At 65.9% G+C, this 54,903-nt stretch carries 58 protein-coding genes and 3 pseudogenes (2 of these 61 cut by a window edge); 35 read left to right on the top strand and 26 right to left on the bottom strand.

What is annotated here, in order from left to right:
- From J7I92_RS13265 to J7I92_RS13245, 5 genes and pseudogenes are all read left to right on the top strand, one after another.
- A protein-coding gene (locus J7I92_RS13265) for a PEP/pyruvate-binding domain-containing protein (protein WP_214841167.1) crosses the window boundary here: on the top strand, positions 1 to 2,415 show its 3' portion. It extends 240 nt beyond the left edge of the window; the window shows 2,415 of its 2,655 coding nt (coding positions 241-2,655); its start codon lies beyond the left edge, outside the window; the stop codon is at positions 2,413 to 2,415.
- 120 nt (positions 2,416 to 2,535) lie between these two features.
- A pseudogene (locus J7I92_RS13260) lies at positions 2,536 to 2,716 on the top strand (ABC transporter ATP-binding protein); the annotation flags it as partial.
- A gap of 56 nt (positions 2,717 to 2,772) precedes the next feature.
- Positions 2,773 to 3,594, top strand: coding sequence for an alpha/beta fold hydrolase (locus J7I92_RS13255; protein ID WP_214841165.1), 822 nt, complete (start codon positions 2,773 to 2,775; stop codon positions 3,592 to 3,594).
- Between the two features lie 119 nt (positions 3,595 to 3,713).
- Positions 3,714 to 4,106 carry an isoprenylcysteine carboxylmethyltransferase family protein gene (locus J7I92_RS13250; protein WP_311380317.1) on the top strand — a complete coding sequence of 131 codons (393 nt, stop codon included), beginning with the start codon at positions 3,714 to 3,716 and terminating at the stop codon, positions 4,104 to 4,106.
- Positions 4,107 to 4,215: 109 nt separating this feature from the next.
- Complete coding sequence (locus J7I92_RS13245; RefSeq protein WP_214841161.1) at positions 4,216 to 4,650, top strand: ester cyclase; 435 nt, start codon at positions 4,216 to 4,218, stop codon at positions 4,648 to 4,650.
- Positions 4,651 to 4,728: 78 nt separating this feature from the next.
- Here the strand turns inward: J7I92_RS13245 and J7I92_RS13240 are convergent, their stop codons facing one another.
- On the bottom strand, positions 4,729 to 5,430 hold the full coding sequence (locus J7I92_RS13240; RefSeq protein ID WP_214841159.1) for an excalibur calcium-binding domain-containing protein: 702 nt from the start codon (positions 5,428 to 5,430) through the stop codon (positions 4,729 to 4,731).
- 44 nt (positions 5,431 to 5,474) lie between these two features.
- Entirely contained in the window at positions 5,475 to 6,704 is a 1,230-nt protein-coding gene (locus tag J7I92_RS13235; protein ID WP_311380315.1) for a DUF1524 domain-containing protein, read from the bottom strand.
- A 431-nt stretch (positions 6,705 to 7,135) separates the two neighbouring features.
- On the opposite strand from J7I92_RS13235, the gene J7I92_RS13230 reads away from it, so the two are divergent.
- The gene (locus tag J7I92_RS13230) at positions 7,136 to 7,489 is read left to right on the top strand and encodes a hypothetical protein (protein ID WP_214841155.1); all 354 of its coding nucleotides are present in this window, start codon (positions 7,136 to 7,138) and stop codon (positions 7,487 to 7,489) included.
- 67 nt (positions 7,490 to 7,556) lie between these two features.
- Here the strand turns inward: J7I92_RS13230 and J7I92_RS13225 are convergent, their stop codons facing one another.
- Together J7I92_RS13225 and J7I92_RS13220 are read right to left on the bottom strand one after the other, a co-directional pair.
- Positions 7,557 to 8,285 carry a hypothetical protein gene (locus J7I92_RS13225; protein ID WP_214841153.1) on the bottom strand — a complete coding sequence of 243 codons (729 nt, stop codon included), beginning with the start codon at positions 8,283 to 8,285 and terminating at the stop codon, positions 7,557 to 7,559.
- 28 nt (positions 8,286 to 8,313) lie between these two features.
- The gene (locus J7I92_RS13220) at positions 8,314 to 9,351 is read right to left on the bottom strand and encodes a helix-turn-helix transcriptional regulator (protein WP_214841151.1); all 1,038 of its coding nucleotides are present in this window, start codon (positions 9,349 to 9,351) and stop codon (positions 8,314 to 8,316) included.
- Between the two features lie 120 nt (positions 9,352 to 9,471).
- Here J7I92_RS13220 and J7I92_RS13215 point away from each other — a divergent pair, with 120 nt between their 5' ends.
- On the top strand, positions 9,472 to 9,870 hold the full coding sequence (locus tag J7I92_RS13215) for a DUF1304 domain-containing protein (RefSeq protein ID WP_214841149.1): 399 nt from the start codon (positions 9,472 to 9,474) through the stop codon (positions 9,868 to 9,870).
- A 26-nt stretch (positions 9,871 to 9,896) separates the two neighbouring features.
- Here J7I92_RS13215 and J7I92_RS13210 read toward each other — a convergent pair whose 3' ends face one another.
- Positions 9,897 to 10,205, bottom strand: coding sequence for a hypothetical protein (locus J7I92_RS13210; RefSeq protein ID WP_214841147.1), 309 nt, complete (start codon positions 10,203 to 10,205; stop codon positions 9,897 to 9,899).
- Positions 10,206 to 10,695: 490 nt separating this feature from the next.
- On the opposite strand from J7I92_RS13210, the gene J7I92_RS13205 reads away from it, so the two are divergent.
- The gene (locus J7I92_RS13205; RefSeq protein ID WP_214841145.1) at positions 10,696 to 11,163 is read left to right on the top strand and encodes an SRPBCC domain-containing protein; all 468 of its coding nucleotides are present in this window, start codon (positions 10,696 to 10,698) and stop codon (positions 11,161 to 11,163) included.
- Between the two features lie 7 nt (positions 11,164 to 11,170).
- Here J7I92_RS13205 and J7I92_RS13200 read toward each other — a convergent pair.
- Positions 11,171 to 12,686 (bottom strand): annotated as a pseudogene (locus J7I92_RS13200) (MFS transporter).
- Positions 12,687 to 12,949: 263 nt separating this feature from the next.
- On the opposite strand from J7I92_RS13200, the gene J7I92_RS13195 reads away from it, so the two are divergent.
- A complete protein-coding gene (locus J7I92_RS13195) occupies positions 12,950 to 13,702 on the top strand; it encodes a metalloregulator ArsR/SmtB family transcription factor (RefSeq protein ID WP_214841143.1) in 753 nt (250 codons plus the stop codon).
- 71 nt (positions 13,703 to 13,773) lie between these two features.
- Here the strand turns inward: J7I92_RS13195 and J7I92_RS13190 are convergent, their stop codons facing one another.
- Positions 13,774 to 14,529: a ZIP family metal transporter gene (locus J7I92_RS13190; RefSeq protein WP_214841141.1), complete on the bottom strand. Its 756-nt coding sequence runs from the start codon at positions 14,527 to 14,529 to the stop codon at positions 13,774 to 13,776.
- A gap of 112 nt (positions 14,530 to 14,641) precedes the next feature.
- On the opposite strand from J7I92_RS13190, the pseudogene J7I92_RS13185 reads away from it, so the two are divergent.
- From J7I92_RS13185 to J7I92_RS13175, 3 genes and pseudogenes are all read left to right on the top strand, one after another.
- Positions 14,642 to 15,139 (top strand): annotated as a pseudogene (locus J7I92_RS13185) (DinB family protein).
- Positions 15,140 to 15,143: 4 nt separating this feature from the next.
- Positions 15,144 to 15,536, top strand: a complete 393-nt coding sequence (locus J7I92_RS13180) for a DUF1801 domain-containing protein (RefSeq protein WP_214841139.1) — start codon at positions 15,144 to 15,146, stop codon at positions 15,534 to 15,536.
- A gap of 9 nt (positions 15,537 to 15,545) precedes the next feature.
- Positions 15,546 to 15,950: a hypothetical protein gene (locus tag J7I92_RS13175; protein WP_214841137.1), complete on the top strand. Its 405-nt coding sequence runs from the start codon at positions 15,546 to 15,548 to the stop codon at positions 15,948 to 15,950.
- Positions 15,951 to 15,967: 17 nt separating this feature from the next.
- Here the strand turns inward: J7I92_RS13175 and J7I92_RS13170 are convergent, their stop codons facing one another.
- Positions 15,968 to 16,237 carry a DUF4190 domain-containing protein gene (locus J7I92_RS13170; protein WP_214841135.1) on the bottom strand — a complete coding sequence of 90 codons (270 nt, stop codon included), beginning with the start codon at positions 16,235 to 16,237 and terminating at the stop codon, positions 15,968 to 15,970.
- A gap of 78 nt (positions 16,238 to 16,315) precedes the next feature.
- Positions 16,316 to 17,731, bottom strand: coding sequence for a S9 family peptidase (locus tag J7I92_RS13165; protein WP_214841134.1), 1,416 nt, complete (start codon positions 17,729 to 17,731; stop codon positions 16,316 to 16,318).
- Positions 17,732 to 17,863: 132 nt separating this feature from the next.
- Here J7I92_RS13165 and J7I92_RS13160 point away from each other — a divergent pair, with 132 nt between their 5' ends.
- On the top strand, positions 17,864 to 18,256 hold the full coding sequence (locus J7I92_RS13160) for a VOC family protein (protein ID WP_214841133.1): 393 nt from the start codon (positions 17,864 to 17,866) through the stop codon (positions 18,254 to 18,256).
- A gap of 121 nt (positions 18,257 to 18,377) precedes the next feature.
- Here the strand turns inward: J7I92_RS13160 and J7I92_RS13155 are convergent, their stop codons facing one another.
- On the bottom strand, positions 18,378 to 18,869 hold the full coding sequence (locus J7I92_RS13155) for a DUF3592 domain-containing protein (protein WP_311380314.1): 492 nt from the start codon (positions 18,867 to 18,869) through the stop codon (positions 18,378 to 18,380).
- A 204-nt stretch (positions 18,870 to 19,073) separates the two neighbouring features.
- On the opposite strand from J7I92_RS13155, the gene J7I92_RS13150 reads away from it, so the two are divergent.
- The 9 genes from J7I92_RS13150 (at position 19,074) to J7I92_RS13110 (ending at position 29,090) form a co-directional block, all read left to right on the top strand.
- Positions 19,074 to 19,535, top strand: a complete 462-nt coding sequence (locus J7I92_RS13150) for a MarR family winged helix-turn-helix transcriptional regulator (RefSeq protein ID WP_214841132.1) — start codon at positions 19,074 to 19,076, stop codon at positions 19,533 to 19,535.
- Positions 19,532 to 20,806 carry an MFS transporter gene (locus J7I92_RS13145; protein WP_214841131.1) on the top strand — a complete coding sequence of 425 codons (1,275 nt, stop codon included), beginning with the start codon at positions 19,532 to 19,534 and terminating at the stop codon, positions 20,804 to 20,806. The genes J7I92_RS13150 and J7I92_RS13145 overlap by 4 nt, the downstream gene beginning before the upstream one ends.
- 137 nt (positions 20,807 to 20,943) lie before the next feature.
- A complete protein-coding gene (locus J7I92_RS13140) occupies positions 20,944 to 21,948 on the top strand; it encodes a LacI family DNA-binding transcriptional regulator (protein WP_214841130.1) in 1,005 nt (334 codons plus the stop codon).
- A gap of 96 nt (positions 21,949 to 22,044) precedes the next feature.
- Positions 22,045 to 23,040 (top strand): LacI family DNA-binding transcriptional regulator, encoded by a 996-nt coding sequence (locus tag J7I92_RS13135; protein ID WP_214841129.1) that lies wholly within the window; start codon positions 22,045 to 22,047, stop codon positions 23,038 to 23,040.
- A 115-nt stretch (positions 23,041 to 23,155) separates the two neighbouring features.
- Positions 23,156 to 24,460, top strand: a complete 1,305-nt coding sequence (locus J7I92_RS13130) for a sugar ABC transporter substrate-binding protein (protein WP_214841128.1) — start codon at positions 23,156 to 23,158, stop codon at positions 24,458 to 24,460.
- Between the two features lie 2 nt (positions 24,461 to 24,462).
- The gene (locus J7I92_RS13125) at positions 24,463 to 25,413 is read left to right on the top strand and encodes a carbohydrate ABC transporter permease (RefSeq protein WP_251039901.1); all 951 of its coding nucleotides are present in this window, start codon (positions 24,463 to 24,465) and stop codon (positions 25,411 to 25,413) included.
- Positions 25,406 to 26,287, top strand: coding sequence for a carbohydrate ABC transporter permease (locus tag J7I92_RS13120; RefSeq protein ID WP_214841124.1), 882 nt, complete (start codon positions 25,406 to 25,408; stop codon positions 26,285 to 26,287). Before J7I92_RS13125 ends, J7I92_RS13120 begins: the two co-directional genes overlap by 8 nt.
- Positions 26,288 to 26,315: 28 nt before the next feature.
- On the top strand, positions 26,316 to 27,680 hold the full coding sequence (locus tag J7I92_RS13115) for a glycoside hydrolase family 172 protein (protein WP_214841122.1): 1,365 nt from the start codon (positions 26,316 to 26,318) through the stop codon (positions 27,678 to 27,680).
- A gap of 24 nt (positions 27,681 to 27,704) precedes the next feature.
- Entirely contained in the window at positions 27,705 to 29,090 is a 1,386-nt protein-coding gene (locus J7I92_RS13110) for a glycoside hydrolase family 32 protein (RefSeq protein WP_214841120.1), read from the top strand.
- A gap of 139 nt (positions 29,091 to 29,229) precedes the next feature.
- On the opposite strand, the gene J7I92_RS13105 is transcribed toward J7I92_RS13110, so the two are convergent.
- The 6 genes from J7I92_RS13105 to J7I92_RS13080 form a co-directional block, all read right to left on the bottom strand.
- On the bottom strand, positions 29,230 to 29,610 hold the full coding sequence (locus J7I92_RS13105) for a VOC family protein (RefSeq protein WP_214841119.1): 381 nt from the start codon (positions 29,608 to 29,610) through the stop codon (positions 29,230 to 29,232).
- Positions 29,611 to 29,921: 311 nt separating this feature from the next.
- The gene (locus J7I92_RS13100; protein WP_214841117.1) at positions 29,922 to 31,046 is read right to left on the bottom strand and encodes a zinc-binding dehydrogenase; all 1,125 of its coding nucleotides are present in this window, start codon (positions 31,044 to 31,046) and stop codon (positions 29,922 to 29,924) included.
- 76 nt (positions 31,047 to 31,122) lie between these two features.
- Positions 31,123 to 31,707 (bottom strand): TetR/AcrR family transcriptional regulator, encoded by a 585-nt coding sequence (locus tag J7I92_RS13095; protein WP_214841115.1) that lies wholly within the window; start codon positions 31,705 to 31,707, stop codon positions 31,123 to 31,125.
- A 119-nt stretch (positions 31,708 to 31,826) separates the two neighbouring features.
- On the bottom strand, positions 31,827 to 33,446 hold the full coding sequence (locus tag J7I92_RS13090; protein ID WP_214841113.1) for an ABC transporter permease: 1,620 nt from the start codon (positions 33,444 to 33,446) through the stop codon (positions 31,827 to 31,829).
- Positions 33,446 to 34,354, bottom strand: a complete 909-nt coding sequence (locus J7I92_RS13085; protein WP_214841111.1) for an ABC transporter ATP-binding protein — start codon at positions 34,352 to 34,354, stop codon at positions 33,446 to 33,448. The genes J7I92_RS13090 and J7I92_RS13085 overlap by 1 nt, the downstream gene beginning before the upstream one ends.
- A 167-nt stretch (positions 34,355 to 34,521) precedes the next feature.
- Positions 34,522 to 35,715, bottom strand: coding sequence for a glycosyltransferase (locus J7I92_RS13080; RefSeq protein WP_311380312.1), 1,194 nt, complete (start codon positions 35,713 to 35,715; stop codon positions 34,522 to 34,524).
- 138 nt (positions 35,716 to 35,853) lie between these two features.
- Here J7I92_RS13080 and J7I92_RS24620 point away from each other — a divergent pair, with 138 nt between their 5' ends.
- The 4 genes from J7I92_RS24620 (at position 35,854) to J7I92_RS13060 (ending at position 40,069) form a co-directional block, all read left to right on the top strand.
- Complete coding sequence (locus J7I92_RS24620) at positions 35,854 to 36,591, top strand: alpha/beta hydrolase (RefSeq protein WP_396020384.1); 738 nt, start codon at positions 35,854 to 35,856, stop codon at positions 36,589 to 36,591.
- A 103-nt stretch (positions 36,592 to 36,694) separates the two neighbouring features.
- Positions 36,695 to 37,783 carry a glycerophosphodiester phosphodiesterase family protein gene (locus J7I92_RS13070; protein ID WP_214841107.1) on the top strand — a complete coding sequence of 363 codons (1,089 nt, stop codon included), beginning with the start codon at positions 36,695 to 36,697 and terminating at the stop codon, positions 37,781 to 37,783.
- Between the two features lie 188 nt (positions 37,784 to 37,971).
- Positions 37,972 to 38,265, top strand: a complete 294-nt coding sequence (locus J7I92_RS13065) for a hypothetical protein (protein WP_214841105.1) — start codon at positions 37,972 to 37,974, stop codon at positions 38,263 to 38,265.
- Positions 38,266 to 38,386: 121 nt separating this feature from the next.
- Positions 38,387 to 40,069 (top strand): ATP-dependent DNA helicase RecQ, encoded by a 1,683-nt coding sequence (locus tag J7I92_RS13060; RefSeq protein ID WP_214841103.1) that lies wholly within the window; start codon positions 38,387 to 38,389, stop codon positions 40,067 to 40,069.
- A 38-nt stretch (positions 40,070 to 40,107) separates the two neighbouring features.
- On the opposite strand, the gene J7I92_RS13055 is transcribed toward J7I92_RS13060, so the two are convergent.
- Positions 40,108 to 41,406 (bottom strand): serine hydrolase, encoded by a 1,299-nt coding sequence (locus J7I92_RS13055; RefSeq protein ID WP_214841101.1) that lies wholly within the window; start codon positions 41,404 to 41,406, stop codon positions 40,108 to 40,110.
- A 261-nt stretch (positions 41,407 to 41,667) separates the two neighbouring features.
- Between J7I92_RS13055 and J7I92_RS13050 the strand changes: the two genes are divergently transcribed.
- Both J7I92_RS13050 and J7I92_RS13045 read left to right on the top strand, forming a co-directional pair.
- Entirely contained in the window at positions 41,668 to 42,579 is a 912-nt protein-coding gene (locus J7I92_RS13050; RefSeq protein WP_214841099.1) for an alpha/beta fold hydrolase, read from the top strand.
- 190 nt (positions 42,580 to 42,769) lie between these two features.
- Positions 42,770 to 44,122: an MFS transporter gene (locus J7I92_RS13045; protein ID WP_214841097.1), complete on the top strand. Its 1,353-nt coding sequence runs from the start codon at positions 42,770 to 42,772 to the stop codon at positions 44,120 to 44,122.
- 21 nt (positions 44,123 to 44,143) lie between these two features.
- Here J7I92_RS13045 and J7I92_RS13040 read toward each other — a convergent pair whose 3' ends face one another.
- From J7I92_RS13040 to J7I92_RS13015, 6 genes are all read right to left on the bottom strand, one after another.
- On the bottom strand, positions 44,144 to 44,464 hold the full coding sequence (locus J7I92_RS13040; protein ID WP_214841095.1) for a GYD domain-containing protein: 321 nt from the start codon (positions 44,462 to 44,464) through the stop codon (positions 44,144 to 44,146).
- Between the two features lie 139 nt (positions 44,465 to 44,603).
- Positions 44,604 to 45,020 (bottom strand): ester cyclase, encoded by a 417-nt coding sequence (locus tag J7I92_RS13035; RefSeq protein ID WP_214841094.1) that lies wholly within the window; start codon positions 45,018 to 45,020, stop codon positions 44,604 to 44,606.
- A gap of 76 nt (positions 45,021 to 45,096) precedes the next feature.
- The gene (locus J7I92_RS13030; protein WP_311380310.1) at positions 45,097 to 45,819 is read right to left on the bottom strand and encodes a DUF2182 domain-containing protein; all 723 of its coding nucleotides are present in this window, start codon (positions 45,817 to 45,819) and stop codon (positions 45,097 to 45,099) included.
- 130 nt (positions 45,820 to 45,949) lie between these two features.
- Entirely contained in the window at positions 45,950 to 46,567 is a 618-nt protein-coding gene (locus J7I92_RS13025; protein WP_214841092.1) for a DUF1326 domain-containing protein, read from the bottom strand.
- A 201-nt stretch (positions 46,568 to 46,768) separates the two neighbouring features.
- Positions 46,769 to 48,127 (bottom strand): MFS transporter, encoded by a 1,359-nt coding sequence (locus J7I92_RS13020; protein WP_214841091.1) that lies wholly within the window; start codon positions 48,125 to 48,127, stop codon positions 46,769 to 46,771.
- Positions 48,128 to 48,232: 105 nt separating this feature from the next.
- Complete coding sequence (locus J7I92_RS13015; protein WP_214841090.1) at positions 48,233 to 48,568, bottom strand: cupin domain-containing protein; 336 nt, start codon at positions 48,566 to 48,568, stop codon at positions 48,233 to 48,235.
- 264 nt (positions 48,569 to 48,832) lie between these two features.
- Here J7I92_RS13015 and ctaD point away from each other — a divergent pair, with 264 nt between their 5' ends.
- Genes ctaD through J7I92_RS12995 form a run of 4 tightly spaced genes read left to right on the top strand, consistent with a single transcriptional unit; the run spans position 48,833 to position 51,563 of the window.
- Entirely contained in the window at positions 48,833 to 50,587 is a 1,755-nt protein-coding gene (gene ctaD, locus J7I92_RS13010; protein WP_214841087.1) for a cytochrome c oxidase subunit I, read from the top strand.
- Between the two features lie 32 nt (positions 50,588 to 50,619).
- Entirely contained in the window at positions 50,620 to 50,985 is a 366-nt protein-coding gene (locus tag J7I92_RS13005) for a hypothetical protein (RefSeq protein WP_396020383.1), read from the top strand.
- Positions 50,986 to 50,989: 4 nt separating this feature from the next.
- Positions 50,990 to 51,238 carry a helix-turn-helix transcriptional regulator gene (locus tag J7I92_RS13000; RefSeq protein ID WP_214841085.1) on the top strand — a complete coding sequence of 83 codons (249 nt, stop codon included), beginning with the start codon at positions 50,990 to 50,992 and terminating at the stop codon, positions 51,236 to 51,238.
- A gap of 7 nt (positions 51,239 to 51,245) precedes the next feature.
- Entirely contained in the window at positions 51,246 to 51,563 is a 318-nt protein-coding gene (locus J7I92_RS12995) for a hypothetical protein (protein ID WP_214841083.1), read from the top strand.
- Between the two features lie 5 nt (positions 51,564 to 51,568).
- On the opposite strand, the gene J7I92_RS12990 is transcribed toward J7I92_RS12995, so the two are convergent.
- Complete coding sequence (locus J7I92_RS12990; protein WP_214841081.1) at positions 51,569 to 51,937, bottom strand: GNAT family N-acetyltransferase; 369 nt, start codon at positions 51,935 to 51,937, stop codon at positions 51,569 to 51,571.
- A 77-nt stretch (positions 51,938 to 52,014) separates the two neighbouring features.
- Here J7I92_RS12990 and J7I92_RS12985 point away from each other — a divergent pair, with 77 nt between their 5' ends.
- Genes J7I92_RS12985 through J7I92_RS12975 form a run of 3 tightly spaced genes read left to right on the top strand, consistent with a single transcriptional unit; the run spans position 52,015 to position 54,468 of the window.
- The gene (locus J7I92_RS12985) at positions 52,015 to 52,356 is read left to right on the top strand and encodes a DUF6457 domain-containing protein (RefSeq protein WP_214841079.1); all 342 of its coding nucleotides are present in this window, start codon (positions 52,015 to 52,017) and stop codon (positions 52,354 to 52,356) included.
- 49 nt (positions 52,357 to 52,405) lie between these two features.
- Positions 52,406 to 53,602 carry a TerC family protein gene (locus tag J7I92_RS12980; RefSeq protein WP_214841078.1) on the top strand — a complete coding sequence of 399 codons (1,197 nt, stop codon included), beginning with the start codon at positions 52,406 to 52,408 and terminating at the stop codon, positions 53,600 to 53,602.
- 53 nt (positions 53,603 to 53,655) lie between these two features.
- Positions 53,656 to 54,468, top strand: a complete 813-nt coding sequence (locus tag J7I92_RS12975; RefSeq protein ID WP_214841077.1) for an alpha/beta fold hydrolase — start codon at positions 53,656 to 53,658, stop codon at positions 54,466 to 54,468.
- Positions 54,469 to 54,479: 11 nt separating this feature from the next.
- On the opposite strand, the gene J7I92_RS12970 is transcribed toward J7I92_RS12975, so the two are convergent.
- Together J7I92_RS12970 and J7I92_RS12965 are read right to left on the bottom strand one after the other, a co-directional pair.
- On the bottom strand, positions 54,480 to 54,785 hold the full coding sequence (locus J7I92_RS12970; RefSeq protein WP_214841076.1) for an acylphosphatase: 306 nt from the start codon (positions 54,783 to 54,785) through the stop codon (positions 54,480 to 54,482).
- A 61-nt stretch (positions 54,786 to 54,846) separates the two neighbouring features.
- A protein-coding gene (locus J7I92_RS12965) for a hypothetical protein (protein ID WP_214841075.1) crosses the window boundary here: on the bottom strand, positions 54,847 to 54,903 show its final stretch. The gene runs 783 nt beyond the window's last position; only the last 57 of its 840 coding nucleotides appear in the window; its start codon lies off the right edge, out of view — the gene reads right to left on this strand; it ends in the stop codon at positions 54,847 to 54,849.

Below are 54,903 nucleotides of genomic sequence, written 5' to 3'. Positions count from 1 at the left end.
ATCACAGCCCTGTTCAGCCGAGGCACCATGCCGCCCGGCATCGAAGCCGAACTCGCCGCCGCCTACGAACTCCTTGGCAGCAAGGACGTACCCATAGCCGTCCGCTCCTCCGCCACTGCCGAGGACCTCAAATCGGCCAGCTTCGCCGGGCAGCAGGAGACCTACCTCAACGTCCGCGGCACGGAGGCTTTGGTCGCCGCCGTCATCGACTGCTGGGCCTCTCTCTGGACGGCGCGCGCCATGGCCTACCGCGCCCGCGAAGGCGTGCGGCCCGATCAGGTGCGCCTCGCCGTCGTCGTCCAGCAGATGGTGGAGGCCGAGGCCGCCGGGGTCGTGTTCACCGCCAACCCCGCCAACGGGCGGCGCGACCAGACGGTCATCAGTGCCGCGTGGGGCCTGGGCGAGTCGGTGGTCAGCGGGACGGTCACCACGGATGACGTGGTGGTTGAGGCCGGGACGGGCTCAGTGGTGCAGCGCCAGACAGCCGACAAGGACGTCATGACTGTCCCCGCGGAGAATGGAACCCGGGAGCAGCCGGTGGCGGAAGCCCGCCGTCGTACGCCTGTCCTTGACGACCAGGAAGCGGCAGAACTGGCGGGCTACGGACGGCGGATCGCAGAACATTTCGGCGCGCCGCAGGACATCGAGTGGGCGCGGGCCGGCGGCACGTTCTTCATCCTGCAGTCCCGGCCCATCACCGCGCTGCCCGAGCCGGCGGCCGACACCCCGGACACCTGGCCGCTCCCCTACCCGAAAGGGCTCTACTTCCGGGCGAGCATCGTGGAGCAGCTGCCCGACCCGCTCACGCCGCTGTTCGCCGACCTCATCGACGGCTCCGTGGCGCGGTCGCTGCAGTCCCTGCTCAGTGAGGCGGTGGGCAAGAACGTCATCCGCGACGACGACGTGCGGCTGCCCACCATCAACGGCTACGCCTATTACTACTACCGCAATTCCGGGATGTGGCGCCTGATGGGCAGGTCGCCGGCCGCCTTCCTTGCCCTCGCCCGCGGCAAGGCGCACATGGGCGTTGCCGGTTGGCGGGACTATTCGCACCCCCTGTACGAACGGGTGGTCAAGGACTGGTCTGCGAAACCCGTCGGGCAGCTGTCCGGGCAGGATCTGCTGGCGGGGGTCCTGGCCCTGCTGGATGCCGGCACCGTGTACTACACCGCCGTGCAGTCCATCATTCCGCTCGCGGCCACCAGCGAAATCACCTTCCGGGCGTTCTACGACAAGCAGGTCCGGCGCGACGGCGATCCCGCGCCCCAGACGTTCCTCCTGGGCTACGACAGCGAACCCATCCGGGCGGAGAAGTCGCTGTACGACCTGGCCGGCTGGGCCCGCAGCGATCCCGGGCTGACAGCGGTTTTGCTGGAACGGCCGACGGCGGAACTCGCCGAGTGCCAGCGCACCGGCACCACGCCCGCTGGGGTGGACGACATGCTCTGGCAGGAGTGGCGTTTCACCTTCCAGGAGCACCTGGACCTCTATGGCCACGCCGTCTACAACCTGGACTTCTCCAGCCCGGTGCCGGCCGACGATCCGTCCACCCTGCTCGAGACAGTGAAGTTCTACCTGCGCGGGCAGGGCACGGACCCGCATGAGCGGCAGCGGCTCTCCACTGAACGCCGGGAGGAGCTGACCCGTGAAATGGCGGGCCGGCTGCGGCCGCGCCGCCGGGCCGTGTTCCTCCGTCTGCTTCGGTGGGCGCAGGAGACCGCGCCCCTCCGCGAAGACGCGCTGGCCGACGTCGGACTCGCCTGGCCGCTGCTGCGGCGGATGCTGCTCGAACTCGGCCGGCGGCTGGTGGCTTCCTGTGTCATCGCTTCGGCTGACGACGTGTTCTGGCTGCGGGCGCAGGAGCTGCGGAGCGCCCTCGAGTTCGGCCTCGCCGAGCCTGGGACCACTGGTGGCGTGGCCATCACCGGAGCCGGGCAGCCCGTCCGGGCCGCCGCCGTCGATGAGCGCAAGATGCTGTGGCGGGGCCAAGTGAAGGCGGCCGCCCCGCAGATGCTCCCGGCGAGCCGGTGGATGGAGCGGTCCTTCGGGTCGTGGATGCCTGCCGGCTCGCAGCACCAGAGCGGCGACGTCATCAAGGGCGTCGGCGCCAGTTCGGGCAAGGTCGGTGCGCGCGCCCGCGTCCTGGCCGGACCGCAGGACTTCGGCACGATGAAGCCCGGCGACGTCCTGGTGGCCCGCATCACCACGCCCGCGTGGACGTCGCTGTTCACCATGGCCTCCGCCGTGGTGACGGATGTGGGCGGGCCTTTGAGCCACAGCTCCATCGTCGCCCGTGAGTACGGCATCCCGGCAGTCCTCGGCACCGGGGTGGCCACCCAGCGGATTGCCACCGGCGATCAAATCCGCGTGGACGGCGACGCCGGCACGGTCACCATCGAGCGTCCGGCCACCTAGCCTCGCGCGGGCAATCGCTCCCTGGCCGGCCTCGCGCTCCGCGACGAGTGTAGACCAGATGGACAACGCCGGATGGAGAAGGGGTCGCTTCGATGTCAAAGCGTTGTTCGAGGTTCTTCCACGGCAGCCCTGGACCATGAGCGTTGCGAATCAATCGTCAGGCTCCTGCGCAGGGTCACGGACGAATTCCGGGGTGGCGACGGTGATGGTCACCCACGACACCGAGTTCGTGCCGCTCACCGACGCCGTCGCCACGATGCGGGACGGCAGGCTCAGTGCGGCTGTGGTGCCGACGGGGTGAGGGCGGTGGTGGCGGGATGTCCGGGAGCTGGCCCCGACGCGGCGTACGCTGAGCCTATGGAATCCGAAGTCCGGGATCTCAGGCTCAGCACCGGCATCACAGTGCCGTGCCTCGTCCACGGCGACGCCGGTACAACGCCGATATTGCTGTTACATGCGTGGGGCGAATCCCGCGGAAGCTTTGACCGCCTCATACCCCTGCTGACCGGCTTCAGGGTCTACGCCCCCGATCTTCGCGGGCAGGGCGGGGCGGACAAACCGGAGGACGGCTATTCCCTGGCAGAACAGGCCGAGGACGCCGCGGCGATCCTGGACGCCCTCGACGTGAACCGGGCATTCGTCGTCGGTTCCTCCAGCGGCGGCTACGTCGCGCAGCAGCTGGCCGCTGGGCACCCCGGGCGGGTTGCGGCCATGGTTCTGGTCGGTTCTCCCCTGAGCCTGCAGGGCCGGTCCGCGTTCGCCGACGAAGTGGACGCCCTGACCGACCCCCTCGACGAGGACTGGGTCCGGGAATCCCTGTCCTGGTTTCCCCTGCTGCACAACGTTCCCCGGTGGTTCCTGGAGGACCGGGTGCGCGATGGTCTCAGCATGCCCGCCCACGCATGGAAAGCCATCCTGAACGGCCTGTGCGACGCCACCACGCCCACGGAATCGGGAACCATCAAGGCGCCCACCCTGGTCCTGTGGGGCGCCAAGGACAACCTGCTGACACGCAGCGACCAGGAAACCCTGGCCGCCCGGATCCCCGGCGCAGTGCTGACCGTCTACCCCGACGTGGCTCACATGGTCCTGTGGGAGTTCCCGGAACGGGTGGCCGAGGATGCGACGGAGTTCTTCCGTTCCATTGTTGATGCCAGCAAGCCTCCGGACGCACTGTGACGGCTCGCCCTGCCACCCCGTTGGCCAGCCGGTTGAAGGCGGTTTACGACAACGTCCCGCTACCGCCCGGCCAAGCGGCCGGGCTGGCCTTGGATTTCCTCCTCCACAGGCTCCGACCAGTGCCGCTTCCCGGCTCCCGTTCCCTCCAGCGGACGACGGGGCTGGGACTGATACTCGCCGGCGTCGGCTTTAATCTTTGGGCTCTTGCCGAACGGCGGCGCCGGTCGGCCGGCCCCTTCGCGCTCGAGCGGCCGGAGGAACTGGTCACCAGCGGCCCCTACGCAATCACCCGCCACCCCATGTATGTCGGCTGGTGGCTCATCCACCTGGGCGCGGGAACCATGACAGGTTCCGCGTGGGTCATCGCGACGCTGCCGCCCGCGGTGCTCGCAGAACACCGCTACGTCCTCCGTGAGGAGTCCCTGCTGGCCGGGCTATTCGGACGGTCCTACGCTGATTATGCAGACAAGGTCCCACGCTACCTCGGGTGGCGGGTACCCGGGCTCCGTTGACACTGATCCGGGGCGGATGTGCAATTGAACTGGCTCCTGCACCGGCAGAAGCCAATCCAACGAAGCGGCCCCCGCTTCCGTGAGGCCGCCCAAAAATTGGAGGTCGCTAATGGGACAGGCACGCGAGGTCATGGACCGCTTAACCACGGCCATGGAAGAAAAAGACAAGGAGACGCTGGCCGGGTGCTACGCGGCCAACGCCGTCGCGTACACCCCTGACCAGGGGGAACTGCAGGGGCGTGACGCCATCACCGGCTATCTTTTCGAGTTCTGGGAAGCAATGCCGGACGTCCGGTACGAACACACGGCGAGGCATGAGTCCGGGGACGTGGCCATCGACGAGGGCACCATCATCGCCACCAACACCGGACCGCTGCGCCTGTCCCCCGGCGAAACCCTGCAGCCCACCGGCAAACAGCTCAGGATCAGGAGCTGCGACGTCGCCAGGGTGGAAAACGGCGAGATCACCTCGCACCACTTCTACTTCGACCAGGTGGAGTTCCTGTCACAGCTCGGGTTGATGCCCGAATTGTCCACGCACTGACAGACGCCGGACAGATGGAAAGCCGTGGATACCTCCGAAAGATGAAGGTAGCCACGGCTTTCACAACTGCCTCAGCGGCTAATTCTCACAAGCAACGCCGTCGCGATCGCGGTCCAGGCTGGTGCTGTAGCCGGCCTGCCCCGCATACAGCGGTGCGGCACCTGCAGCCTTGGCGGCGGCGCAGTTGGCGTAGTAGGCGGCCGCGGGCACCGGAGCCGGTGCGACAGGAGCGGCCGGCGCCTGCTGTACGGCCGCCTGCTGCGCGGCCTGTTGCGCAGCTGCCTGCTCGGAGGCCAACTTCGCGGCAGCCGCATCCGCAGCTACCTTGTCTGCTGCTGCCTGATCCGCCGCAGCCTTGTCCGCCGCAGCCTTTGCTGCCGCAGCCGCAGCCGCCTCCGCTGCCGCCTTATCAGCGGCGGCCTTGTCCGCCGCGGCCTTCTCCGCCGCCACCTTTTCCAGGGACTTGACGCCGAGGTGCACGGTGGAACCCTTGGCCACCTGTGCACCTTCCGCGGCGTCTTGGGACGTCACCTGCCAGTTCTTCTTCATAATGATCGTCTTGCCGTCGACAGTGTCCACGGCCTCGACCTTGAACCCGAGGTCTTCCAGTTGATCCGTGGCTTTTTCCAGCGTCAGGCTCATCACGCCTGGAACCGTGACAGAATCAGCAACCGCTGCAACTGCGGTTGCAGTTCCTGTCGGCTGCGCTTCCGGCTGCTTGCCGCCGCATCCGGTCAGCATGAGGCCGGTTAGCACAACTAATGCCAGTGTCTTTTTCATTTTCCCCCTTGGAAAGTTTGAAACGGTGAAGTGATGGAATTGGTCTAGCTCTCGCAGGCGATCCCGTCGGAATCGCGGTCAAGCGCTGCACGGTAACCCGCTGACCCGGCGTACAGCGGCGCGGCACCTGCGGCCTTCGCCGCCGAGCAGTTGGCGTAGTAGGCGGCAGCCGGTGCCGGCGCAACCGGGGCCGGCACGACAGGTGCGGGAGCACCAGGAGCCGGGGCAGGCGCAACCACAGCCGGAGCGGGCGCTGCCGGCGCAGGCGCGGCCACCACCGGTGCAGGCTGAACGGCGGCAGGTTCCGGCGCTGGTGCGGCAGCGGCAGGTGCCTGCTCATTCGTCGGCGCGAGCTGCCCGCTGCAGTCCCCCAGGATCCGGGCCATCGCGTCGTGCTCCGCCTGGGTAACCCACAGGCTGTACGTTGCCTTCACCGAAATCTGCCGGGCAACGTATTCACACCGGAAGCCCTTGTTCGGCGGCAGCCAGGTGGCGGCGTCGCCGTCGCCCTTTTTCATGTTGGTGGGACCGTCAGTCGACTGGAGGTTCAGCGGGTCATTGGCGAACGCAGTCCGCTGTTCGGTGGTCAGCTGCTGTGCGCCCTTCTGCCACGCGTCGCTGAGCGCAACAACGTGGTCGATCTGGACGGCGCTGCTGGTCGCGGTCCCCCGCAGGAAGTTGATGGTGGTCCCCGTGTACGGGTCCGCCAGCGTGCCGGACTGCACCTTGCAGGGGACGCTGTTGGTATAGACGATCCCCGTCAGGTCGCGTTTGAGGATGTCGTTCCGGGTGTCGCAGCCGTTGCGGTCAACGTCCGCCCACGCCTGCCCGAACAGCGCCCGGTCATATCCCGTCTTCGGTGCCCGGCCCTTGATGGGAAGGGTGGCCAGCAGGTCGACCGCTTTGGTGGCGAAGGCAGGCTGCGTCTTCGGAGCCGTCACACTGCCGCCCTGCCCCAAGAGGTAAGGGCTGTCCGGGTCCAGCGGGGCGCCCGACTCCTCGACGGTTGGAACGGACGACGGCGGCAGCGTCGCTTTGGCCGTTGCGCTGGCTTCTGCGGAAGCCGGCGAGGCATTGCCCTCCGACGATGCCGCCTGGAGAATCCCGGTGGCGGTCCGCGGCAAAGTCACGGCACCGGCGACAAAGAGGGCCAAGGAGACGGCAAGGGCGATGGCCCCTGCCTTCCGCTTGGCCGGGAGCCACGCCCACGAACGGCGTCCGGTCGCCAGGACATAGAGGCCGGTGAGTGCTGCCGAGACGGCTAGGAAAATCATCGCGCCTCCAAATCCGCCGATGAGCGCCCCGATGAGCATGAACAGGGCCGTGATGGCGCCGACAATTAATGTGGAAGCCCGCGGCTTGCGCGGTGGCCTTGGGCCCGGTCCCGGGTCCGTTGGTCCTGACCCAAATAGGGTCTCGTAATTCGACATTGTTATCCCCAGTAATAAAGGCCCGGCGAATAGCCGGGCCCTTTGCTTAGCCGAACAGAAGCCTATTTCTCAGCCGGCAGGGAAAACGGAAAATGCGTCGATCCTTGGACAACGTTGATTCAGCCTTGAGCCAATCCTGAGGGTCCCCGTCACACTGTGAACTAAATTCAGAACGGCCACGCATCTAGTGCATGAGCCGCGCGCATCCGCGGCTCTCGTGGGGCCCGTATATAGACTGCTCTGGTACGTGTCCCTCGACTATTTAGGAGAAGTTCATGAGCTACAGCGGAAGCCAGTCCGAGAAGCCGGTAGCAGCCGGCGACCTAGACCGCAGCCATATCGGTCAGACTGTGAGCTTCGAATCGAACGACTTCACGGTTGTCTTCGGAACGCTCTCCGGCATTGCCCGGACCGAGGCCATGGTGTACCTGTCCCTTCAGGGAGTGGGTGGCGGCACCCATCTGAAGGACGAATACGACCTGCCTGTCGGCCACAACGTCTACGTCCAGCTGGATCCCCTGAGCACCGCCGGGAAAACCCTCTCGGAGGCGGAACGGGTCATCAAGGAGAAGTTCGACGAGATCAAGAAGAACCTCCTGGATCGGGAACAGAAACCCCATTCCGAGTAACCGGCATCAGCCAGCGAGGAACCCCGCAGTGCCCGGCACTGCGGGGTTCCTCTGTTTGTCGCGGCGCCTACCCGTGGGTGACCGCAGCACCCAGCAGGCCGAATAACGTCCCGGCCGCCAAGGCAACGAGGGCACGTTTCCGGGTGGGATACAGCCAGCGCACTGCGAACACGGCTATTGCCAGAATGACGCCGTTGACGACGCTCAGGATGACCGCGAGCCATTCGGTCCCCGTGGCCACCCCGAAACCTCCGCCGCTGCAACCGCTGATCCCGCACCAGGCAAAGCCCGCCACCATCCACTGCGGAAGACTCAGCAGAACTGCCAGCGGCACGGTCCACAGGAGCTTCCTGGCGTCGGGCGTGACCCCGCGCAATTGCACCCGCGGATACTCGGGCCTGGCGTCGGGTATGCCGGCGGCTGGAACAGGCGCATGCCTCCGGGCGCTCAGGACAATCCAGCGGAAGACACCCGCGTTGACCGCCGCCAAGAGAAGGAAGCCCAGATGATAGAGGACCGCGATCAGGCTCAATCTGCCCAAGCCGATCTCACCGGGCGAGGGCGGACGGCCGGAACTAAAGGTGCCGATGACGAAATACGCAGCCGAAACGGGCAGCGTCAGAACCACCATGGCGAGCAGCAGACCCTCCTTGAACCGGGCATCCAGATCCAGCTCTAAGCCACGGGTAAGAAGCACAGTCACAACAACGGCGACCGTCACCGACAGATAAACGACGACGGCGGCTCTGGCCCAGCGCGGCAGGGCCCTTTCGATCGGCCGAAATCCTCTGCTCAACGCTCCCCCTTGACGTCGTTCCGGACCCCTAAACTAGCAGCTTCGCCACTAGCTCACCGCGGCTGCCGACGCCCAATTTTCCGTAGAGCGCCTTCAGGTGGTCGTGCACGGTGTGCGGGGATATGAACAGGTTCCGGGCGATGTCCGCCGTCGGATTCCCGGACAGGACCTCGAGGCAGACATCCCGTTCACGGGCGGATACCCCGTAGGCCGCAAGCAGGAGGCTGACGACGTCGTGCGACGAAGCCGGCTCTACGGTGACCACCATCTGCTCGGGGTCGTCGCCGGCAATAAGGCGGCTGGCCTGCAGCACCACCCAGTTGCCGCCGGCGTCGCGCATTCTAGCCCGGGCAGTGCCTGAAACGGAGGCGTGGGCCTGCGCCACGACGGAGTGCAACGTCATGGTGAAACCGCCCGGTGCCGCATCCTCCACCTCGGCCAGCCACAGGACCGCGGCTGGAGTGGCCGCCCGCAGTTCGCCGTGCATCCCGGCGATGACGATCACCGGGCCATCCACCACCGGGCGTGGCCCGCGCTGCACCCGCACTGCCACCCGCGTGGCAGCTGCCAACGTGGCGGTGACGGCGCCCAGGAATTCCACCTCACGGTCCGAGAAGTCCTGCCCGGCCTCCCGGAAGATACTGCCCACACCCCAGCACGCCTCGTCCACCCGGAACGCCGCGCGCAACTCATGCTCCAGACCCAAAGGAACCAGCAGGTCGTTGATCCGGACACTGTGGACCACGTCCCGGTGCGGGGCGTCGGAAATCCTGGCGACCGGCAGCGGCCGCCGCAGCAGCTCCTTGAACGTGTTCGGTTCATCACCGGTGTACTCGGACTCGGCGAACCGGGAGGCATACTCGTCCGTCACGGGCCACGGCCGCCAGTTGGTCACGGACGTCATGCCCAGAGTGTCCGGGTCGACCCCGGCCCAGCAGCCCTGGTCGAACGGAACCGCCTGCCGCACCACAGCCAGGGCCGCAATGTAGAGCTCGGCCAGGTCCATCCCGCCCGCGGCAAGGCCGGCGATCTCGCGCCGCGCACGCTCAGCGCGTTCCTCCCACATACCTCCAGTATCCGGCCGGACGGCCGCGCCGCAATCCCCCAAACCGGGGATTGAGCAGGTCTCCCGGAACCCCCGGTGAGGGGATCGCAGCGGCGCGTGCCGCCGTCGTACTCTTCCTCCATGAACGCCGTAACCCAGCTCTTCGCGGTGCTGGCCGCACTGATCTACATCGTGGTGTTCCCGCTGGAAAGCTTCTTCCTGCGGCACCCGGCAGCGCAGAAATTCCTCAGCACCCCCGCACAAAACGTGCCCGCCGTGATGATGTGGGCCATCCCCACCGGGTTCCGCAATCTCCTGATCGGGCTGGGGAACATCGCCGGCGTGGTCGCGGTGAACATGGACCACGTGGTGGTGGGCTACACCCTGGTGGTCTACTGCTGCGCCAACATGGTGCTCAGCGGCGCCACCATGGGGCTGGCGGACTGGCTGGGCCACTACCCGAGGAAGGGCGACAGCATTCCCGGCACCCTCGGGTCGACCGTTCCTCCCCTTATTGCGCTGATCGCACTGCCCTTCTGAGCAGGAGCGGCTGGGTGCAAAGCGCTTCAGTCGACGGCAGCGAGGATCACGTTCAGAGCGTCCTCCGGCGTGGACCCTGGCACGTTGGAAAGCCCTGCACTGAAGGCGTGATCCTCAGTGCAAAGCATTGCCTGCCGGGTTGTACCGTTCGAAATTGTCCATCCGGACCATCCACGGGACTGAACCCAATCCGCGTCGATTTTGGTGACGGAGGGCGTGAGCTCATCATCACCAGCGCACGTTCGCTTGATCATGGGGATCTCATCGCTGCCGCCTGAGAAGTCCATGACGCCGAGGGTGGCAGCGGGCGCAGAGATGTCACCAATGACTGCCATGTAGGCACACATTGTGGCCGCCGGCGCCGTGGCTGCTCCGTTCGGGGGCTGAACTCGCGGTAGGCCGGGGAACTTCCCGAGATAGGTCTCCCCGGCTTCGCAGAATTGTGCGGACGGCAATCCGGTTGTTGGGACCCTCCGCGGGACTTCGGGCGAGATGCTTGCTGTAGCCGAGGCCGATGAGGATGTGCTCGTGGAGGGTAGGGGATCTGTTGACCGGGCGCTGGACACATCCGGCGCCAATTGCTGGGAGCTGGACACCTCCGGCGCGGGTTGCTGAGACCCGCACCCTGACATGGCTAGTGCTGCGAGAGCGGCGGTAAGAACCGTGGCAAAGGATTGCTGCATGACGTCCCCCATTGGTCTGCGATGGTTCACAGTAACAGCCTCCGGACGAGGGTTCCCTTCTGGCCGTCCTCCGCGCTGGCCTTCGGAAGGGACCGGGCACGATCCACTTCCGTCAACGTCCACGGGATGCCAGAGTTGGACGATGACCGAGGCGACGGGGAACGAGGCAACCGGCACGCTGGTCCTGAACCTGGAATGCACGCTCCCTGCGCCGCCGGACCTGGTCTTCAGGATGCTGACGGAACCGTCCGAGCTGGTGAAATGGTGGGGCCCGCACGGCTTCACCATTCCCGCCGTCGAACTTAATCTCGTGGTGGGCGGGCGCTACTGGTTCCGGATGACTCCGCCGGACGGTGAACGGTTCCACCTCTCCGGCGAGTTCCTGGAGATAGATCCGCCCTGGCGGCTGCTGTATACCTTCCGCTGGGAGGAACCCACGCCGGACGACCGGGAAACCGTCGCAGACCTGTCGCTCCAAAGTGCCGGCACGGGCACGCGCCTGGCGCTCTCGCAGGGACCGTTCCTGACCGAGCAGCGGCTGTCCCTGCACCGCGGCGGCTGGACGGAGTCGTTCGAGAAACTGCAGGCCGTGCTGGAAAGCCGCACCTGAGGCGCCCTCAACTACCGGGCGTCGTCCCTGAATGTCCCACGTGAGACGCACGCGCAGCTTCGTAGCTACTGTCGAAAGGCAGCGTGTCCATATCCAGCAGTGGGTTCTCATCCTGGGTCGCCACCAGCTCGCGGGCCGCTTCTTCCGAGTCCACGCTGGGCATTGATCCGGGCAGGTGCCGCCGGGCGGATTCCGGCAGGAAGTAGATGGTGACGGCGGCGATCGCCGAGGTGGCCATCAGGTAATAGGCGGGCATCATGTCATTGCCCGTCGCCTGGATGAGCGAGGCGATGATGAACGGGGTGGTGCCGCCGAAAATGGCTACGGCAAAGTTGTAGGCGATGCCCATGGCTCCGTAGCGGTGGGCCGTGGGAAACAGCGCCGGCAACGCCGACGCGAGGTTGGCCACGAAGAATGTTACCGGGAAGGCGACCAGTGCCAGGCCCGCGATGGTGGCCGGAACTGTTCCTATCGAGATCAGAATGAACGCCGGCGCCGACAGCACCACTGTGCTGACGGCACCGATCCAGAGTACGGGGCGGCGCCCGATCTTGTCCGAAAGGTGCCCGGTGAAGGGGATGCACAAGGACATAACCACTAGGACGGGGATGGTGAGCAGCGTTCCGTGGATCTCGTCATATCCCTTGTTGCTGGTCAGGTACGTGGGCATGTAGGACGTAAGGGCGTAGCCCACCGTGTTGGCGGCCGCGACCAAAATCATGGCCAGCACGATCCTGCGCCAGTGGGCCTTGAAAATGCCCACCGGGCCCACGGGCCCGAGCACCTCGCCGGTCTCGGGATGCCGTGCCGATTCCTCTTCCGCTTCGAGGGTTGCCTGGAACGTGGGTGATTCCTCAATCTTCATTCGGAAGTAGATGGCGACGATGCCCAGCGGACCGGCGATCAGGAACGGGATGCGCCAGCCCCACGCCTCCATCTGAGCCTGGCCCAGTGTCAGCTGAAGGGCGGAAACCAGCCCGGCGCCAAGGGCGAAGCCCAGGTAGCTGCCCATGTCCAGGAAACTGACGAAGAAGCCCCGGCGTCTGTCCGGCGAATGCTCGCAGACGAACGTGGTGGCCCCGGCGTACTCACCGCCGGTGGAAAACCCCTGCACCAGCTTGGTGACCACGAGAAGTACGGCGGCCCAGATTCCCAGCACCGCGTAACCCGGGAGGAGGCCGACGGCGAACGTCGCCGCCGCCATGAGCATCAGGGTCATGGCCAGGACCTTCTGGCGGCCGATCTTGTCTCCCAGCCAGCCGAAGAAGATCCCACCCAGGGGGCCGGGCGATAAATGTGGCCCCAAAAGTTCCCAGCAGGAACAGGTTCTGCACGGCTTTGTCCGCTTCGGGCAGGAACACCGGGCCCATGGTGGTGATCAGGTAACCGAATACACCGACGTCGTACCATTCCATCGTGTTGCCGACGATGGTGCCGCCGAGCGCTTTCCTGAGTGTCCGGTGGTCAACGACGTTGATGTCCGGCACGCGGAGGCGGCGGATCTTCGGGGGCTGCGCGGTCATGGGTGCGACGCTCCCGCGTCGACCTTATTCCGTCCCTGGCATTGGTTCTGCAGCATTTTTATTCCTCCGATGGAGGTCACGCGTCATCCCCAAATGGCGCCGTCTTGGACGTTGGACTCACGGTGCTCGGACCATTTTCGCACCGCTGCCCGGGCACATCAAGGAAAAAAGACGCTTCTCCGGTTGAGCGTGGCTGTCACCCGCCAGCTTTTGCCTAAGAAGTCCGTTGACATGTGACCAATTAGTCACCTATCGTTAACCCAATGGACGCCGTCTTCAAGGCCCTCTCCGACCCCACCCGCAGGGAACTGCTCGACGAGCTCTTCCGCGAGGACGGCCAGACCCTGAGCGCCCTCGAAGCACGGTTCAGCATGACCCGCTTCGGGATCATGAAGCACCTCAAAATCCTCGAGGAAGCCGGCCTGGTGGTATCCCGCCGTCGTGGTCGGGAAAAGCTGCATTTCCTCAATCCGGTGCCCATCCGCCTCATCCACGACCGCTGGGTGAGCAAATACGCAGAACCATGGGCCGCTGCCCTCAGCGACCTCAAATCCAGATTGGAAAGTCCCATGGAGAAAATCTTCGAAATCTACATCAAGACCACGCCGGAACGGCTCTGGGAAGCCATCACCGACGGCGGCATCCGCAGCAAGTACCAGTTCGGCATGAAGATCACGTCGGACTTCACACCGGGCTCGCGGTTCGAGATGGCACCCGAGGGCGGCGACCTGCTGGGCGAAGGCGAAAACGTGGAGGTCGATCCCCCGCGGCGCCTCGTCCAGACCATGCGCGCCCTCTGGGGTGAGGACGTCAAAGCCGAAGGCTTCTCCCGGATCACCTGGGAAATCGAGCCCGTCGGCGAGGATTCCTGCCACCTCACCGTCACGCACGACCAGCTCCGCGAAGGCGCCAACGAACAGCTCTACGGCGGCTGGCCAATGATCCTCTCCGGCCTCAAGACCTGGCTGGAAACGGGCGAAACGCTCACCACGCCCGGCTCGCTCATGTACGCCTGAGGCGTCCCGCACACCGGAAGAACGACGACGACGGCGGGCGCGTGCCGCCGTCGTCGTCCACTGTCGCTTCCCTAGCCGCCCACGTGATGCACGGTGAAGGCCGTGAGGAAGCCCACCGCGGCCGTCAGACCCGTCAGGTTGTGGTGCTGTTCAAATGCCTCCGGAATCATCGTGTCCGCCAGCATGGCAAGGATGCCGCCGGCAGCGATGGCCGTAATGAAAGCCACCACTGTGGCAGGAGCGTTCTCCAGGACCGTGTACCCAAGAAGTGCGGCCAGCCCGGAGAACACCGCGATGCCCGACCAGATCCCGAAGACATATCCAGGACCGCGTCCGGCCCGCTTCATGCCGGCTGTGCTGGAGAGGCCCTCGGGAACGTTCGAGATGAACACGGCGGCAAGCATCGCCGGGCTCACCGCTCCGGTGGCGATGAGGCCCACGCCCAGGACCACTGATTCAGGGATCCCGTCAATAAGTGCTCCGACGGCGATGGCTGTTCCGCTGCCCGGAGATTCCTCTTCCGAAGGATGCAATGGTCCTGACCGCTTCCGGTGCTTGGCACCTGCCCGGTTCAGCAGAACGTTCGTGCCGACAAAGATCAGCGCTCCCAGCAGAAACCCCAGCACGGTGGGCAGGAGCCCGCCGCTCTCCTCGGCTTCGCCCACCAGCTCGAACGCCAGGGCCGAGATCAGCACGCCGGCTCCAAACGCCATCACGGTGGAAACGATCTTGGGCGGGACCTTCCAAACCCAGGCGATGCCGGACCCCAGCACCAGGGCACCCCCGGCGAGGGTTCCCCACAGAAGTGCCTGCAACCACATCGGCATGTTCTCTCTCTTCCCACGGCTTCCGCCGGCCAGTGCGCCGGGCATCGGCCAGAATACGCTCTGGTTGGCCGCATTCATTGATCCCGCGCGGCGCCCTTGGCATACTGCCTGCATGCCTACCCTCCCCGCCACCTTCGCCGAAGCCGTCATCACCCAGTCGGCCCGGACGCAGTTTGAAGCATTCCTCGACGAGCACCGGAGCAGCCTCAATGCCTGCCTCGACGGGCTGACGGAGGAGCAGGCACGCCGGTCCCTGGCGCCCTCCCGCACCACGCTGCTGGGCTTGGTCAAGCACGCGACCTTCGTTGAAAAGGTCTGGTTCGACGAAGCCATCACGTGCCGTTCCCGCGCCGAGATCGGCATCCCCGCCACGCCGGACGAATCGTTCATCCTCGAGGACCACGACACCGTGGCCGGCATCCGGAAAGCCCACCATGAGGCCTGCGAGGCGTCGCGCCGGGCGGCGTCGGCTTTGGGGCTCGAGGACGTGGTCAGCGGCAACCGCCGCGGCCCGCTCCCCCTGCGCTGAGTGTACCTGCACATGCTGCGGGAACTCGCCCAGCACTGCGGCCACGCCGACATCCTGCGCGAACAAATCCTGGAGGACTGAAGCCATGGACTACGTCAAGGACCCGCGCGTGGACCACTACATCGATGCCCTCGCCGCCTGGCAGCAGGCCATCTGCCGGCAGGTCCGGGACCTGGTCCACGCCGCCGATCCCGACGTCGAGGAGACCATCAAACGCACCGTCCAGCCGTACTTCGTCCTGAACGGCAACATCTGCGCCTTCCTCGCGGCGAAGGACCACGTCAACGTTTTTATGTACGACGGCGGCATCGTCCCGGATCCGCACGGCATCATCACCGCGGGCCATGACAACAAAACAGCCCGCACCGTCTCGTTCCGCGAAGGCGAGACCGTGAACGAGCAGGCGCTGACCGACATGTTCCGGGCGATCATCGCCAACAACCGAGCCGGCGGCTGGCGGAAGCTGAAAGATGGCTAGTAGCGGGCGATGAACCAGGAACACGCTCCGATCCGCCGTCGGGGATGGCCAGGCGTTACGCTCTGGTCGATCCTGGTCGTCTCATCCATCGTCCTGATGGTCATCGGCTTGCTGAGGTCATTTTTCATCGGCTATACGGCAATTCCGGAATTTGTAGAGGACGCACGAGTCGGCAGCCTGTACCTGCTAGCTGGTTCCGCAGCCTCGCTCGCAGCTGCACTTTGGTCGTTCTTGCGAGGCTACCCGCACTGGGTAACGGCCTGCGCGGCAGCGCCCGCGGTCCTCATCGGTGGGGTTGCCCTCTCATGGCCTTACAGCTTGCTGCGGCATATCGTAGCCGTCGTGGCCCTGCCGGGAGCGATCGCAGGAATCATCGGCGGAATGGTGGACCGCGGCTACCGCCGGACCCGATAAGGGGGAACCACGCAGTGTCAGGCGCTGCGGCCCTGGGACGAAAAGAGGGCGAGGGTGATGCACGTGAAGATAGCCATGTAGGCGCAGCCGACAACGACGGCGGCAATGGCCAAGCCGCGTCCGCGTTCACCTGTGGTCCTGATCTGATTCAGGGCGACGAACCCAAGGATGATGCCGGTCACCCCGATAAGGAACGATGACGCAAATGCGGCGACAGCAAGTGTGTTGGTCCTAGCAGCGGCGGATGCGGCGTCGCTGTGGTGCTGCGGTGGTGGCGCATTGAGCATGCACACATCCTGACACGGCAACCGGCCGACGACGGCGGGTGCCTCCCGCCGTCGTCGTCATCCGTGGCGGTTCCTGGTCTAGGAAGTTGGGGTCCAGTCGCGGTCATTGATGAATTCGTCCGGACGGAACTCAACGAAGTTGGCACCGTCCAGGCCCAGTGACGCTGCGGTGTGCTGCAGGTCTGAAGTCGTGGCCACGGACCCCCAATGCCCGGTCCCGAGCCGCTGGTCCATGGCTTCGATGGAAGCGATGTTCTCGGCCACCGTGAAATTGCAGTGTCCGGTCCGGTCAACGAAGGCCTGGCGGAACAGTGAATTCTTGCCGGCCTGGCGGACGGTCTCAGCGTATTCTTCCTGGTATTCCACCGGCGCCAGAAGGTCGACTGTGGTGTGCGTCGCCAGCAGCGGTACCTGCAGTTCCCCCGTGGGAGTGGAGGTGCGGAGCATCCACTCGAGAGCGCCCTTGTCCGGTGCGATATCAGCGTTGGCCGTCAAAGTGGACAGGTCCGCGGCCAGCTCCAGGCCGGCCACGCCGTACATGTGCTCCACTTGCTGGCGCTGGGCGGACGAGCACAGGATCTTCGCGTAGTCGACGCCGGCTGTCCAGCCGCTGTCGCCTCCTGCCGCGTTGACAATGGTGTAGCGGCGCTCGATGACGGTCGGGAGGGTGTCCAGGACGAGCTTCGCCTGGGCCGCTGCGAGAACCTCCGGGTTGTTCGCGTCGACGCCGTACAGCTTGGTCGGGGTGTTCAGCAGGGCGGCCACCAGCGCGATCCTGGCCCGGCCTTCAGCCGATTCGTTTGCCTGCTGCAAGGCCAATTTCAGGCTCGCAATAGTTTCGGTGGACTGCTCCGGCGTGGTGAACCCTGTGAGGCGGATGTCCCGCCCGGGGAGGAGCAGCTCGGCCGCAGCGTATGCCGCGTCAAGCTGGTAGTTGTTCAGCGAGACACCGCCGCCCACCAGGCCGCAGGTGCTGACCGCGCCGTCGATGCCGGATCCCGGGATTTCGGCCATCATGCTGGTCACGAGACCTCCCATGGACCGGCCGACGGCGATGACGCGCCCTGCATCGCCGAAGCGTTCCTCGAAAGCCGCGAGCGTGTCGAGCTGGTCCTGTTCGGCCGTCCCAAGGGCCCATCCGGCGGTGGCGTACGAGGATGATGCGACGGCATATCCGCGGCGGATCAGCTCGCTGGCGGTGGGGGCGAATCCGTTGTCCCAGGCCGGATTCGCGGGTCCGGGGCGAAAGCCGTGCGCAAAGAGCACCAGCTTGCCGTTCCAGTTCGTCGGCACCTCGGCGCGCCAGGCTGCCCCGTCCGGGAGGGTTCCCTCTGCGGTCGCCGGTGCCGCGGTTGTCGCTGTGTCATTTACTGAGGAGCCGGCAGCGGGCTGGGCGGCCACGGCGGCAGGGGAAACGGCGGCCGCAGCAAGCACGACGGTAAGGGCTGATGTCGAAACAATGGTGCGGCAGCGTCGGCGCATTGTGCGGGTCATTCGGAAACCTCACTCCAATAATGATTGAGCTGGACAACTAATGGTTATCTGAACCATTGACTATGTCAACGATTATCGCCAACAACCCCGCCGGCGGCTGGCGGAAGCTCCAGGAACGGTAAAGTGACCTGCATGCAGATGCGCCTTGAGGTTGTGCAGGTTCCGGTGGCCGACGTCGACCGAGCCAAATCGTTCTACAGCGAGAAACTGGGCTTCGTCCTTGACCACGATGTTGAGCACATTCCGGGCATGCGGGTGGTACAGCTGACGCCTCCGGGCTCCGCCGTGTCGATTGTGATCGGAACGGGAATGACCGGAATGGCGCCCGGCAGTCTGGAGGGACTGCAGCTGGTGGTTCCGGACATCAACGCCGTCCGCAGCGAGCTGCTGGGCCGGGGTGCGGAGATCAGTGACATCCAGGACATGGGCGGAGTGCTGTTCGCCCACTTCAGCGATCCTGACGGCAACCGGTGGGTCATCCAGGGTGAAACGCCGTCGGACGTCCGTGAGGCGCACAAACCCTAAGCCCCCCGCTTGGAGTTTTTGTCCAGATGACGAGACTTCGCGGCCGCTGAAGTCCCCGTACGTGGACAAAAACTCCCAAGGGGCCGGCCGCTTGGACCGGAGGCTCACAAGCGGACGTTACTTAGGTCCCCTTCGGGCCCTTCCGGAAATACCCTCGCAGGAAGGCGATGACAAATATCAGGCCGAGTCCTCCGAAGATCACTGTCAGGACGACGCCCACTCCGCGGAGCCAGACGCCGTCGCTTTCGAATCCCAAGACAATTGCCTGGCCGGCGTCCTGCTCCCGGTATGCCACCGTGACTTCGTCGCCGACCGCAGGGTGCTGGTCGTGGTCCACCGCAGCCCAGGTGGCGTGGTCCGATCCGTCCCAGGCCTGGAACTCGACTTTCATCCGGCGGGCCGACGCCTTGGTGACATCGTCGTCGAACTTAACCACCGTGCCGGCAACTTGTGCACCCGTCTGCGCCAACTCCTCATCCACATCGACCAGGTGCGTGCCGACGCCGATCAGGATCGGGCCCAGGCAGATGACCAGCGCAGTCACCACCAGGTTCAGGACGCGCTTCAGCGGCACTTTCGGTTTGCGTTTCACACCAGCTCTACGGGCAGTCACTCCCCCATTCTGCCGGACCGCCGCTGGAGTTTTTGTCCAGATGACGGGACTTGGGAGCCGCTGAAGTCCCCGTACGTGGACAAAAAAGTCCTAGGGGGCGCGGGCGGATGGGGGCGGTTGCAGCGCGCCTGGAGCAGGAGCATAATGATTAGCAGGACTAATTAGCATTGCTAAGCATTATCGCCAGGAGACGCACCCGCACACATGACCACCACCAAAACGGCACAGCCGGAGACAGCAGACCCCACCACTCCCGACACCCTCGCCATCGACCTCCGCACCGCCGTGATGCGCACCTCCCGCCGGCTCCGCGTCGAGGCAACCGGCGACGTCATCACCCCCGGCCAGTACACCGTCCTGGCCCAGCTGAACGACCTCGGCCCCCGCACCCTCCGTGAACTGGCCGACCGCGAGCACGTGCAGGCGCCGTCCATGACCCGGATTGTCAACGCCCTCGTCGACCAGGGCTTCGTGTCCAGGTCAGCCCATCCCGACGACGGCCGCCAGATCCAGGTGGACATCACCGAAGCCGGCCGCACCGTCCTGGAAGAAGCAAGGAACCAGCGGACCGCCTGGCTGGCCCAGCGCGTCGCCGGACTCAGTGAGGAAGACCGCAGCATCCTCAGCCGCGCCGCCCACATCATGCAGGAAATGAGCGGCAAATGAGTGCCATGTTCCGCGCCCTGGAGAACCGCAACTACCGGATCTGGGCCGGCGGCGCGCTCGTCTCCAACATCGGCACGTGGATGCAGCGGATCGCCCAGGACTGGCTGGTCCTGACCGTCCTCACGGACCACTCGGGCGCCGCCGTCGGCATCACAACCGGCCTGCAGTTCCTGCCCATGCTGCTGTTCGGCCCCTACGGCGGGGTGCTGGCCGACCGCTACCGCAAGCGCGTCATCCTGCTCTGGACGCAGCTGGCCATGGGCCTGACCGGTCTGGCGATCGGACTCCTGGTGGTCACAGGCAACGCCCAGCTCTGGCACGCCTACCTCGCCGCCTTCTGCCTGGGAATCGCCAGCGCCGTCGACGCCCCGGCACGTCAGGCGTTCGTCTCCGAACTGGTGGGGCAGAACAACATTGCCAATGCCGTGGCGCTGAACTCCGCCTCCTTCAACACCGCCAGGCTGACCGGCCCCGCCATCGCCGGGGTGCTTATCGCCTGGGTGGGCACCGGCCCGGTCTTCCTGCTCAACGCGGCCAGCTTCGCCGCCGTGATCATCTCGCTGTTCCGGATCCGCGCCTCGGAATTGGCGCCGTCCCTCCGGGCAGAACGCGGCAAGCACCAGGTGGCCGAGGGCGTGGGCTACGTCCGCCGCCGGCCGGACCTGGTGCTGATCATGGTGCTGGTGGGCATCCTGGGCGCCTTCGGCCTGAACTTCCAGATCACGAATGCGCTCATGGCCACCACCGAGTTCCGGATGGGCCCGGGCGAATTCGGCCTCCTGGGCTCCATCATGGCAGTCGGCACCCTCGGCGGGGCACTGCTCGCGGCACGCCGGACCGGGCCCCGCCTGCGGTTCATGCTCGGCGGCGCGCTGGGACTGGGGTTCTTTACACTCCTGGGCAGCGTGTCGCCGTCGTTCTGGCTCTACGCCGCCGTCCTGATCCCCGTAGGCCTGGCGGCCATCACCTTCCTGAACAGCTGCAACACCAGCATCCAGCTCTCCGTGGAACCGCAGTTCCGCGGCCGCGTACTCGCCCTGTACCTAGCCGTACTGCAGGGCGGCACGGCGCTCGGCGCGCCCCTGATGGGATGGATCGGCAGCCAATTCGGTGCCCGCTGGTCGGTGGCCGCGGGTGGCATCGTGGTGCTGCTGGTAGGGCTGGCCGCCGTCGTCGTGGTCACCCGGCGAAGCCCGCTGACGTTCCGGGCACAGCTTCGGACCGCGTTTCCCGGAAAGCGGCCCCGTAGCGTCAGAGCCTCGGACGCCTAGTCGCGGCTCAACCACAGGGGCAGGGCGCCCCGAGCAGCTCCTCGCAACTGCCTGCGCATTTGAACCGCTCCCCCGTTAGTAGACTGGCGGTTGCGGCGCGAAACGTTCGCGTAAACGATTCCCCAAGGGCGGCGACGATGACGACGATGGTAAAAGTGGCGAAGCTTGCCGGCGTGTCCATCTCCACGGTGTCGCACGTCCTGAACGGCACCCGGCACGTGGGCGACGAGACGCGGCAGCGGGTCCTGAAAGCCATCGAGGAAACGTCCTACCGGCAGGACGCGCTGGCCCGCGCCATGCGGCGCTCCCGTACGGACAGCATCGGGCTGATAGTTTCCGACGGCGGCGAGCCGGCTTTCGCCGAAATGATCCGGGGCGTTGAGGACACCGCCACCAGCCAGGGCATCACCCTGCTGCTGGCCAATTCCGCCGAAGACCCGCAGCGTGAAGCCCGCGCCGTGCAGGCCCTCCTGGAGCGCCGGGTGGACGGCCTCATCCTTGCCCGTGCCGCCGGTTCCGGCCCGGACACCCTGGCGGAATTCGCCAACCAGGACACGCCGCTGGTGCTGATGGACCGGCTGTCCGGGGACCCTTTTGACCAGGTGGGAGTGGAAAACCATCAGCCCACCAAGGAGCTGGTGGAGCATCTGGTGGCCCAGGGCCATCAGCGGATCCTGCTGATCGCCGGGGACACCCGCGTCTCCACACTCAGGGAACGGCACGACGCATTCACCGAAGCCATGACCGCCGCCAGGATCCCGGCGGAGGACCAGTTGGCCATCACCACTGCCGAGCCGGACAAGACCGACGCCGGCATCCGCGATGCCCTGTCAGCCTCCAGCCCGCCCACGGCGGTGATCGCCTGCAGCACGGTCCTCGCCGCTGCTGCACTCCGGGAGATCCAGCAGCGCGGGCTGCGGATGCCGGAGGACATTGCCTTCGCCGCGTTCGACGGCTTCGCCTACGCCGACCTGTTCGAACCCCAGCTCACCACAGTCCGCCAGCCGGCGTTCCAGGTGGGAGCCACCGCAGCCGAGCTGCTGGCCAGGAGAATCGCCGACAAGTCAGCTGAGCCCTCCGTTGTCCGGCTGGCGCCCACGATCGAATACCGGTCCTCCACGGGCCCGCGCGCCGCCTCCTAAAAACTTCCAGCCATTTCATTGTGAGCCATTGCACATCGAAACGTTTGTCTCTACCATCGAAACGTTCGCGCAATCGTTTCGCTAGAAGGAGGCACAGTGGCAACCATCGTCGATGTCGCATCACTGGCAGGCGTGTCGACGTCCACTGTTTCGCACGTCCTCAACAACACCCGGCACGTTGAACCGGAGACCAAGGCCCGGGTGATGGACGCAGTGCAGGCGACCGGCTACCGGCGGGACGCACTGGCCCGTTCCATGCGCCGCGCCAGGACCGACTCCATCGGACTTGTCGTGTCGGATGCCGGGGAGCCTGCCTTCGCGGACATGGTGCACGGCGTGGAAGAGGCCGCGGCACAGCACGGCCTGTCCCTGCTGCTGGCGAACTCGGCGGAAGATCCCGCCCGGGAACGCGCTGCAGTGGAAGCCCTCCTCGACCGCCGCGTTGACGGCCTGATCCTCGCCCGGGCAGCCGGGTCGAGTGCCGGGCTGCTTGAGCGGATCCGCGGCGAGAAGAAGCCCCTGGTCCTGCTGGACCGGCTCTCGGACCTGGACGTGGACCAGGTGGGGGTGAACAACCGGTCCGCCATGGCAGCCCTGGTTGAACACCTTGCTGACCGCGGCCACGAACGGATCATGCTCGTCTCGGGCGACTTGCGGGTCTCCTCACTCCGCGAGCGCCATGACGGCTTCCGGGCCGCCATGCAGCAGCGGGGCCTGGAAGCGCAGGCCGGCCTGCTGTGCGAAGGCACGGTCACCGCGGCGGCAACATTTGACCGGGTCCGGCCGCTGCTGGTCCGCCCCTCGGAGCGCCCCACCGCGATCCTGGCCTGCAGCACCCTGCTGGCGGCAGGAGCCCTCCGTGCAGTCCAGCACGAAGGGCTCCTGGTGCCCGGGAACATGGCCTTCGCCACGTTCGACGGTTTCACCTACTCGGACCTGTTCCAGCCCCAGATCACCACCGTGCGCCAACCGGCGTTCCAACTCGGCGAGGGCGCCGTGGGCCTGCTCATGCGGCGCCTCGAGAACCCCTCTGCTCCCGCCAAGACCCTCCGGCTCGAATCCGAGATCGAATTCCGCCGCTCCACCGAATAGCAGCTCCACCGGACAGCAGCACCACCAGTACCTGCCCCCCCCAAAAAAAGATGGCCGCACAACCCCACCCGCATCCCATCAGCGCGCCTCCGCGCCGCATGCAAAGGAGCATCACATGAGAAAAACAGTCCGCACGTCCATCGCCACGGTGGCAGCCGCGGCCCTGCTGGCCCTCACCGCCTGCGGGAGTTCAACCAGCTCCGCTGTCCCGGCAGCCGAGGGTCCGTACGCGGCGCCAGCAAAGGACATCACCGCCACCATCTCCGTCTCGAACTGGGGCGACCCGGGAGACAAAGCTGTGTACGACGGCGTCGCCAAGCGTTTCAAGGAGAAATACCCGAACGTGACGGTGAACAACAACTTCACCCCCATCACCACCTGGACCGAGTACGTCAACAAGCTCGTCACCCAGGCCGCGGCCGGGCAGGCCCCGGACGTCATCAACATCGCCACCGAGGGTGTGGAGCTGGGACTGTCCAACGAACTGTTCACTCCCCTGGACGGCTTCCTCAAGAACGACCCCGAGGCCGCGTCACTGCGGAAGGACATCGACCCGAAGCTGCTCGAGGGGTTCAGCAAGGACGGCTCCACCTACCTGATGCCGAACACGTTCAACACCATGGTGATCTACTACAACACCAAGATGTTCGAGGCGGCCGGCATTGAGCGGCCCAGTGATGACTGGACCTGGGACGATTTCCTGGCGATCGCCAAGAAGCTGACCACGGGTTCCGGCGCTGACAAGGTGTATGGCTTCGCCATGCCGTACTACTCCTTTGGCATCACCCCGTGGCTGTACTCGAACGGCACGTCCATGATGAGCGAGGACCTGAAAACGGCGCAGCTCACGGACGCGAAGGTCAAGGACACCCTGGGCTGGGTCCGCGACCTCGTCACCGAGCACGGAGTGGCGCCGCAGCCCAAGAGATCGGACCCGTACCAGCTGTTCCCCGCGGGCAAGGCAGCCATGACCGGCGCCGGGCACTTCGTCACCGGCGGCTTCGAAAAGGCCGGCTTCGCCGACTACGACATCCTCCCGTGGCCGAAGGGAACCACCAAGTCCACGGTGTTCGGCGCCGGCGCGTTCGCCATCTCCAAGACATCCAAGAACCAGGAGCTGTCCTGGGAGTTCATCAAGATGCTCACCGACCAGCAGACGCAGAAGCAATGGGCCGACGCCGGCGCCGCCGTTCCGTCCACCAAGACCGCCGCTTCAGCACCGGAGTTCCTGGCTTCCCCCGAGCACGCCGAAGAGTTCTACAACTCCCTGTCCTACGCCAAGCCCGTAGCCGCCCCCGGCGCCTACAACGTGCTGGACCCGGCCTTCATGCGGGCCATGGACGAGATCATGTCAGGCCAGGACATTGGTTCCTCGCTGGAGAAGGCCCAAAAGGATGTTGAGGAGGCGTTGCAGCAGTGACTATGACTGCCTCCAAAACCGCTCTGCCGCCCGCGCCCGCTTCCGGGCGCGGGGGGCGCCCCGGGCAGCAAAGCGCCGCCCGGCGTCGGGAAGCCCTCACCGGCTACCTCTTCACAGCCCCCACGGTCATCGGCTTCCTGGTTTTCATCCTCGGCCCGCTGGTTGCCGCCCTGTACCTGAGCCTCACGAAGTACAACATCCTGACGGCACCCAAGTTCGTGGGCTTCGACAACTACGCGCGCATGTTCCGGGACGAACGGCTGGCCACCACCTACGGCAACACCGTCCTCTACGTCGGGGCCGCCGTCGTCCTCATCAACGGTTTCGCGCTCCTGTTCACCGTCCTGATCAACCAGCGGCTCCCCCGGGCCCTGACGTACGTGTTCCGCTCCGCCTACTTCTTCCCCTACCTGGTGGCCCTGGTGTACGTGTCCATCATCTGGCAGGCACTGTTCCAGAAGGACACCGGCATCCTGAACTACTACATCACCGCCCTGGGCGGGGAACGGATCGACTGGCTCAACAGTTCGGAGTTCTCCAAGGTCTCCGTGATCGTCGTGGACACCTGGCGGAACGTGGGGTTCGCCATGCTGATCTTCGTGGCGGCCCTGCAGGAAGTCCCCAAGGACATGGTGGAAGCCGCCAGGATGGACGGAGCCAACGAGTGGCAAATCTTCCGCAGCATCGTCCTGCCGATGATCAGCCAGGCGACCTTCTTCAACATCACCATCACCATCATCGGCGCGTTCCAGATCTACGAGTCCATCATCGTGCTCACCAGGGGCGGCCCGGGCGACGCCAGCCGCAGCGTGGTGATGTACATCGCCGAAGTGGCGTTCAACAAGTTCGACATGGGCTACGCCTCAGCCATCGCGGTAACGCTGTTCCTGATCATCATGCTGGTGACCATGGTGCAGTTCCGCCTTCGAAAGTCATGGGTGAACAATGAGTAACACCGCTCTTCTTCCGTCCCGCTCACGGTCCGGAAAAGCCGTACGACGGCGGCCCGGCGTCGGGAAGTCCGTTTCGGTGGCACTGCTAGTCCTAGGCGCCATCGGGATGATCGCCCCCTTCCTGTGGATGTTCACCACGTCGCTGCGGGACGCCGGCCACGCGTATGACCTGCCGCCGCAGTGGCTGCCCACGGAATGGGACTGGTCCAACTACGCCGGGGCCGTCACCGGACCGGTGCCCATCCTCCGGAACATGTTCAACAGCGCCGTGATCGCCATCGCGGTGAGCATCGGCATGATCATCACGGCACCCATGGCGGGCTATGCCTTCGCCAAGCTCGACTTCCCCGGCCGAAACTCCATCTTCGTGGGCCTGCTGTCCTCGCTGATGGTGCCGGCGCAGGTGACCATCATTCCGCTGTTCCTCCTGATGCGGACCTTCGGCCTGCTGGACAACCCGCTCAGCCTGATCCTGCCCGGCATCACCGGAGCACTGGGCGTCTTCCTGCTCCGGCAGTTCTTCCTGGGCCTGCCGCAGGAAATCATCGACGCCGCCCGCATGGACGGCGCCACCGCCTGGCAGACCTACCGGCTGATCGCTCTGCCGCTGGCCAAGAACGCCGTCAGCACCCTCGGCGTCATCACGTTCCTAGGCAGCTGGAACGCCTACTTCGCACCGTCGATCTTCCTCAACAGCACCGACACCGCAACCCTCCCGCTGGGCCTGGTCCTGATGCTCGGCCCGTACGGCGCCGGGAACGTGGCCCAGGTGATGGCGGCAACCACCATCGCCATCGCTCCGGCCCTCATCGTTTTCCTCGTGGCCCAGCGGTGGATCATCGCAAGCCTCACCCAGTCAGCCGTCAAGGGCTGAACAACAACTCTTCGAAAGGGACACCACCTTGGCTTCATCACCGCGCTCCGGCCTGCTCTCAAGCCTGACCAAGCTCTCCTCCGCCCGCACCGCCCGCGCCTCCAGCTGGGACCAGACCGGCCGCAACCGCGACAACTGGATCGTCATGCCCGGCGAGGAACGCGTCCTGGCTGACATTGAAGGGCCCGGCGCCATCACCCACATCTGGATGACCCAGTCGTGCCGGATCCAGCCGGGCCCCGGCCAGATCTCCCCGGAGCTCGTGGGCGTGCCGATGCTCGAAATCCACAACGCGCTCGGCGTCAGCTGGGAAGTGGTGGACCCGGACTACTACCGCAAGATTGTCCTCAAAATGTACTGGGACGACCAGGACACCCCCAGCGTCATCGCACCCCTGGGCGACTTCTTCGGCCTGCTGAACTCCCTGTCCGGCTCCTACGACTCCCTGCCGCTCTCGGTCTCGGCCAAGGAAGGGGAACTGAACACCTTCGGCGGCAGCGCGGCGTTCAACAGCTACTTCGAAATGCCCTTCAACTCCCGCGCCCGCATCGTGGTCGAAAACCAGAACGACATCCCCTACCTGCAGTACTTCTACATCGACTACGAGCTCTACACCGAGCCCCTTGCCGAGGACACCGCCTACTTCCACGCCCACTGGCGCCGACAGAAGCCGAACGCCGGCTGGGCCCCGGACCTGCAGACCAACAGCATCGAGGTGGCCATCCCCAACTTCACCGGCGAAGACAACTATGTTGTCCTGGAAACCGAGGGCCAGGGACATTACGTGGGCTGCAACCTCGCCGTCCGGCACTTCCAGGGCTCCTGGTGGGGCGAGGGCGATGACATGATCTTCATCGACGACGACACCTGGCCGCCCAGCCTTCACGGCACCGGCATGGAAGACTACTTCGGCCACGCCTGGGGCATGCAGCACAACGCCTACCTCATGAACGGCACCATGGTCCACGAGGAAAACGTCCCGGGCTTCCACCACAGCTACCGCTTCCACATGACGGACCCCATCAGGTTCCAGAAGCGCATCAAGGTCACCTTCGAGCACGGCCACGCCAACCACCTTTCTGATGACTGGTCCTCCACGGCCTACTGGTACCAGACCCTCCCCTCCCCCGCGCTGGAGATCGACCCGGTCGAGGAACGCCTGCCGCTGCGGCCGCGCGAACAGGTGGTAGAACGTCCCCTCCCGGAGCTGACGCCCACGCAGCAGGCCGCCCGGGACGCAGCCGCCGAACGGATGAAGCAGTTCACCGAAGCGCGCGACGCCGTCCGGAACGAACGCCGGGCCGAAATTGATGCCTGGGAGAAGGCCAACGCGGAGCAGGCGCGGGAAGTCCGGCAACGGTTCCTCGCCGCAAACAGCGTCCCCGCCCTCTGACCACCCACAGCACGGAAGGATCACATGAACAAGCAGGACCTCCGGCCCGCCCTCCACTTCACAGCCGCCGAAGGATGGATCAACGATCCACTAGGCGTGACCTGGAAGGACGGCCAGTACCACCTCTTCTACCAGTACGTTCCCGGCCGTACCACGTGGGCTTCCAACTGCCACTGGGGACACGCCACCTCCCCGGACATGATCGCCTGGACCGAACAGGGTGTCGCGGTAGCACCCGGGGAAGGGGACGACGGCGTCTGGTCGGGCTCCATCGTCACCGGCACCGATGGTGCCGCCACCATGTTCTACACGTCGGTCACCGAACCCGACATCGGCATCGGCACCATCCGCACCGCCACCCCGGAGGATGCGTCCTGGGACACGTGGACCAAGGGCGGGAAGCTGATGACCGCTCCGGACCTCGGGGTGGTGGCTTACCGGGACCCGTTCGTTTTCCGCGACGGCGAACAGTGGCGCATGTTCGTGGGCGCCGGGCTGGAGGGCGGGACTGCCGCCGCGGTTTCCTACAGCTCTCCTGACCTCGCCGAATGGACCCTGGACGGGATCGCGGCGCAGCGGAACGGCAGCGAAACGGACCGCGTCTGGACCGGCACCATGTGGGAATGCCCGCAGCTGTTTGAGATCGGCGGCTCCCACGTCCTGGTCACCTCCATCTGGGAGGACGACGTGCTGCACTACGTGGCCTACGGCGTGGGCAGCTACTCCGGCGGAGAGTTCACCGCCCGTTCCTGGGGGCAGCTCAGCTTTGGCAAGAGCTACTACGCTCCGTCCTTCTTCCGGGACAAGGACGGCGCGCCGTCGCTGATTTTCTGGGTCCGCGGCGTGCTGGACCCGGACGGGAAGTGGGCCAGCGCACTCAGCATCCCGCACACGCTGACCCTTGACGGTGACGTCCTGGTGGCCACTCCCCACGCAGACCTGGCCAAGTACTCACAGCCGGGCCAGCTGGAGCAGGTGGGCGCCGCGGTTTTCGAGACCGTGCTCGACGGCGGCGCAGACCTGCGCTGCACCGTCACCGCAGGAACGGTCATCCGCCTGTCCGGCCCGGAAGGGAGCTTGGCCGGGACCCCGGCCGGAACCTTGGCCGGGACCCTGGCCGCCGTCCGGCACGACGGGGAGGGCATCCGGGTCACGGTCAACGGGAACGCGGACTTCACCGACGCGTTCCTCCCTGCGGAGGAGGGGTCCGAACTCCGGGTGATCATTGATGCCGGCGTGCTGGAACTCTCCGGCCGGCAAGGAATCATGGCGGTCCCGCTGCCCGTCGTGGACTCCCCGGTGACGCTGACCGTGACCGGCACCGCCTCGGAACCCCTGCTCAGCACCGTGACCAAACCGGCGGCCAAGGCGGAGGATCTGTATCTGGCTGCCACGCCGGCGGTATCGTAGCGGCAGGCGCGAGCCCACCGTCTGAGGAACGCACCACGGCGGTACCCGGCCACCGCTGCCCCGTCACCTTCTTAAGGTGGCTGGGTGCGGATGCCGGGCACCGCCGTCGTACTTCTGCCTGGAGATTCCCGCCCGGGCGTTACGCCCGCTGGGAGATGTTGAGGATGTTCCCCTCGCTGTCCAGGAACCAGGCGGCCTTGCCCCAGTCACTGGAGGCGACGCCGTTCTCGGTCTTCAGGCCGGGGAAGTCGTACTCCTCAAAGGTCACACCGCGGCCCCGGAGTTCCTCCATGTCGCGTTCCAGGTTGTCCGTTTCCCAGCCCATCTGGGTGTTCTTGGCCGTTCCTGCATTTTCGGTCTGGTAGATCAGGAAGCTGGTGCCGTTGGCGCCGCGGTACATCAGGCTGTCCTCCTCCAGGGACTCGGACGGCTCCATTCCCAGCTTGTCCCGGTAGAAATCCTTCGCCCTGTTGATGTCCTTGGCCGCGAGGACCGCCATGAAGTTTAAATCCTTGAGCATGATGACTTCCTTTGCCTCGTATAGCGTTGGCGGCGCTGCTCTCCCCCGTGACGGCCCCCGCCCAAGCCGCGTCGCCGCCCTTTCCGCCGACTGCCGGGACGGCCACCTGGTTCCCTCGGACTCCCCGCCCTGCGTCATTGGCGTGCACGACGGCGCGGGGTTCCCGAAAGGGATGAGGCCATTATGGAACCGAATGCGCCGCGGCGAAATAGGGACAATGTTCCCGCCGGCCCGGGACCCTGCCACGCCTGCCGGTTCCAGTTTCAGGGTTTCACCGCGGCGAAGCGGATGGGCCGCCTGCCCGTTGACACTCAGGAAGTTACCACCGCCGGCCTGTGAAGGACGAGCTTGGTAGTCCGCTCCGCGTAAGCGTCCGGGGCATCATCAAAAGACACGAGGCTGCTGGTGACGCTTTCGGCGGGAAAGTGGTTGGCGTTGATCCAGTCCAGGAGCTCGGGAAGCATTGCGCGGGGGTGGGAGACGCCCAGATGCAGCGTGATGTCGTTGGCGTACATGTGCATCAGGGGAATTCCGGTGTTGGTGCCCACGTAGTAGCCCACGGCTGTGCAGACTCCACCGGGGGACGTTGCGCGAATAGCCCGGCGCATGCCCGCAGTCCTGCTGGATGCCTCCGCAACGATGTCGTAACCCTGCGGGTTGGGCACAGCCCCGCTCTGCGTCAGGCGGTGCGGGTTGGCCCCCAGGATGCCGGCCTTCTCAAGCCGTGCATCGCTGGTGTCCAGGTAGTCCACGGCCGCAGCTCCGTGCGCCGCAGCCAGGCCCGCTGCGTAGAGCCCAATGGATTTGGCCCCACCCCCAAGTACCAGCACAGTTGCTCCGGGCCGCTGCTGCAGGTAGGGCACCACCGTCCGCCAGGCGTCCGAGAGGTTGTCGCTCGCTGCGGCGACACGCAGTGGATCCAGGCCCGCGGGAAGCGGAACGAGCATGTGGTCCGCGAACGGGACCCGCAGCAAATCCGAGACCATTCCTCCGTAGGAACCGCTCGCTGGCCCGAAACCGTAAGCAGCAAGGGTCCGTCCGTTCCGCGTCGTGGTGCATTTGGAAGTCAGTCCCCGCCGGCACAGGGGGCAGGTTCCGCACGATACCGACCACGGCACCACCACCTGGTCCCCCACCTTGCGTGCCGTCACGTCCCGCCCGACGGCGACGATCTCCGCGATGGCTTCGTGGCCGATGGCGAAAGGGCCTTTGAAGGGGATCCGGCCGCAGATGTTGCCCACGGAGGGATCAATGAGGCCGGTTTTCAAGCCCACCTGCATTGCCCGCGAGACGCGGTGATGAAGCGGAAGGGTGTCACCGTCGCAACGGCTCACCACAATGGGGCGCACGATGGCGTCGTCGTCGGACACCAGAACAGGGTCCTCACGTTCCATCCACTTCAGGTTGCCGGTGGACAGAAAGTTCAACTCGCGCATGGCGGTCCGATCGTTGGAAGTAAGCGCGGAAATTTAGGTTTGGCTGGTGGTGCTGGACGTGAGGGTGGCGGGTGGGTCAGATCTCGCCGTGACGGAGAGCATTCCCGGCGAGCCGCTCCACCGCGTGGGCTACAAGGTCGAGGGCGCGGGCCGAGCCTTCGGCACGACAGATTGCCACGCTTCCCTCCACGGAAGTAACGATCAGCAGCGCGAGTGACTGTGCAGCGTCGGCGGGAGCTCCGTGCTCACGAAGACTTCTGCTCAGCAGCCCGCACCAGTGCGAGAACGCGTCCCGCGCCGCCGTCACAGCCTCGGCAGCCTCCCCGGCGCGGGATTCAGTAACGGCAACGGACAGGACCGGACATCCGGCTTCGAAGTCGCTGTCGATGAGGATCTGGCGCCACACAGCGAGGAATTCGCGTACACCTTCCACCGGCCCCTGCTCCAGCGAACGGCTCAACCGCGACCTCACCTGATCGTCGGTGAACCGTACGGCCTCGAGGGCGAGTTGGCGCTTTCCGCCGGGGAAGTAGTGGTAAGTAGAGCCAAGTGGCGTGCCCGAATGACGGGCCAAATCACGCATGCTGGCAGCCGGCAGCCCCCGCCTGCTCATCAAATCCGCCGCCCCTGCGACCATTTTGGTCCGCAAATCAGCGCTCATGCCATCCTCCTGTGGTGTCCCCTGGTTGATCGAAGCAACCCTACCCTACGGTTATAACACTCGTCATATAACAGGGCACAGGCACCGGTTTAAATTGCGGACGGCCAGGAGGCGCCGGGTCAGGCGGTAAGGTCCCGCTGCCTGATCAGATAGGCAGCGAGCCCGGCGCCTGCCACGGCAATGACTGTCATGGCTAATGCCCCGCCAGGATCGAACGGCTCCACGGGCATGGCCGAGGAGTGGCGGAACGGACTCAGGTCCTGAAGCCATACCGGGAGCCCAAGAAGATCCCCGAACTCGCCCAGCAGCAAGCCGGCGGCGAGGAATCCCCAACCCAGCGGAATAGCCAGGCGCGGCGTGGCCGCGAACGCCACAGCGGTCAAAGCCAGGAAGACAGCCGCGGCCGGGACGTGGGCCAGGGCCGCCGGCAACAATTCTGCAGCCGGTCCGTTTCCTGCGCCGGACAGTCCCACGGCGACGGCGGCTGCAGCACCTGCCGTTGATGTCACGGCCAGCACGGAACCAACTGCCATGACCAGGTTCGCGTTCAGCCACCGGTCCCGCGACACCGGTACGGCGAGGAGCAGTTCGGCCCTGCCCTCCACCTCTTCGGCACGCAGCCGAAGGACCGTCTGGATGCCCGCGGCCGCAGCCAGGACGCCGGCGATGCCGAGCATGGCCGTGATGAACAAATCGAGCATCGCAGCCCGGGCACCGGGCAGGAGCCGGCCGATCAGGTCCTGCAGTGACGCGTTGCCGGCCACAGCCTCACTGGCCAAGGGCCCGAGTCCGCCCGCCACGGCCCCTATGGCCGCGGCTCCGACGCACCAACCGATCAAGGTTGCACGCTGGAGCCGGAAGGCCAGTCCCAGGAACGACGTGCCGCCCACGCCGGCCCGGGCCCTGCCAACGCGCTGGGGCAGCAGGCTGGCGCCGAGGTCCCGCCGGTTCCGGACCAGCAGCACGACGGCGGCCAGAATCGCTGCCGCTGCCACCGGAACCAGCAGCGGCATCGGGTCAGCTGCAACAAAGGGCCGGGACCGCTGGCCCCAGCCGATCGGCGAGAGCAGCGACGGCCAGGCGGGGGTGACATGCAGAAGGTCCGCAGCGGGAGTGCCCAAGGCGTCCCCGACACCCCGAAGGAGATAGGCCGCACCGACCAGGCCGGCTGCCGCGCCGTTCGCCGCACGTCCCGACGGGAGCATCTGTGCGGCAGCAGCAGCGACGGCGACAAAGAACACGCCAACGGCACCCACCGCCGCGCCTGCCACCACAGCCCCCGGAACGGGCAATCCCGCGGCGAGGAAGGCGGCGGCAACCGACAGTGCGACGGCGGTGTTCGCGGCGAGGCCCAAAAGCAGGGTCGCCAGCAGCGGTGCGGAACGGGAAAGCGGCGCGGCTCCGACGAGCTCCGCGCGTCCAAGTTCCTCATCCGTCCGGGTATGGCGGGTGACGAGGAAGGTACTCATGAGCCCGGCCAGGACCGCAGTGAAGGCGTATCCGCCGAAGAATGCGACGGCTCCGGTGCCTGTCCCGTCCGGCAGGCCCCGGAGGAAAAGAAACGCCGGGTTCACCGCGGATACTGCGATGATGGCCGCCCGGTCCCTCTCGGCACCGAACTGCCCGGCCACCGCGGCTGCTGTGGCGAAGGAAAGCACGCCAATCGCCAGGATCCAGACCGGCAGGAGCCAGCGGTCGTTCCGCGCCTGGAACAGGGCCAGCGGCAGGACGCCGCGCATCAGATTCTCCCGTTCCGGTCGCTGTAGTGGCGCAGGAACAGCTCTTCCAACGACGGCGGAGCGGCCGTAACGGTGGTGACTCCGGCGGCGGCGATCCCTTCAAGGACGGAACCAAGTTCCGAGGCATCAGCGTCAAACTCGGTGCCGGTGCCGTCGCTGCGCACATCGTGCACTCCCGGCAGCGTGGCCAATGCCACCGGTTCCGCAACGGTGGTGATCCGGAAACGGGTCCGGGTCAGGTGTCTCAGTTCGGCCAGGGTTCCTGTTTCAACGGCAACTCCCGTGCGGATGATCGTGATCCTGTCGCAGAGCTGTTCGACCTCGCTGAGGACGTGGCTGGAGAGCAGGACGGTCGCTCCCTCGCCGGCGACACGTCTGATCTGACGGCGGAAAACGGAGTCCATGACCGGGTCCAGCCCTGCGCTGGGTTCATCCAGGAGATACAGCCGCGCGGGGCGGGCGAAGGCGGCGATGAGGGCCGCCTTCTGGCGGTTCCCCTTCGAATACGTCCGGGACTTCCGCCGGGGATCGAACTCAAACTCCTCGATAAGTTCCCGCAGCAGCCGTTCCTGGGCGCCGCCGCGCAGGCCGGTCAGCAGGTCGAAGACCTCGCCGCCGGAGAGGTTCGGCCAGAGACTCACGTCCCCCGGCACGTAAGCGATATCGCGGTGTGCCTTGGCGGGATCAGCCCAGGGATCCAGGCCGAAGACGCTGGCGCTTCCTGCAGTGGGACGGATCAGGCCCAGGAGTATCCGCAGGGTGGTCGATTTGCCGGCGCCGTTGGGTCCCAGGAAGCCGTGGACCTCTGCGGGTTCGACGGCCAGATCGAGGCCGCCCAGCGCAGTGGTGCGGCCAAATTTCTTTACCAGCCCGGTGGTTTCGATGACGGGAGACGACTGAGAGCGCATGGCGGGTCCGTTCCTAGCATGAACACCCGAGGCGGCCGCCAAGGGTGATCCGCACACTCATCCGTGCGGGCCGACCAGGCTTCCCGGCTCTCCGAACCACAGCATACAATCACCGCTCCCGCCCCGGAAGATGGGAGCCGGGAGAACGGCACCGGTGCCGCCCTGGCCTATCCAACCAGGTTCTCCAGGACGTCCACCGCTGCAGCCAGGCCGTCCTCGGACTGAATACATTCTCCGACTCGGCGGGCATTGTCGCGGTAAGCCCCTGATTCAGCGAGAGCCCTGGCCAGCCGGTCCCGGGTAAGCCTCCTGTACGGTATCGGTTTTGGCGCCAGGGCCTGCCGGTGCAGCAGGTTTCCCCAGAACCCTTGGTCAGCGATGAACGGAACCACAACGGAGGGAATTCCAGCCCGCGCCACCGCATGGACAGTGCCCGCTCCGCCATGATGAATGACCGCTTTTGCCATGGGAAAGACATGCCCGTGATCAACCGATTCCCTCACCAGCACGCCTCGGCCGCAGGCTGCTCCCGATACATCCAGGCCGCCCCAGCCGGTGATGATGAGCACGTTCACCCCATAGCGGCGTGCGGCGTCGATGATTATTTGGCCCCTCTTCGTGGCCTCCCCTGCCTTCATGGAGCCAAACCCGGCACAGATGAATTCTCCGCCGTCCATGAAATCATCCAGCTCACTGTCCCCGCCCGGACCGGCATGCGCCGGGGGCCAGGAACCGGTGAGATGGACATCGGCCGGCCAATCACGGGGCCTAACCAGAAGCTGGGGGCTGATCGGCATCAAGGACGCGCGGGGCCGGGCAGAGCTCCGGTGGCCGGGCGGCAGCGAACGGCAAGCAGCCGCAATCTCATGGCCAAACAGACGGCAAGCAAGTGCCACCGCCCCGTACGTGGCCCGGTTGAAAGGACCCAGGCTTGCCGCGCTGACAACGGGCGAAGCAAATTCACGCGTCGGACTGAGCGAGGGAACCGACTCCACCACAACGGTAGGAATATTTAGCGCGTGCGCGGCCATGGGTGCCGTCAAGACTGTCGGATGGTAGACAACCACGTCGGGGGCATAGGCCACGATGTGCTCAACTGCGGTGGCGAGCATTCGGCCCACCGCCGGACGGATTACTTGCCGGAACGCGGCGGCTGTTGCCCAAGGGGAAACGCCCCCACCAGCGACGAGCGCTGCGAAGTCCACATGGAGACTGACGGTATCGATTCCCCCGAGGTCCGCTCCGGCGTTATCCGGAACGGAGAGTCGGACTTCATGCCCGTTGGCATGGGCTCGGTGCGCCAACGCCACGAAGGGCTCGACGTCTCCACGGGTACCAGCGGTCAGCATCAGGATCTTCACAACGCACCCCCTTCAACCGGCCGAAGCAACCCGCGCATGACCAACTTACCCGGATCGCCCTCACCCGGTCCTCGGATTTCCGCGCCCCTTTCCCAGATCTCTGGCTCCCGGCCCTGACCTGTCCAGCGCGAGGCGGCTATGATCTTCTGCACGCAACGGCGCTGCTTCCGCTGGAGGGAACATGGACCGAACACGGGGACCATCATGGACCGCTCGGCCCTGACTGCCCGTCCTGGGAACAGGTTGCCGGAACAGCTCCCCGTTGCGGGCCAACTGGCACTGGGGTTGGAACGGATGCGTGACACGTTGCTTTATGTCCCCAGGGCCCTCCAGCCTGGACAGCGGGCCCCGCTCATCCTTTTTCTGCACGGCGCCGGAGGCCAAGCTGCGGGCGCATTATCGCTGCTGCTGCCATTCGCGGATACCTACGGGCTTCTTGTGGCAGCCCCCTCCTCCCGCGACTCAACATGGGATGGCATCCGGGGAGGATACGGGCCGGACGTCGATCTAATAAACCGCGCCTTGGAGCGTGTGTTCGAACTGGTCCCCGTGGATCCTCAGCGTGTCGCAGGCGGTGGCTTTTCCGATGGCGCCTCCTACGCCCTGGGCCTTGGCCTGGCCAACGGAAACCTTTTCTCCAAGATCATCGCCTTTTCTCCCGGATTTGTTCCACGTGGGCCGCGCGTGGGTAAGCCAGGCATTTTCGTTTCCCATGGCGACGCTGATGCGGTCCTCCCAATCGACCGGACAAGCCGGCGGCTCGTCCCGGCTTTGCAAAAGGAAGGTTTCGACGTCCGCTACCGGGAGTTTAGGGGTCCGCACACAGTACCCGCGCACCTTGCCCAAGAAGCCATCGAATGGCTCACCTGGGGTTAACCTCGAGGCCAACTTCACGCACGCCTTTCGCCACCTCGCCTCCCTACTGTGAACGGGTCGGCGGCTCAGCGCCGGCCACCGATTTCCGGGAGGAACCCTCACCATGCGCACAGTCCTGACCGCAGCGGCCGCCGTCGCGCTTTTCACCGCAGCCATCACCTCGACGGCGGGTGCCGCCGTCGCTGCCCCGACCGCCGACGCCGGAACACGGTCGTCGGACGCTGCCGGCACCGCCCCGGCGGGGACAACTGCCGTCAACACGAACGAGCGCAACGGCTCCTTTGACCTGCAGTCGCACCGCGGCGGCCGCGGCGAGTGGACCGAGGAATCCCTGGCCGCGTTCGCGAACTCGCTGAAGCTGGGCGTGAGCACCCTCGAGCTGGACACGCACCTGACCGAGGACGGCAAGGTGATCGTCTGGCACGACGACACAATCCAGGCCAACAAGTGCATCGACACCGCCCAGGCCACGCCCAACGACCCCGAATTCCCGTACGTCGGGGACCGGGTGGCGGAGCTGTCGCTGGCCCAGATCCAGACCCTCAACTGCGGCTACAGCCAGCTGGCCGGCTACCCCGAGCAGCAAGTCTTTGAGGGCAACCGCATCACCGAGCTCAAGGATGTGTTCCAGCTGGTGCACGACGCCGGCGCCCAGAAGGTCCGCTTCAACGTGGAGACCAAGGTGGAGGACGGCCTGGCGGGCGGCGAAGGCTCCGTGGCGCTCACCAAGGCCGTGGTCACCGAAATCTACCTGGCAGGAATGTCCGGCCGCACCACCGTGCAGTCGTTTGACTGGTCCACGCTGAACCTGACCAAAAAGATCGCCCCGCAGCTGCCCGTCGTAGCCCTCTCCAGCGGCGATGCCTGGCTGCAGGTGGGCCAGCCGGGCGCCGCCCCCGAACTCGGCGGCATCGACATCGATGACTACGACGGCTCCCTCACCAAGGCCGCAAAGGCCCAGGGCTACGACGTCATCTCCCCCGCTTTCGCGTCCGTCACGCCGGAGATGATCGCCGAAGCCCACAAGCTCGGCCTTACCGTCGTCCCCTGGACCGTGAACACCACCGCGAACATGGCCCGCCTGATGGACCTCGGTGTGGACGGCATCATCACCGACTACCCCACGCGCCTGCGCACCCTCATGGACGAGCGCGGCCTGAAGCTGCCCAAGGCCTACGCGGTGGCGGGCTAAGGCTTCAGTTGGGACGCACGACGGCGGGCCTTCCCCTTTTGGGGACAACCCGCCGTTTCGCTGACTCGCGGGCAGCAACGGCCAGCTTCTGGAATCCGGCGGTCAACCGGCGGTCCTTCCGGGCACGAAAGGTCCAAAATGGGTTTAGGGGACGTGCCCGAAAAGCAATACCAAGGGAGGGTTTAGCCATGGCGGGACACTTTGAAATCACCGATGCCCCGAACGGCGGCTTCCGCGTCAAGCTTATGGATGGGACAGGACGCTTGGTGGCAACCTCGGTGAAATACCCCACCAAAGACGCTGCTGTCGTAGGGATTTCCTGGACTAGGGAGATCGCCGGGACCGGCCTTATCCGCGACATGAGCCACGGGGGCCATGGGGACCTCATCATCCCCAAGTCCAGGGCCGCCCACGCTACCGCGAGGCTTCACTCCCATACACGATTCCCGGCCGCCTCGGTTCGAGGGCTCCGGTCCCTCTGACTGACCCTGCAGATAACGCTTCGTCCAACAGGAGGACATGACGTCAGGCTGACCTCGCACTAGGGTAGATTCCACGGCTGAAGACATCCGGCCATTGGAACGCCCCTACGGAGCTGCCACCATGACCGAAGCCGACGCCGCCCTCCACCGCATTGCCGCCGACAACCTCGGGATCCCCCTCCTCCGGGACGGCCAGCTCGCAGGAATGCGGGCCCTCGCGGCCGGGCGGGACGTCCTCGCCGTAATGCCCACCGGCTACGGCAAGTCGGCCATCTACCAGGTCGCGGCCCTGTACCTGCACCAAAACCAGGGCGGGACCAGCAGCGCAAGGCGCGGTCCCGCCGTCGTCGTCTCCCCCTTGATTGCCCTGCAGGAGGACCAGCTGGACGGCCTGCTGGAGGACCTGGGCGGGACGGCCGCCGTTGCCATCAACTCCGGCCGGAAGGACTCCGAGGTGGCGGACGCCTGGGAGGCCGCCGAGCGCGGCGAGGTCACGTTCCTCTTCCTCGCACCCGAGCAGCTGGCCAAAACAGAGACCGTGGAGCGGCTCGCCGCGCTGGACGTGTCGCTGTTCGTGGTGGACGAGGCCCACTGCGTCTCCTCCTGGGGCCACGACTTCCGCCCCGACTACCTCCGCCTGGGCGAGGTCCGGGCCCAGCTCGGCAAGCCGCCCGTGGCCGCCCTCACCGCGACTGCGTCTCCCCCGGTGCGCGACGAGATCCAGCAGCGACTGAAAATGGAGGACCCGATGGTGCTGGTCCACGGATTCGACCGCGGCAACATCCAGCTCGACGTGCTGCGCCACCTCGAGGACAAGGACAAACACCGCGCCGTAGTGGAGCAGGTGGCCGAGCTCAAGGGTCCGGGCCTCCTCTACGCCGCCACCCGCAAGGACACCGAAACCTACGCGGCGGAGCTAACCGAACGCGGCCTGCGCGCCGAGGCGTACCACGCCGGCCGGAAACAGAGCGAGCGGGACCACGTCCACGAACAGTTCCTCGACGACGAGCTCGACGTGGTCGTGGCCACCACCGCTTTCGGCATGGGCATCGACAAGCCCAACGTCCGCTTCGTCATCCACGCCGACATTCCCGAGTCCCTGGACGCCTACTACCAGGAGATCGGCCGCTCCGGCCGGGACGGTGAACCTGCCGCCGCCGTCCTGCACTACCGGCCCGAGGATCTGGGCCTGCGCAAGTTCTTTGGCACGCACACCCCGGACGAGGAATCGCTGCTGGCGGTGCTGACAGCCCTGTGCGCCGCCAGCGGCCCGGTTGCCAAAAAGGTCCTCGCCGAACAGACCGGTTTTTCGCCGCGGAAGCTCACCGGCCTGCTGAATGAACTGGAGGAGACCCGGTATGTAAAGGCCGGCAAGCGCGGCGTCCGGCTCGAAGCGGGCGCCAAGCTGCCCAGGGTGGTGGAACGCGCCGTCGAACTCGCCGAAGCGCGCCAGCGCGTGGACCGCTCGCGGATCGAAATGATGCGCGGCTACGCCGAGACGGACGGCTGCCGGCGCCAGTTCCTGCTGGGTTACTTCGGCGAGGACCTGCCCGAGCCCTGCGGCAACTGCGACAACTGCGCCGACGGCTCGGCCTACGAGGAGGATTACGACGACGGCGCCGCGGCCGCCGCGGGCGGGGAACCGTTCCCGCTCCAGGCCGCCGTGGTGCACAAGGAGTGGGGGCCGGGCCTGGTGATGCGGCACGAAGAGGACGTGATCACGGTGCTCTTCGAGCAGGAAGGCTACAAAACGCTCTCCCGCCAGGCCGTGACCGAGGGGAAGCTGCTGATGCTGGCGAAGTAACGCAATCGCTCCCGTTCACACAGTTCGTTGGAACTTCGTCAACGCCCCGCCCCGAACGAGACGTCGCCTAAGCGGCAGCTGCCGTTCAATACGTCTTTCGCGAGGTCCGACATTCCGAGGACGGTTGCGTTGGTGCCCGGGGACGCCGGCCACGGCGACGGCGGGTATGCCACTGCCAGGGCAAGCCGCCGCCTGCCGTCGGCACTGGCCATGGCGACGGTTCCGTATCCGGGCACGTCGCCGACATAGCCGTTGTAGAAGCCGTTCGTGCAGGCGTCGTTCCACTGATAGAGGCCCAGCCCGTATTCGGTGTAGACGGGTGGCTGCATTTCCGCCACCAGCTCGCGACCCAGCAGTCGACCGTCCAACAGCGCGTCGAAGAACGTGTTGAGGTCCGCCACGGTGGACACGAGGCCGGTGGCGGCGGACCCGCTGTGAAGGGCGGCAAAGGTGGCGTCGACGGATTCACCGTCGGCCAGGGTGTAGCCGTGGACCATGCCCTCAGGTGCCGGTCCATCGTCCGCCAGCCGGGTGTCAGCCAGGCCCAAAGGCTGGATGATATCAGCCCGGAGGACTTCGGCGAGCGGCAGCCCGCGGAGGCGTTCGACCATGAGTCCGAGGGCGATGTAGTTCGAATGTGAGTAGCTGAAGCCTTGGGCGCGGGGCCGTTGCCACGGGACGGTTGCCGCCAGCGCGAGTTTCTGTTCAGGGCTCAGCCGGGTAGCCAGGGCCTGCCGCGGAGGAACGGAATCCAGCAGGGGGCCGTAGTAATCGGGCATGCCGGAGGTGTGGCCGAGGAGCCTGCGCACGGTGTTGGGCTCGGGCTGGTGGAGCAGGCTCTCAAGCTCCGGCAGGTAGGTGCTGGCCGGTTCGTCAAGCGAAAGCCTGCCTTCCTCCGCCAGTTTCAGCACGGAGACGGCCACCAGGGTCTGCGTGATATCGCCAACGCGGACGGGGTCGGTGACCTGCGCGGCTTCGCCCGCGGAGTTCCGGACACCGGCGGCATGGGTCCATACCTCCGCGCCGACGTGCAGTTCGAGGAGGACCGCGGGGGCACCGGCGTCGATGAGCTCCCGGCTGTATTGCTCAAGCTCCGCCTTCAGCTCGGGGGTGGGGATCGACGGCGGTTGAACCGCTGTGGATGGGGCGCTCGCCGGCGGTGGCGCGGTTCCACTTGGGGGCGGCGGCGGCGGTAGGGGCGCCGACGTCGGCGCTGCCGGCTCTGCGAGGTCGGGGCCGGGTTCGTAGGTGCATCCGCCCAGCACCACGGAGGATGCCACCACCGCGGCCAAGGCCGCAGCCCGGATCCACGATCTACCATCGCGAGCCGCAGCCATCGGACGACCTTCTACCTGCCGGTTCACAGCGCGCCTGGAAGCAGAGCTGTCCCGACACTTTTATGCTCCCATGGGCGCATTGGGAGTCAATGCCCAGTCCCTCCAAGGCGAGGTGTCCCCACCGGCGGAGAGTGCGCCGGTCGAGCCCCGGCCACAAGCGGGCGGTTCCGGCGAATCCCGCGGCGGCTTCGTCACCGCGTGGCTTCCGTGAGCCGGGGCCGCAGTCCTAAAGTGGGCGGTGTGACGACCCCGGGAGGAAACGTGACCCACACTCTTGAAGCTGTGCTGCACGACGGCACCGCCATTCCCGTCTCGGTCCACGGGAGCGGCCGTTCCGTGCTTCTTCCCGTCCGGGCCGAGCCGTATCCGCCGCCGGATGCCGAGACGATGCGGAAGTGGGGCGCAGACCCCGACCTGGGTCCGAGCCTGATCGCCGGGCTTGCCCGCGGCTATCGGATTATCGCCGCAGATTACGAAGGCCACCGGATGGCACACCCCGCGCCGGACACCCTGACCCCGGCCAACGTTGCGGCCGACCTGCTGGCCATCGCGAACGTGGCGGAGGCCGACAGCTTTGCCTATTACGGATACTCGTGGCTGGCGCTCGCCGGCCTGCAGCTCGCCATCCGAACTGACCGGCTCTGGGCGCTGGCGATGGGCGGCTATCCGCCGCTCGACGGCCCCTACCAAAGCATGCTTTACGTCACGCGCTCGGCACACAGAATGTCCGCTGAAGCGGCCGCCCAAAGCCAGGTGCCCGACGTCGGGCATTCCGACGACGGCGACACCACAACGACTGGCGCTGCCGCCCTTGACCTTGCCGACATCGAGCCGGGCGACTGGGACGCCGTACCGGTCCAGACCTCCGAGGCCCAGACCCGGCAGTTCGTCACCCTCTACGAAGCCCTTCAGGACTTTGACGACTCCAAAGCGGCGCTGCCCCCGGGCCTTCCGCATCTGGCCTTCGCCGGCGCGGCGGACCGGATCGATTACGGCGCCGCCTGGGGCAACGTGCTGGTAAGCATCGGTGAACCCCTCGCCGCCCACCAACAGGAACTCACTGCCGCAGGATGGGAAGTGCTCGTCCTTCCCGGCTTGGATCACATCGGCGCAGTGAACAGCAATGTTGTTCTGCCGCTCCTTCAGGACTGGCTTCGGGGCGTGCCGTCGTAGCCCAAAACAGCCCTCTTTCCACCGCCCTCCGGCGCGTCGTTGCCCTGAGCCACGAAACATTCCGACGTGTAGCCGAGCACACCTTCAAAACGCCCCAAAACAGGCCCGGGATCAGGTAAATTTAAGGACGGAATTGCTGGCCGATCCGAGCCCCCGTTCCGCCCCTCCCCCTTGAATGGATCCCCTTCGCATGCCCTCCGCATTTTCCGTGCCCGGAAGCCGGCGTTTGCCTCTTCCTGCCCTCCTCGTCCTTGCCACCATCGCCTTCACCGCCATCACCACGGAACTGCTCCCGTCGGGCCTGCTGCCGCAGATCAGCACCGGCCTGGGCGTATCAGAACCCGTGGCGGGCTACCTCGCCGCGGCCTATGCCGCCGTCATCGTGGTCACTGTGGTGCCCGCCGCGAGGCTGCTCGCCCGCATTCCCAAAAAACCGCTGCTCGTGGCTCTCGTCTTCACCTTCGCGCTGAGCAACGCGCTCGTCGGCCTCGCCCCCGACTTCACCGCGGCCATGGCCGCCCGGCTGGTCGGCGGACTGGCCCACGGACTGCTCTGGACCACCATGGCGCCGTTCGTGTCAAGGATCGTTCCGGCGGACAAGATGGGCAAGGCACTGGCGATCGTCTTCAGCGGCAACAGCCTGGGCCTGGCCATCGGCGCACCGGTGGGAACGGCGCTGGGCAGCGTGCTCGGCTGGCGGGCCGGCTTCCTGTTCCTCGCCGGCTTCGGTGTGCTCCTGACCGCCCTCGCAGTCTGGCTGCTTCCGGCTGCCCAGCTGACTGCCAGCACTGCCCGGCCGTCCCTGCGCAAGGCCATCGCCCAACCCGGCGTGAAGGCGGTCGCCACGGCCTGGCCGCTGCTGGTCCTGGCGCACTTCGCCCTCTTCACCTACATCGCCCCGTTCCTCCGAGAAGCCGCCCTGCCCGACTACGCCACCGGCCTCTCCCTCACCGTGCTCGGCATCTCCGGCCTGTTCGGGATCTGGATCGCCGGCCTCACCGTGGACTCCCACCCGCGCCGCTCGCTCATCATTACGACGGCGGCAATCGCCGTCTCGATGTTCCTGCTCCCCTTCGCGGGCGGGAACCTTTCGGGCGCCATGGTGCTGATGGCGGTCTGGGGCGCCGGCCTCGGCGCGATCGGGATCTACAACCAGACCGCCATCCTCCGGGCCGGCGGCGAGTACAAGGACGCCGCGAACGGCCTCACCGTGCTGACCATTCAGCTCGGCATCACCGTCGGTGCCCTCTATGGTTCGGCCGCGCTGGTGCTGGCCGGTCCGCTGCTGGTCCCGGTTGCGGCCGCCCTTCCGGTTGTCGCCGCGCTGGTGATCACCTTGGCAGGCAAGAAGCACGCCTACCCGAAGGGACCGCGGGAAATGGTCTGGAAGACTCCCCGGCCCGTGGAGACTTCCTGGCCCGCAGAAACTCCCCGGCCCGTGCAGATCTCCCGGCCCGCAGGGTCCGTGCGGGATGTCCGGGACGTCTGCCACGAGCGCGAGGTGCGGAACGGGCGGCAGGTGAAAGCCGACGTCGTCCGTTAACTTCGTTCCCGGGCTCCCTGCCTACTGGCCGGGGGCCCGGTAGGACGGCGTCTGTTTCGCCGCCTGGTCGATGTCTTCCGGCGTCATGAGCGGCTTCAGGCGCAGATTCACGGCGCCCGTCGAATTGATCGTCAGCGAAAGTGCCGCGGCGTTGGCCTGATCCGGGATATCAAGGACGCCTAGGACGTCGGTGTCCCCGAAAGCGAAGTAGAAGCTCTCCAGCGATCCTCCAACGGATTTGAGGGCGTCCACCACCGCGTCACGCCGCTTGGAGCCGCCTTCCCGCATCAGCCCCTTGATTCCTTCACCCACGTAGTTCGCTTCAAACAGATACTTGGTCATGGTCTTTCCTGTTCTGTGGTGTCCAACGGCTCTGTGGTGTCCAACGGCGCGTTTTCCGCGCCCAAGGTGCCTCCCGCCGTCGGCTAGGAGCGGCGGCGGGAGGAGCATCGTATACGAATGCCCGTCAGGCTGGCCCGTATTAGGCAGGGATGGCACCGAGCTGCTGCATGAGGGCCAAGTTGTCCGTGGTTCCCCAGTGCTCCGCGACCTTGCCGTCCTCGACGCGAATAATGTCAGTGGTGCCGAATTCGACACTCTTGCCCGTTGCCGGCATGCCGGCCATTTCCCCACGATGAGTGCCCGAGAGAATTACGTGACTAGCCTCAAGGTTTCCGTCGGTCAGCCACGCTTCGATCGACTTGACCCTAATATCCGGGAACGCCGTCCGGATCGCGTCCACGAAATACCGAACGCCGTCCTTGCCGGGCGGCTGTCCCGGAAGAGCCTCTTCGTGATCGAGGTAGTCATCCGTCGACAGCTCGTCAATGAGGGACAGATTTCCGCCCTCGATGATCTCTTTGTAAAACCGCGTGATCAGTCCCGTCCCGTCAGCCATTTTCGACTCCTTTGTTGTGTGAAACCGGTCAGAATCCCAGGGTGTAGGGTCGTCCGCATATCGTGCGGACAGCCTGTTACATGCCCATTCCGTCCATCGCCGCCGGGGTCACGGCCACCACGAGCGCAATCACGCCCAGTGCCGCGGCAACGGATCGGTTAGCGAGCCGCTTCCACGGCAGCATCTTCTCCGCTGCGATGAAGGCCCCAATCAGCGCCATCCAGCCGAGGCTCATCACCCCCAGCGCGAACAGCGCCGTCATCAACGCCCAGCAGCAGGCGACGCACCAGGCGCCGTGCTCCACTCCCATGAGCAGCGCGCCCCGGTAGCCGGGACGCATCCGGTGCAGGAGGAAGTCCAACGGCGTCCGGCACTTCATCAAGCTGACGCTCTTGGCCGGCGTCAGCTGATATACGGCCGCCAGCAGGATGACGCCGACAGCCAGGTAGCGGCCGCCCTGATCCGAGCCGAAGAACGCCGAAGCAAGCGCGACTACCATGTACAGCGAATAGGCCACCAGCCCGAAGGCCGTCCAGGCGAGCAGGTAACCGGCCACGAACACGGCCGTGGATCCCGTCGGCGCATACCGTCCGGCGCTCCGGCGGTGATGCTGGATCCGGTCATAGGCCACCACCATCGGCGCCACGGAGGGGAACATCATGGCCGCAAGCATCACCACCCACGTGACGACGAAGAATCCCAGCGGCCCGGGATCGCTCCACCTACCCATGTCCATTCCGGCCAGCTGCGTGGACGTGAAGATCCAACTGGCCGCGGCAAGGACCAGGAGGACAGCCACGAGGGCCGCCTCCCGCGGATCAATCCGGGATGCCGCGGCAGGCGAACAAGCGGAACCCGCGGCGGCGCGCGCAACCAGGCGCGAGCCGCCTCTCCTCAACAACCTTCTGTGATACATCGGCCGGCCGCGCTTAGCCGCGGCCTTTCGGGGCGCCCTCGGCCATCTCACTTGCGAAGGTGAAGTCGGCTGTCTCGGCGTAGACGCCGTCGAAGTCCAGGCCAAAGAGGTCCGAGTGTCCCGGCGCCTTGCCGATCCGGAACTCCGGGGCGAAGCCGAACATCGCGTTCTTCTCAGTAGTGAAACCGCCGCCCGGCCCCATCAACGGCTCGAATGTGAATTCAGCGCGCCCGGCCACCGAACCCGACGGCCTGTCTCCGTCGGAGAACGTGACGCTCGCACGCTCGACTCCCAACCATTCTCCATACAATGCCGCAAAATCCGCGAACGGGCCGCCGGCCTCGCCATGAAGGATGCTTTCCAAGGCAGTGGTCTGCTCAGCCGATGCGCCGTCGTCGACAACCACTCCCACTTTCCAGCCGCCTGCGGTGAGGTTCGACGGGAACCAGTTGCAGAAGGCGAAGGCGATGCCCGACAGATCGGTATCATCGAGTCTTCCACTGGCGATGTTGAACACAGCCACGCCGCGGCACTCTCCGTTCGGTCCCGTGGGCGTAGCGTCCACCGGGCACGGACAAATCAACTGGCAATTGCAGTTGGCGACATACGTTCCGGAAATTTCCCAAGACATTAGGACTCCTTGCTGGCGCCATCGCCTAGCAGAAGCGGCCCAGACTCCAGCGCCGAAAAATTCTCAGGAACGGGGCGGAAAGCCCCGTTAGGCGAACAGTATTCCTGCCAAATGTGCATGTCAATATGCCGTGAATACAAGGAAACGGGCCGCCGAAGGGGCTCCTGTTGGACCCGCTCCGGACCTCTTATTTAGGTTCCCTTATTTCCGCTCCCGCCACAGCAGCGTCACTCCGAAGGCGACTGCACCGAGCACCAGCATGGCGATCACCGCCAGGCCCCAGTTGGCCTGGTTCACCCCGGTCCCATAGAAGATGCCGATCATCACCGTGGCCGTGATGGCGCCCAGGTAGCGGCACGTCTGGAAAATGCCCGCCGCCACCCCGCGCTCCTGCGGCTGCGTGGAGACGTACATGCCCTGGCTGGACGCGATGCTCACCACGCTCCACGGAATACCCATCAGGGCGGTGAGCGCCAGCACCAGCGGGACGGCGAAGGAGGATGTCAGCAGCAGCATGATCGACGCGGCAGCCACCAGGGACAGCACCCCCGCAATCAGCACCCGCCGCACACCGAAGCGTTCGATCGCGCGGACGGCGAACGGCGTCGCAATCACGGACATCGCCGCCAGCGGCAGCATCAGGAGACCCACGACGCCGGGATCGTAACCGCCCGCTTCCTGCAGCAGCTGCGGCAGTCCGAAGAACGCGAAATAGTAGATGCCGTTGAACACTGCGAAGCCAAGATAGACCAGCAGCAGCGGCCGGTTCCGTCCGAGCAGCCTCAGGTCCAGGAACGGCGGGCTGAACCGCAGCTCACGCCAGACGAAGAGCGCCGCCAGCACCGTGCCACCTGCCAGCAGCCACCACCGCGCCCCCCGCAGCACGTTCAGCAGGGCCATCATGAAGAGCGTCAGTGAGCCCACGAAGCCCAGGATGCCGGGGAGGTCGGAGTCGCGGAGCAGCTCCGCAGCCCGGCCCCGCTCTCGGTCCTCGTCTGCCGGGGCGAATTTCCGGACAATGAGGAGCGCGGCCAATGACAACGGCACGTTGACCAGGAACAGCGCCTCCCACCCGACGAAGCTCACCAGCAGCCCGCCCACCACAGGGCCGACGGCCGCCGCGGAGGTGTTGGCCATCTGGATCCGGCCGAGGGGCCGGGCCGATTTCTCCTTCGCAGACCGGGCAAGCGCTCCGACAATGACGACGGCGCTCGGGTACGCGGTTGCGGTGCCCAGCGCCATGAACGCCCGGGCAACGCAGAGCAGTGCGAAGTTCGGAGCGAACGGAGCCAGTGCGCAGGTCACGGCCACGAGTGCCATTCCAAGGGTGAACAGCCGCTGCGGACCGAAGCGGTCCGCCAGCCGGCCCATCAGGGGCTGGCCTGCCGCGGAAGTGAGGTAGAAGGCGGTGATCACCCAGGTGACCGTGGCGACGTCGAGCCCGAAGTCCGCTCGCAGCACCACCAGGGCCACCGCGATCATGGACGAGTTCAGCGGGTTCAGGGAAGTGCCCAGGCTGAGGGCGGCGACAGCGAGGGAGGTCCGGGGTTTGTTGCTCACGGAAACAGTCTTGCCCACCTCGCGCCGGAATCCGAACCTGGTTACGGCGTGCCGCAGGGGGCGGCGGGGGCGCCCACGCAGTCTAACTGCGCTGCCGGACCGCCATTACGTCCCGCCCTTTGCGACCGTGAAAAGGAACGTCGAATCCTCCTGGGCTTCCAGGCTGTGCAGCCCGTCCGGAACGATCAGCAGGTCACCCGGCTTGCCCTCCCACGAATCCTCGCCGGCGCGCAGGCGAACGTTACCCTGCAGGACGAAGACCGTGGCGTCGCCCGGGTTCAGGTGCTCGCTCAACTGCGTGCCGGCCTTGAGTGCCATAACGGTCTGGCGGAGCACTTTCTCGTGCCCTCCGTAGACGGTGTCGGCAGCACGCCCGTTGCTTGCTGCAAGCGCCGCGGCAAGCTGCTGCCGGGCCAGGGCCTCGATTGAAATCTTCTGCATGAGCCCACGGTACCCACGCAGCCCCGCACTTGATATAGCCCCATGGTCCCGGGCGGCAGGAGGACCCATAGCGGCGCAAGTTGCCGCGGGCTGCACCGGGGTGCCTGCCGCCTCTGGACAGGACGTCCCACTGTCACTAAATTCGAAGAAAGATCCTACATCCCTCGTGGACGTCACCTTTCTTCCGGCCCTGTGCACAGCCGGGAGGATGAGCCGCTCCAGCCAAGCGGCGGCACTGGATGCACGACGCGGAGAGAGCCGGTTATGGCCACTTATGAATATGCCTCCGGAAGCACGGCGGCCGCTGCGGCGCCTCAGGTTGTACCGAGGCGCAAGGGACGCATGGTGGTCAACTGGATCACGTCCACGGACCACAAGACCATCGGGTACATGTACCTGGTCGCGTCCTTCGTGTTCTTCTGCCTCGGGGGCGTTATGGCGCTGCTGATCCGTGCCGAACTGTTTGAGCCCGGCTTGCAGATCCTCCAGACCAAGGAGCAGTACAACCAGCTGTTCACCATGCACGGCACCGTCATGCTGCTGATGTTCGCAACGCCGCTGTTCGCCGGCTTCACCAACGTCATCATGCCGCTCCAGATTGGTGCACCCGACGTCGCGTTCCCGCGGCTGAACGCGCTGGCCTTCTGGTTCTTCCTCTTCGGCTCCACCATTGCCGTCTCCGGCTTCATCACCCCGCAGGGTGCCGCCTCGTTCGGCTGGTTCGCGTACGCCCCGCTGAACAACACGACATTCACCCCCGGCGTCGGCGGTGACCTCTGGGTCTTCGGCCTCGCGCTCTCCGGTTTCGGCACCATCCTGGGTGCGGTCAACTTCATCACCACCATCATCTGCATGCGCGCCCCGGGCATGACCATGTGGCGCATGCCGATCTTCACCTGGAACGCACTGGCCACGTCCATCCTGGTCATCATGGCCTTCCCGCCGCTGGCATCAGCGCTGTTCGCCCTCGGCGCGGACCGCAAGTTTGGTGCCCACATCTTCGACCCCGAGAACGGCGGTGCCGTCCTCTGGCAGCACCTGTTCTGGTTCTTCGGGCACCCCGAGGTGTACATCATCGCGCTGCCGTTCTTCGGCATCGTCACCGAGATATTCCCGGTCTTCAGCCGGAAGCCGATCTTCGGTTACAAGGGCCTCGTCTACGCAACCATCGCCATCGCGGCCCTGTCCGTGACCGTGTGGGCGCACCACATGTACGTGACCGGCTCGGTCCTGCTGCCGTTCTTCGCCTTCATGACGATGCTCATCGCCGTGCCTACCGGCGTAAAGTTCTTCAACTGGATCGGCACCATGTGGGGCGGCTCACTCACCTTCGAGACTCCCATGCTGTGGAGCATCGGCTTCCTGGCCACCTTCCTCTTCGGCGGCCTGACCGGCATCATCCTGTCCTCCCCGCCGCTGGACTTCCACGTCTCGGACTCCTATTTCGTGGTGGCCCACTTCCACTACGTGGTGTTCGGCACCGTCGTGTTCGCCATGTTCGCGGGCTTCTACTTCTGGTGGCCGAAGTGGACCGGCAAGATGCTCAACGAGCGGCTGGGCAAGATCCACTTCTGGATGCTGTTCCTCGGTTTCCACGGCACTTTCCTGATCCAGCACTGGCTGGGCGTCGAGGGTATGCCCCGCCGCTACGCGGACTATCTGGTGGAGGACAACTTCGCCTGGATGAACCAGTTCTCAACCATCGCCTCCTACCTTCTCGGGGCCTCGTTGATCCCGTTCTTCTGGAACGTGTACATCACCTGGCGCAGCAACGAAAGGGTGGAAGTGGATGACCCGTGGGGCTTCGGTGCTTCGCTGGAGTGGGCCACGTCCTGCCCGCCGCCGCGCCACAACTTCACCTCGCTCCCCCGGATCCGTTCCGAGCGCCCGGCACTGGATCTCCACCACCCGGAGCTCCGGGTCCGCGAACATGAGACGACCCATTCCCCCGCCGCAGACCTTCTGGGTGCCGCAGATATCGGGGAAAAGGATGTCCGGAGCCCCGATCCCGACGAATAGGAACTAGGCAGCAAGGCGCGCCTGGAGACCTGATGGGAAAACTTACCGTCCTCGCGCTGCGCATTATTCTCGGGGCGGGCCTTGCCGGCTCCTTGTTTGTGCAGGCGGTCATGGTGCCGCTGCTGGCCCGGGACCTGAACGAGGACATGGGACGAGCCTTTCGCTACGTGGACGTGGTGGCCGGCGCCGTCGCGGCTGCCTCCCTGCTGACCTTCGGGCTCGGCGTCGTCCTGGCGCCGGGTGAATCCGTCGCTCCCGGCATCGTCCTCCTAATCGGCGGAGCAGGCGTGCTGGTTGCGGGGTGGCCCTGGTCGTCGTTGTACTGCGCACGCTGCTGGCGCAGGCGGTGGCCCGCGACGCCGAAGCCAAGCACCTGCAGGGCGAACTGGACGAGGTGATCTGATGCCGATCGTCGTCGACATCGACGTGATGCTGGCCAGGCGCAAGATGCCCGTGGGGACGCTCGCAGAACGCGTCGGAATCACGCCCGCCAATTTGGCGGTGCTGAAGAACGGCCGGGCCAAGGCAGTGCGCTTCACCACCCTTGAGGCCCTGTGCGAAGTGCTGGACTGCCAACCCGGGGACCTGCTGCGCTGGGAGCCGGAGGAACGGGAGGAGCTCGAGTCTGCGGGGGCGGAGTCGGCGGGATAATGGAAGCATGACAGATCAGGACCGTGATCTTTGGGATGAGTTCGACAGGCTCAAGCCAGCAGGCCACGACCGCGTCGAGGGCTATCCGGGAGGGGAACCTCTCGGCTTTGGCTTCCGGACAGGTGTTCGCAGCGCCAGGGTGGCCCTTGGTTTCGCCGTGTACGCACTGGTCCTGGGGACGGTCCTTGTCGTTACCGGCTCCGTCGTCTTCATCAGCCAGGGCCACTGGCTGATGCTCGGGTTGATGGCGATGTTCGAGGGCGTCTTCGTTTACGCCTTCATCAGGCTGATGCGCCAGGCCCGCAACCGGCGGTCCGGCAGGTAGCTACATCAGCTGGCAGTCGGCGCTGACGATTTCGGCCGGGCCAGGGCCGCGCTGAGGAACTCGAGGTGGGCCGGTGTGGTGGCCGTAGTGCTGCCGGCGTACTCCGGGTGCTTGGTGAGGAACTTCTTGATGAACGGGCACACCGGCACGATGGCGAGGCCGGCCGCAGCCGTTTCGTCCAGCGCCACCGTGGCGAGCTTGCCCGCAAGCCCTTGGCCGCCGTATTCCTCGTTGATCACCGTGTGGTAGAAAATCCGCTGCGGCGAGTCGCCGTCGTCGTAGCCTTTGTAGGCGGCCTGGCCGATCACGTTGCCGGCCACCAATACTTCAAAGCGCTCGCGGTCCGGATTGTGGCGGATGGTCACTTCACTCAACAGGATCTCCTTGATAGCGGCTTCTGCTACAGCCTAACCTCAAGGCACCCGCACTCATTTCTGACTAAGGAGAGACCATGGCCGTCAACAACGACGAAGCACAGATCCTGGACCAGTGGAGCCACCGCCTGGCCCAGGCCCTGCAGCTTCTGGACCTGGACTTTGACCGCGAACTGATCCTTGACCTGGCCGGAGAGTCGGCACGGTCCGTGACCCACGCAGCAGCGCCCATCACCTCGCTTATGGTCGGGTACGCGGCGGGCCTCGCTGCCGGCTCCGGAACCGCCGCCGGAACCGCCGGCTCCAAGGAGGCATCAGCCGCAGCTATCGCCCAGGCCGCAGATGTGGCCTTCCGCCTCTGCGAGGATGGCCCCGAGGGCGGCCCAGCAGACAGTGGGTGGGCCGACACAGCCCAGTAACAGCTTCCCGGTAGGGTGATAAAACCGCACCGACAGGAAGGCAGACTGCATGCAGGTCCCCCTTTTCGTATGGATCCTCACCGTTACCGGCATTCTGGGCCTGCTGGCCTTCGACTTCTTATTCCACGTCCGCAAGGCGCACTCCCCCAAGCTCCGGGAGTCGGCCACCTGGTCCGCGATCTACGTGGGCCTGGCCCTTGCGTTCGGAATAGGTGTCCTGGTCTTCGGCGGCACCTCGATGGGCACGGAATACTTCGCCGGCTATGTCACCGAGAAGGCCCTGTCGGTGGACAACCTCTTCGTGTTCCTGATCATCATGTCCAGCTTCAGGGTGCCCCGCAAAGACCAGCAAAAAGTCCTGCTGTTCGGCATCGTCTTTTCCCTGGTCGCCCGCACCGGCTTCATTTTCCTCGGCGCGGCCCTGATCAACAGCTTCGCCTGGGTGTTCTATATCTTCGGCCTCATCCTGCTGATCACGGCCGGCAATCTGCTCCGGCCCGATTCGCACGACGAAGACTCCGAAGGCCTGGTGGTCCGGCTCGCGAAAAGGTTCCTGCCGGCTTCGGAACACTACGACGGCGACAAGCTCTTCACCGTGGAAAACGGCAAGCGGGTCCTGACGCCCATGCTCCTGGTCATGGTGGCCATCGGCGGAACGGACGTGCTGTTCGCCCTGGATTCCATCCCCGCCATCTTCGGCCTGACCCAGAACGTGTTCGTGGTCTTCACCGCCACGGCGTTCTCGCTCATGGGCCTGCGGCAGCTCTTCTTCCTCATTGACGAACTGCTGGACCGCCTCATCTACCTCTCGTACGGCCTCGCCACCATCCTCGGCTTCATCGGCGTGAAGCTGATCCTGCACGCGCTGCACGAGAACACCCTTCCGTTCATCAACGACGGCGAACACGTCAACGTGATGGAGATCAGCACCGGACTCTCGCTCAGCGTCATCCTCGGCGTCCTGGTCATTACCGTCATGGCCTCCGTCCTCAGCCCCAAGGGCAAGGCCAAGAACATGGTCTCCGGCGCGAAGCGGCACGCCAAGGAATACGTGGACCTGAACTACGAGACGGACATGGCCGAGCGCGAGGCGATCTTCAACAAGATGGTCCGCGAAGAGCAGGAACTCCGGAAGCTCCCGGAGAAATACAAGCAGCTCATCCGCGACCAGACCGAGTTCATGAACCTGATCAAGCAGGCCCACGCCGAACACGACGCCGCCCTGCACCGGGAGGGCCGCACATAGGGAGTCAGCCAGCGGACCTCGACCGGCGCCCTTCGCGGTCCTACGCTTGAAACATGCCCCGTTTGAGTGTCAACGGCATCGAGTTGTACTACGAAGAGCACGGCGAAGGCGTACCTGTCCTGGGCATACACGGTACGCCCAGCTCCGCCCTCCTATGGGAGAACGCTGCCGCCGAACTCGCCGCGATCTCCCGGTGCATCATCTACGACCGCCGGGGCTTCTACCGCAGCGGCCGCCCGGAGCCTTTCGACGCCGTCGACCTCACGGAGCACGTGGACGACGCGGCCGCCCTCCTGGAGATCCTGCATGCAGCTCCCGCGGTGGTCATCGGCCGCAGCACCGGCGGTGAGATAGCTCTTTACCTCGCCCACCGTTTCCCCGAACTGGTGAAAGCCCTGGTGCTGCTTGAACCGGGAGTCTTCTGGGTGGACCCGGAAGCCCTGGCCTGGGCAATGGAGCTCCGGAAGTCAGTGCTCGACGCCGCCGCCCGGGATCCGTGGACGGCCGCGGAAAGTGTCCTTCGCACGGTGCTGGGCGACCAGGCCTGGGACTCGCTTCCCGGCACCCTCAAGGACATGTTCGCCGCCACCAGCCCGGCGGTCCTGGCCGAGATCAGGGGCGAGGGCCTTGACCTCAGCGAGAAACAGCCTGAGCTGGACGCCGAGGCCCTGGCGGAACTGCGCCATCCAACGTTGATCGTTTCCACCGAAGACTCGCCCGAGGCCCTGCGCCGCGTCACCGCGCGGCTGGCGGAGGCCCTGCCGCACTCCGAGAGTGTAACGGTCGACGGCGGCCACCTCATCTACCCGGCCCACCCTGCGGTGCTGGAGTTCGTCCGCCGTATCGCCGCGGAAGCGGGTCAATAGGCCACAGCTGTCTAGTAGACCACGTCGAAGCTGCGGAACTCCCCCGTGGCCGGCGACAACGACTCATCCACGTGGTCCACGCGCCCCGGCGCGTCCTCGGACTGCAGCCAGCGGCGGAATTCCAGCACCACCGCCTGGGGACCTTCGACGACGACGGCGACCGTACCGTCGTCGTCGTTCCTCACCGTTCCGGTCAGCGCAAGCTCCTCCGCCTTCCGCACGGTCCAGTACCGGAACCCGACCGCCTGGACCACGCCCTCTACGCGGGCATGCAAGCGGACGTCCGCGCCCGAGTCCCGGTCTGCAGTATCAGCCATGGTTCAAATGTAGTGCCGGGCCGGGGGTTTGGGCAGGCTCGGACCCCGCCGTACCGCGGGTTCACTCCTTCGGCGCCGTACCGGCCGCGTGCTTCGCTTTACGCTTTTTGGACCGCGA

Origin of the sequence: Arthrobacter sp. ISL-72 (assembly GCF_018613755.1) — a bacterium.
In the GTDB taxonomy this organism is placed as follows: domain Bacteria; phylum Actinomycetota; class Actinomycetes; order Actinomycetales; family Micrococcaceae; genus Arthrobacter.
This window is presented reverse-complemented; position numbering and strand designations above follow the sequence as displayed.

Coding starts and splice junctions, on each gene's coding strand:
- J7I92_RS13095 (WP_214841115.1), bottom strand. CDS start 31,707: ATGAGCGCTGATTTGCGGACCAAAATGGTCGCAGGGGCGGCGGATTTG.
- J7I92_RS13060 (WP_214841103.1), top strand. CDS start 38,387: ATGACCGAAGCCGACGCCGCCCTCCACCGCATTGCCGCCGACAACCTC.
- J7I92_RS13090 (WP_214841113.1), bottom strand. CDS start 33,446: ATGCGCGGCGTCCTGCCGCTGGCCCTGTTCCAGGCGCGGAACGACCGC.
- J7I92_RS13000 (WP_214841085.1), top strand. CDS start 50,990: ATGCCGATCGTCGTCGACATCGACGTGATGCTGGCCAGGCGCAAGATG.
- J7I92_RS13070 (WP_214841107.1), top strand. CDS start 36,695: ATGCGCACAGTCCTGACCGCAGCGGCCGCCGTCGCGCTTTTCACCGCA.
- J7I92_RS13190 (WP_214841141.1), bottom strand. CDS start 14,529: ATGCCGATGTGGTTGCAGGCACTTCTGTGGGGAACCCTCGCCGGGGGT.
- J7I92_RS13120 (WP_214841124.1), top strand. CDS start 25,406: ATGAGTAACACCGCTCTTCTTCCGTCCCGCTCACGGTCCGGAAAAGCC.
- J7I92_RS13110 (WP_214841120.1), top strand. CDS start 27,705: ATGAACAAGCAGGACCTCCGGCCCGCCCTCCACTTCACAGCCGCCGAA.
- J7I92_RS13180 (WP_214841139.1), top strand. CDS start 15,144: ATGGACTACGTCAAGGACCCGCGCGTGGACCACTACATCGATGCCCTC.
- J7I92_RS13235 (WP_311380315.1), bottom strand. CDS start 6,704: ATGATTTTCCTAGCCGTCTCGGCAGCACTCACCGGCCTCTATGTCCTG.
- J7I92_RS13055 (WP_214841101.1), bottom strand. CDS start 41,406: ATGGCTGCGGCTCGCGATGGTAGATCGTGGATCCGGGCTGCGGCCTTG.
- J7I92_RS13230 (WP_214841155.1), top strand. CDS start 7,136: ATGAGCTACAGCGGAAGCCAGTCCGAGAAGCCGGTAGCAGCCGGCGAC.
- J7I92_RS24620 (WP_396020384.1), top strand. CDS start 35,854: ATGATCTTCTGCACGCAACGGCGCTGCTTCCGCTGGAGGGAACATGGA.
- J7I92_RS13170 (WP_214841135.1), bottom strand. CDS start 16,237: ATGCTCAATGCGCCACCACCGCAGCACCACAGCGACGCCGCATCCGCC.
- J7I92_RS13255 (WP_214841165.1), top strand. CDS start 2,773: ATGGAATCCGAAGTCCGGGATCTCAGGCTCAGCACCGGCATCACAGTG.
- J7I92_RS12970 (WP_214841076.1), bottom strand. CDS start 54,785: ATGGCTGATACTGCAGACCGGGACTCGGGCGCGGACGTCCGCTTGCAT.
- J7I92_RS13015 (WP_214841090.1), bottom strand. CDS start 48,568: ATGCAGAAGATTTCAATCGAGGCCCTGGCCCGGCAGCAGCTTGCCGCG.
- J7I92_RS13240 (WP_214841159.1), bottom strand. CDS start 5,430: ATGAAAAAGACACTGGCATTAGTTGTGCTAACCGGCCTCATGCTGACC.
- ctaD (WP_214841087.1), top strand. CDS start 48,833: ATGGCCACTTATGAATATGCCTCCGGAAGCACGGCGGCCGCTGCGGCG.
- J7I92_RS12980 (WP_214841078.1), top strand. CDS start 52,406: ATGCAGGTCCCCCTTTTCGTATGGATCCTCACCGTTACCGGCATTCTG.
- J7I92_RS13040 (WP_214841095.1), bottom strand. CDS start 44,464: ATGACCAAGTATCTGTTTGAAGCGAACTACGTGGGTGAAGGAATCAAG.
- J7I92_RS13045 (WP_214841097.1), top strand. CDS start 42,770: ATGCCCTCCGCATTTTCCGTGCCCGGAAGCCGGCGTTTGCCTCTTCCT.
- J7I92_RS12995 (WP_214841083.1), top strand. CDS start 51,246: ATGACAGATCAGGACCGTGATCTTTGGGATGAGTTCGACAGGCTCAAG.
- J7I92_RS12975 (WP_214841077.1), top strand. CDS start 53,656: ATGCCCCGTTTGAGTGTCAACGGCATCGAGTTGTACTACGAAGAGCAC.
- J7I92_RS13005 (WP_396020383.1), top strand. CDS start 50,620: ATGGGAAAACTTACCGTCCTCGCGCTGCGCATTATTCTCGGGGCGGGC.
- J7I92_RS13125 (WP_251039901.1), top strand. CDS start 24,463: ATGACTGCCTCCAAAACCGCTCTGCCGCCCGCGCCCGCTTCCGGGCGC.
- J7I92_RS13160 (WP_214841133.1), top strand. CDS start 17,864: ATGCAGATGCGCCTTGAGGTTGTGCAGGTTCCGGTGGCCGACGTCGAC.
- J7I92_RS13035 (WP_214841094.1), bottom strand. CDS start 45,020: ATGGCTGACGGGACGGGACTGATCACGCGGTTTTACAAAGAGATCATC.
- J7I92_RS13195 (WP_214841143.1), top strand. CDS start 12,950: ATGGACGCCGTCTTCAAGGCCCTCTCCGACCCCACCCGCAGGGAACTG.
- J7I92_RS13150 (WP_214841132.1), top strand. CDS start 19,074: ATGACCACCACCAAAACGGCACAGCCGGAGACAGCAGACCCCACCACT.
- J7I92_RS13130 (WP_214841128.1), top strand. CDS start 23,156: ATGAGAAAAACAGTCCGCACGTCCATCGCCACGGTGGCAGCCGCGGCC.
- J7I92_RS13100 (WP_214841117.1), bottom strand. CDS start 31,046: ATGCGCGAGTTGAACTTTCTGTCCACCGGCAACCTGAAGTGGATGGAA.
- J7I92_RS13245 (WP_214841161.1), top strand. CDS start 4,216: ATGGGACAGGCACGCGAGGTCATGGACCGCTTAACCACGGCCATGGAA.
- J7I92_RS13025 (WP_214841092.1), bottom strand. CDS start 46,567: ATGTCTTGGGAAATTTCCGGAACGTATGTCGCCAACTGCAATTGCCAG.
- J7I92_RS13210 (WP_214841147.1), bottom strand. CDS start 10,205: ATGGCAGTCATTGGTGACATCTCTGCGCCCGCTGCCACCCTCGGCGTC.
- J7I92_RS13140 (WP_214841130.1), top strand. CDS start 20,944: ATGACGACGATGGTAAAAGTGGCGAAGCTTGCCGGCGTGTCCATCTCC.
- J7I92_RS13175 (WP_214841137.1), top strand. CDS start 15,546: ATGAACCAGGAACACGCTCCGATCCGCCGTCGGGGATGGCCAGGCGTT.
- J7I92_RS13215 (WP_214841149.1), top strand. CDS start 9,472: ATGAACGCCGTAACCCAGCTCTTCGCGGTGCTGGCCGCACTGATCTAC.
- J7I92_RS13085 (WP_214841111.1), bottom strand. CDS start 34,354: ATGCGCTCTCAGTCGTCTCCCGTCATCGAAACCACCGGGCTGGTAAAG.
- J7I92_RS13105 (WP_214841119.1), bottom strand. CDS start 29,610: ATGCTCAAGGATTTAAACTTCATGGCGGTCCTCGCGGCCAAGGACATC.
- J7I92_RS13065 (WP_214841105.1), top strand. CDS start 37,972: ATGGCGGGACACTTTGAAATCACCGATGCCCCGAACGGCGGCTTCCGC.
- J7I92_RS13165 (WP_214841134.1), bottom strand. CDS start 17,731: ATGACCCGCACAATGCGCCGACGCTGCCGCACCATTGTTTCGACATCA.
- J7I92_RS12985 (WP_214841079.1), top strand. CDS start 52,015: ATGGCCGTCAACAACGACGAAGCACAGATCCTGGACCAGTGGAGCCAC.
- J7I92_RS13220 (WP_214841151.1), bottom strand. CDS start 9,351: ATGTGGGAGGAACGCGCTGAGCGTGCGCGGCGCGAGATCGCCGGCCTT.
- J7I92_RS13205 (WP_214841145.1), top strand. CDS start 10,696: ATGACCGAGGCGACGGGGAACGAGGCAACCGGCACGCTGGTCCTGAAC.
- J7I92_RS13145 (WP_214841131.1), top strand. CDS start 19,532: ATGAGTGCCATGTTCCGCGCCCTGGAGAACCGCAACTACCGGATCTGG.